The sequence below is a fragment of the Actinomycetota bacterium genome (genome assembly GCA_014360645.1).
In the GTDB taxonomy this organism is placed as follows: domain Bacteria; phylum Actinomycetota; class Geothermincolia; order Geothermincolales; family RBG-13-55-18; genus Solincola_B.
Window position 1 is genome coordinate 57,672 of record JACIXD010000008.1, and the last position, 57,671, is coordinate 115,342.

General features: G+C 65.5%; 46 protein-coding genes and 1 pseudogene (2 of these 47 cut by a window edge). 32 read left to right on the forward strand and 15 right to left on the reverse strand.

The window, feature by feature from the left end; translation table 11 throughout:
- The 6 genes from hypF to H5T74_08615 all read left to right on the forward strand — a co-directional run.
- Window positions 1–1,440: the 3' portion of a carbamoyltransferase HypF gene (hypF, locus tag H5T74_08590; GenBank protein ID MBC7230430.1), read on the forward strand. It extends 1,323 nt beyond the left edge of the window; the window shows 1,440 of its 2,763 coding nt (coding positions 1,324–2,763); its start codon lies beyond the left edge, outside the window; it ends in the stop codon at window positions 1,438–1,440.
- 26 nt (window positions 1,441–1,466) lie between these two features.
- A complete protein-coding gene (locus tag H5T74_08595; GenBank protein ID MBC7230431.1) occupies window positions 1,467–1,712 on the forward strand; it encodes a HypC/HybG/HupF family hydrogenase formation chaperone in 246 nt (81 codons plus the stop codon).
- 91 nt (window positions 1,713–1,803) lie between these two features.
- Window positions 1,804–2,904: a hydrogenase formation protein HypD gene (gene hypD, locus H5T74_08600; GenBank protein ID MBC7230432.1), complete on the forward strand. Its 1,101-nt coding sequence runs from the start codon at window positions 1,804–1,806 to the stop codon at window positions 2,902–2,904.
- A 226-nt stretch (window positions 2,905–3,130) separates the two neighbouring features.
- Window positions 3,131–4,102, forward strand: coding sequence for a hydrogenase expression/formation protein HypE (gene hypE, locus H5T74_08605; protein MBC7230433.1), 972 nt, complete (start codon window positions 3,131–3,133; stop codon window positions 4,100–4,102).
- 153 nt (window positions 4,103–4,255) lie between these two features.
- Window positions 4,256–4,843 carry a restriction endonuclease gene (locus tag H5T74_08610; protein MBC7230434.1) on the forward strand — a complete coding sequence of 196 codons (588 nt, stop codon included), beginning with the start codon at window positions 4,256–4,258 and terminating at the stop codon, window positions 4,841–4,843.
- The gene (locus tag H5T74_08615; GenBank protein ID MBC7230435.1) at window positions 4,839–5,498 is read left to right on the forward strand and encodes an S-adenosylmethionine-binding protein; all 660 of its coding nucleotides are present in this window, start codon (window positions 4,839–4,841) and stop codon (window positions 5,496–5,498) included. Before H5T74_08610 ends, H5T74_08615 begins: the two co-directional genes overlap by 5 nt.
- Window positions 5,499–5,515: 17 nt before the next feature.
- Here the strand turns inward: H5T74_08615 and H5T74_08620 are convergent, their stop codons facing one another.
- From H5T74_08620 to H5T74_08655, 8 genes are all read right to left on the reverse strand, one after another.
- A complete protein-coding gene (locus H5T74_08620) occupies window positions 5,516–5,953 on the reverse strand; it encodes a VOC family protein (protein MBC7230436.1) in 438 nt (145 codons plus the stop codon).
- Window positions 5,954–6,102: 149 nt separating this feature from the next.
- Window positions 6,103–6,888: an enoyl-CoA hydratase/isomerase family protein gene (locus tag H5T74_08625; GenBank protein ID MBC7230437.1), complete on the reverse strand. Its 786-nt coding sequence runs from the start codon at window positions 6,886–6,888 to the stop codon at window positions 6,103–6,105.
- Window positions 6,889–7,012: 124 nt separating this feature from the next.
- Window positions 7,013–8,200: a 2-hydroxyacyl-CoA dehydratase gene (locus H5T74_08630; protein MBC7230438.1), complete on the reverse strand. Its 1,188-nt coding sequence runs from the start codon at window positions 8,198–8,200 to the stop codon at window positions 7,013–7,015.
- 5 nt (window positions 8,201–8,205) lie between these two features.
- The gene (locus H5T74_08635; protein ID MBC7230439.1) at window positions 8,206–9,333 is read right to left on the reverse strand and encodes a 2-hydroxyacyl-CoA dehydratase; all 1,128 of its coding nucleotides are present in this window, start codon (window positions 9,331–9,333) and stop codon (window positions 8,206–8,208) included.
- 88 nt (window positions 9,334–9,421) lie between these two features.
- The gene (locus H5T74_08640; GenBank protein ID MBC7230440.1) at window positions 9,422–10,144 is read right to left on the reverse strand and encodes a 4-vinyl reductase; all 723 of its coding nucleotides are present in this window, start codon (window positions 10,142–10,144) and stop codon (window positions 9,422–9,424) included.
- Between the two features lie 89 nt (window positions 10,145–10,233).
- Entirely contained in the window at window positions 10,234–11,751 is a 1,518-nt protein-coding gene (locus H5T74_08645) for a long-chain-fatty-acid--CoA ligase (GenBank protein MBC7230441.1), read from the reverse strand.
- Window positions 11,752–11,829: 78 nt separating this feature from the next.
- Window positions 11,830–12,861: an alcohol dehydrogenase catalytic domain-containing protein gene (locus H5T74_08650; protein MBC7230442.1), complete on the reverse strand. Its 1,032-nt coding sequence runs from the start codon at window positions 12,859–12,861 to the stop codon at window positions 11,830–11,832.
- Window positions 12,862–13,030: 169 nt separating this feature from the next.
- Complete coding sequence (locus H5T74_08655; protein ID MBC7230443.1) at window positions 13,031–13,507, reverse strand: MarR family transcriptional regulator; 477 nt, start codon at window positions 13,505–13,507, stop codon at window positions 13,031–13,033.
- Window positions 13,508–13,762: 255 nt separating this feature from the next.
- On the opposite strand from H5T74_08655, the gene H5T74_08660 reads away from it, so the two are divergent.
- The 17 genes from H5T74_08660 to H5T74_08740 all read left to right on the forward strand — a co-directional run bounded on the left by H5T74_08660 (window position 13,763) and on the right by H5T74_08740 (window position 32,712).
- On the forward strand, window positions 13,763–15,211 hold the full coding sequence (locus H5T74_08660; protein ID MBC7230444.1) for a 4-hydroxyphenylacetate 3-hydroxylase family protein: 1,449 nt from the start codon (window positions 13,763–13,765) through the stop codon (window positions 15,209–15,211).
- A gap of 41 nt (window positions 15,212–15,252) precedes the next feature.
- Window positions 15,253–15,987 carry a hypothetical protein gene (locus tag H5T74_08665; GenBank protein MBC7230445.1) on the forward strand — a complete coding sequence of 245 codons (735 nt, stop codon included), beginning with the start codon at window positions 15,253–15,255 and terminating at the stop codon, window positions 15,985–15,987.
- A 582-nt stretch (window positions 15,988–16,569) separates the two neighbouring features.
- A complete protein-coding gene (locus H5T74_08670) occupies window positions 16,570–17,757 on the forward strand; it encodes an ABC transporter substrate-binding protein (protein ID MBC7230446.1) in 1,188 nt (395 codons plus the stop codon).
- 245 nt (window positions 17,758–18,002) lie between these two features.
- Window positions 18,003–18,860, forward strand: coding sequence for a branched-chain amino acid ABC transporter permease (locus H5T74_08675; protein MBC7230447.1), 858 nt, complete (start codon window positions 18,003–18,005; stop codon window positions 18,858–18,860).
- A 22-nt stretch (window positions 18,861–18,882) separates the two neighbouring features.
- Window positions 18,883–19,845 (forward strand): branched-chain amino acid ABC transporter permease, encoded by a 963-nt coding sequence (locus tag H5T74_08680; GenBank protein ID MBC7230448.1) that lies wholly within the window; start codon window positions 18,883–18,885, stop codon window positions 19,843–19,845.
- A 5-nt stretch (window positions 19,846–19,850) separates the two neighbouring features.
- Window positions 19,851–20,609 (forward strand): ABC transporter ATP-binding protein, encoded by a 759-nt coding sequence (locus tag H5T74_08685; GenBank protein MBC7230449.1) that lies wholly within the window; start codon window positions 19,851–19,853, stop codon window positions 20,607–20,609.
- Window positions 20,602–21,309 carry an ABC transporter ATP-binding protein gene (locus tag H5T74_08690; protein MBC7230450.1) on the forward strand — a complete coding sequence of 236 codons (708 nt, stop codon included), beginning with the start codon at window positions 20,602–20,604 and terminating at the stop codon, window positions 21,307–21,309. The genes H5T74_08685 and H5T74_08690 overlap by 8 nt, the downstream gene beginning before the upstream one ends.
- A gap of 207 nt (window positions 21,310–21,516) precedes the next feature.
- Complete coding sequence (locus H5T74_08695; protein MBC7230451.1) at window positions 21,517–22,602, forward strand: hypothetical protein; 1,086 nt, start codon at window positions 21,517–21,519, stop codon at window positions 22,600–22,602.
- A gap of 411 nt (window positions 22,603–23,013) precedes the next feature.
- Complete coding sequence (locus H5T74_08700; GenBank protein MBC7230452.1) at window positions 23,014–23,412, forward strand: response regulator; 399 nt, start codon at window positions 23,014–23,016, stop codon at window positions 23,410–23,412.
- A gap of 979 nt (window positions 23,413–24,391) precedes the next feature.
- Complete coding sequence (locus tag H5T74_08705; GenBank protein ID MBC7230453.1) at window positions 24,392–24,667, forward strand: hypothetical protein; 276 nt, start codon at window positions 24,392–24,394, stop codon at window positions 24,665–24,667.
- A 58-nt stretch (window positions 24,668–24,725) separates the two neighbouring features.
- The gene (locus tag H5T74_08710; GenBank protein MBC7230454.1) at window positions 24,726–25,505 is read left to right on the forward strand and encodes a cyclase family protein; all 780 of its coding nucleotides are present in this window, start codon (window positions 24,726–24,728) and stop codon (window positions 25,503–25,505) included.
- 756 nt (window positions 25,506–26,261) lie between these two features.
- The gene (gene dut / locus H5T74_08715) at window positions 26,262–26,723 is read left to right on the forward strand and encodes a dUTP diphosphatase (GenBank protein ID MBC7230455.1); all 462 of its coding nucleotides are present in this window, start codon (window positions 26,262–26,264) and stop codon (window positions 26,721–26,723) included.
- 328 nt (window positions 26,724–27,051) lie between these two features.
- Window positions 27,052–28,671 (forward strand): ABC transporter substrate-binding protein, encoded by a 1,620-nt coding sequence (locus H5T74_08720; GenBank protein MBC7230456.1) that lies wholly within the window; start codon window positions 27,052–27,054, stop codon window positions 28,669–28,671.
- Between the two features lie 114 nt (window positions 28,672–28,785).
- Entirely contained in the window at window positions 28,786–29,748 is a 963-nt protein-coding gene (locus H5T74_08725) for an ABC transporter permease (protein MBC7230457.1), read from the forward strand.
- A gap of 57 nt (window positions 29,749–29,805) precedes the next feature.
- Window positions 29,806–30,717: an ABC transporter permease gene (locus tag H5T74_08730; GenBank protein MBC7230458.1), complete on the forward strand. Its 912-nt coding sequence runs from the start codon at window positions 29,806–29,808 to the stop codon at window positions 30,715–30,717.
- 1 nt (window position 30,718) lies between these two features.
- On the forward strand, window positions 30,719–31,729 hold the full coding sequence (locus H5T74_08735; protein MBC7230459.1) for an ABC transporter ATP-binding protein: 1,011 nt from the start codon (window positions 30,719–30,721) through the stop codon (window positions 31,727–31,729).
- Window positions 31,729–32,712, forward strand: a complete 984-nt coding sequence (locus H5T74_08740; GenBank protein MBC7230460.1) for a dipeptide ABC transporter ATP-binding protein — start codon at window positions 31,729–31,731, stop codon at window positions 32,710–32,712. Before H5T74_08735 ends, H5T74_08740 begins: the two co-directional genes overlap by 1 nt.
- Window positions 32,713–32,893: 181 nt before the next feature.
- Here H5T74_08740 and H5T74_08745 read toward each other — a convergent pair whose 3' ends face one another.
- The 5 genes from H5T74_08745 to H5T74_08765 all read right to left on the reverse strand — a co-directional run bounded on the left by H5T74_08745 (window position 32,894) and on the right by H5T74_08765 (window position 38,847).
- Window positions 32,894–34,297 carry an MFS transporter gene (locus tag H5T74_08745; GenBank protein ID MBC7230461.1) on the reverse strand — a complete coding sequence of 468 codons (1,404 nt, stop codon included), beginning with the start codon at window positions 34,295–34,297 and terminating at the stop codon, window positions 32,894–32,896.
- An 895-nt stretch (window positions 34,298–35,192) separates the two neighbouring features.
- Window positions 35,193–36,425 (reverse strand): AmmeMemoRadiSam system protein B, encoded by a 1,233-nt coding sequence (gene amrB / locus H5T74_08750; protein ID MBC7230462.1) that lies wholly within the window; start codon window positions 36,423–36,425, stop codon window positions 35,193–35,195.
- Window positions 36,426–36,441: 16 nt separating this feature from the next.
- On the reverse strand, window positions 36,442–36,771 hold the full coding sequence (locus H5T74_08755) for a HEAT repeat domain-containing protein (protein ID MBC7230463.1): 330 nt from the start codon (window positions 36,769–36,771) through the stop codon (window positions 36,442–36,444).
- Between the two features lie 75 nt (window positions 36,772–36,846).
- The gene (locus tag H5T74_08760; GenBank protein ID MBC7230464.1) at window positions 36,847–38,244 is read right to left on the reverse strand and encodes a CoA-binding protein; all 1,398 of its coding nucleotides are present in this window, start codon (window positions 38,242–38,244) and stop codon (window positions 36,847–36,849) included.
- A 219-nt stretch (window positions 38,245–38,463) separates the two neighbouring features.
- Window positions 38,464–38,847: a hypothetical protein gene (locus H5T74_08765; protein MBC7230465.1), complete on the reverse strand. Its 384-nt coding sequence runs from the start codon at window positions 38,845–38,847 to the stop codon at window positions 38,464–38,466.
- A gap of 686 nt (window positions 38,848–39,533) precedes the next feature.
- Between H5T74_08765 and H5T74_08770 the strand changes: the two genes are divergently transcribed.
- Window positions 39,534–39,824: a glutaredoxin family protein gene (locus H5T74_08770; protein ID MBC7230466.1), complete on the forward strand. Its 291-nt coding sequence runs from the start codon at window positions 39,534–39,536 to the stop codon at window positions 39,822–39,824.
- Window positions 39,825–39,905: 81 nt separating this feature from the next.
- A pseudogene (locus H5T74_08775) lies at window positions 39,906–40,409 on the forward strand (ferredoxin:glutaredoxin reductase).
- A gap of 340 nt (window positions 40,410–40,749) precedes the next feature.
- On the opposite strand, the gene H5T74_08780 reads toward H5T74_08775, so the two are convergent.
- Both H5T74_08780 and H5T74_08785 read right to left on the reverse strand, forming a co-directional pair.
- Window positions 40,750–41,790: a DUF4190 domain-containing protein gene (locus H5T74_08780; protein MBC7230467.1), complete on the reverse strand. Its 1,041-nt coding sequence runs from the start codon at window positions 41,788–41,790 to the stop codon at window positions 40,750–40,752.
- A 369-nt stretch (window positions 41,791–42,159) separates the two neighbouring features.
- Window positions 42,160–42,960, reverse strand: coding sequence for an alpha/beta hydrolase (locus H5T74_08785; protein MBC7230468.1), 801 nt, complete (start codon window positions 42,958–42,960; stop codon window positions 42,160–42,162).
- Window positions 42,961–43,587: 627 nt separating this feature from the next.
- Between H5T74_08785 and H5T74_08790 the strand changes: the two genes are divergently transcribed.
- The 7 genes from H5T74_08790 to H5T74_08820 all read left to right on the forward strand — a co-directional run.
- A complete protein-coding gene (locus H5T74_08790; protein ID MBC7230469.1) occupies window positions 43,588–46,482 on the forward strand; it encodes a PAS domain S-box protein in 2,895 nt (964 codons plus the stop codon).
- A gap of 251 nt (window positions 46,483–46,733) precedes the next feature.
- Complete coding sequence (locus H5T74_08795) at window positions 46,734–48,479, forward strand: hypothetical protein (GenBank protein ID MBC7230470.1); 1,746 nt, start codon at window positions 46,734–46,736, stop codon at window positions 48,477–48,479.
- 159 nt (window positions 48,480–48,638) lie between these two features.
- Window positions 48,639–49,565, forward strand: a complete 927-nt coding sequence (locus tag H5T74_08800; GenBank protein MBC7230471.1) for a PAS domain S-box protein — start codon at window positions 48,639–48,641, stop codon at window positions 49,563–49,565.
- 621 nt (window positions 49,566–50,186) lie between these two features.
- Window positions 50,187–55,838 carry a protease inhibitor I42 family protein gene (locus tag H5T74_08805; protein ID MBC7230472.1) on the forward strand — a complete coding sequence of 1,884 codons (5,652 nt, stop codon included), beginning with the start codon at window positions 50,187–50,189 and terminating at the stop codon, window positions 55,836–55,838.
- Window positions 55,839–56,325: 487 nt separating this feature from the next.
- Complete coding sequence (locus tag H5T74_08810) at window positions 56,326–56,529, forward strand: hypothetical protein (protein ID MBC7230473.1); 204 nt, start codon at window positions 56,326–56,328, stop codon at window positions 56,527–56,529.
- Window positions 56,530–56,911: 382 nt separating this feature from the next.
- A complete protein-coding gene (locus tag H5T74_08815) occupies window positions 56,912–57,337 on the forward strand; it encodes a pilus assembly protein (GenBank protein MBC7230474.1) in 426 nt (141 codons plus the stop codon).
- On the forward strand, window positions 57,334–57,671 hold the 5' portion of the coding sequence (locus H5T74_08820; protein MBC7230475.1) for a hypothetical protein. The gene runs 100 nt beyond the window's last position; the window shows 338 of its 438 coding nt (coding positions 1–338); it begins with the start codon at window positions 57,334–57,336; its stop codon lies beyond the right edge, outside the window. The genes H5T74_08815 and H5T74_08820 overlap by 4 nt, the downstream gene beginning before the upstream one ends.

The following is a 57,671-nucleotide window of genomic DNA, read 5'->3' on the forward strand; positions in this document are numbered from 1 at the left end:
ATCGTGCTCCTCGAGGAGAGGGAGGATTCCCCCCTCTCCCGCGAGTTGGCCGCGGGCCTGCGGCGCCAGGGGGTCTTCCTTCCCTACACGCCCCTGCACCACCTGCTGCTGCGCGAGGCGGGGATACCGCTGGTGATGACCAGCGGCAACATGAGCGAGGAGCCCATAGCCAGGGAAAACGAGGAAGCCAGGGATAGGCTTTGCGGCGTCGCCGACGGCTTCCTCCTCCACGACCGCGATATCCTGGTGAGGTACGACGACTCGGTGTGCATGGCCCTACGAGGGCGGGAGTACCCCATCCGGAGGGCGCGCGGCTACGCCCCCTACCCGGTGATCCTGGCGCGGGAGTGGGGGACGCAGGTGCTGGCGCTGGGAGCGGAGCTCAAGAACACCTTCTGTTTCCTGCGCGGCAGGCACGCCTTCGTGGGCCAGCACGTGGGCGATCTGGACGACCGCGAGACGCTGCGCCACTACGAGGAGGCCATGGAGGCCGTGCGCCGCCTCTTTTCGCTCCGTCCTGAGGTGGTGGCGCATGACCTCCATCCCGACTACCTCACCACCCACCTGGCGGGGGAGTTCGGCCTGCCCGCGGAGGGGGTACAGCACCACCACGCTCACGTGGCGAGCTGCATGGCCGACAACGACCTGGAGGGCAGGGTCCTCGGCGTCTCCTGGGACGGCACCGGCTACGGTCCCGACGGCACGGTGTGGGGCGGCGAGTTCCTCCTCTGCGAGGGCGCGGAATACGAGCGCGTGGCGCACCTCCGGACCTATCCCATGCCGGGGGGAGACGCCTGCATGAAGGACATCTTCCGCATGGCCTTCGGGGTGCTGTGGGAGGTATGCGGGGACGGGGAGGAGGCCGTGGATATATTTTCCAGGCTTTTCCCGGACCTGGCGGAGGCGGCGCCGGCGCTGGCGGCGCAGGTGAAAAGCGGCCTCAACACCCCGCTCACCTCCAGCGCGGGGAGGATGTTCGACGCCGCGGCCGCCCTGGCGGGGCTGAGGGAGCGGGCCTTTTACGAGGGCCAGGCCGCCTGCGAGCTGGAGGCCGCGGCCGCGGGGGGCATGGACCCCTATCCTTGGGAACTCGACACCTCCTCCTTTCCCTGGAAGCTGGATACGCGACCTGTCTTCCGCGCCCTCCTCGATGATCTCAGCAGGGGGGTCGGGACCGGCGAGATCGCGGGGCGTTTCCACGCCTCCCTCGCGGAGGCGGCGGCAGCGGTATGCGCGGGGCTGGCGCGCGAGACGGGGGCTGAACGCGTGGTCCTCAGCGGGGGGGTCTTCCAGAACGCCCTCCTCGCGGGAGCGGTGGTCGCAGGCCTGGAGGCAATGGGCATGGCGTGTTACCTCCACCGTCGGGTACCATGTAACGACGGTGGGATCTCCCTCGGACAGGCGGTGGTGGCGGCTCGCCGCCGGGAGGCGAAGACGTAAGGATAGACGAGGCCACGGAGGAAGAGATGTGTCTGGCCGTTCCCGCTGAGGTCGTCGAGCTCATGGAGGACGGACTCGCCCTGGTGGAGATCGGCGGGGTGCGCAAGCAGATCAGCCTTATGCTGGTGGACGACGCGGAGATCGGGGACTTCGTCCTCGTGCATGCCGGTTTCGCCATCGAGAAGGTGGATGCGGAGGAGGCGCGCAGGACCCTGGAGATACTGGAGGAGTACGCGCACCTCGACGAGACGGGGCCGGGTCTTTACGCTTGAATATGTCGCCGGGATATCCCCTCCGTGCCGATAGGTGCACGGTATTCCGAGGTGTGAGACCCGACTCCGGGGGGCAGATGAGGTCACGAGCATGAGATTCGTCGACGAGTTCCGCGAGCCGGAGCTGCTCAGGGGGCAGCTCGAGGAGATAAGGAGAATCGGCTTCCGCGCCTCCTTCATGGAGGTGTGCGGCACCCACACCATGGCCATCTCCCGCGCCGGCCTGCGCCCCCTGCTGGCGGGGCGCGTGGAGCTGGTCTCGGGGCCCGGCTGCCCGGTGTGCGTCACCTCGGAGGCGGACATCGGCAGGGCCATCGCCCTGGCGGGCCTGGAGGGCGTGACCCTGGCCACCTTCGGAGACATGATGCGCGTGCCGGGACCCCAGGGGACGCTCTCCGAGGCGGCCTCGCGGGGAGCGGCGGTGAAAGTGGTCTATTCGCCCCTGGAGGCGCTGCGCCTGGCGAGGGAGGACCCCGGACGCAGGGTGGTCTTCCTAGGGGTGGGTTTCGAGACCACCGCCCCGGCGGTGGCCGCTTCCCTCCTCACCGCCAGGCGGGACGGGGTGGGGAACTTCTTCGTCCTCAGCCTGCACAAGCTGGTGCCGCCCGCCCTGCGCGCCCTGCTTGAAATGGAAGACTTTGCCATAGACGGCTTTCTCCTCCCGGGACACGTGAGCGCGGTGCTCGGCGCGCGGGCCTACTCCTTCCTGGCCGACGAGTACGGCGTGCCCGGCGTGGTGGCGGGATTCGAGGCCGCGGACATCCTCCGAGCCCTGTGCATGCTCATGGAGATGAAGCGGGGGGGAAAGGCATCGGTGGCCGTCGAATACACCCGTGCCGTGAGGGAGGAAGGAAACCCCCGGGCGCGGGCGGTCATGGAGGAGGTCTTCGAGCCCGCGGACGCGGAGTGGAGGGGGCTGGGGATCATCCCCGCGAGCGGCCTTCAACTGCGGGAGGAATTCCGCCCCCACGACGCCGGCGCCTGGGAGGTGGAGTCGCCGGCGCCCGCGGGCGACAGGGGATGCCGCTGCGGCGACGTCCTCTGCGGGAGGATCAGGCCCCCGGACTGCCCCCTCTTCGCGCGCGCCTGCACCCCGGAGAGCCCGGTGGGCCCCTGCATGGTCTCCACCGAGGGGACCTGCGCCTCCTACTATCTCTACGACTTCCGGGAGGGAGAGGGGCATGTCGGGTGAGGCTCTCGCCGTGGCCCACGCGGGGGAACCCCCGCGTGGAGTGGAACCCCGCTCTCGAAAACAACCTCGCGTTGTGAGCGAGTTGGGTTCTGTTAAAAAACCACCGACCCTTTCGCCTTAAGATGATGTATGGCAATAGATTCGGGCAGGCGACGAGGAGGATGAACGGGAGGAGATCTTGTCCGATAAAGTCATAACCCTGGCCCACGGCGGGGGCGGTTCCCGCATGCAGGAACTGCTGGAGAGAGTCGTATTCCCCCTCCTGGGCCAGGGGTCGCTGGCGGAGGCCGAGGACGCCGCCGCCCTCGTCCTGCCCGGGAAGGCGGACGGAGGGCGCCTCGCCTGCACCACCGACTCCTTCGTGGTCAAGCCCATCTTCTTCCCCGGAGGGGACATCGGCAAGCTGGCGGTGTGCGGAACCGTCAACGACCTCGCCATGCGGGGCGCCAGGCCCCTCTACCTGACCATGGGCCTCATCCTGGAGGAAGGCCTGCCCTTCGAGACGCTCGAGCGGGTGCTTTCCTCCGCCGCGCGCTGGGCGCGGGAGGCAGGGGTGGCGGTGGTGGCCGGCGACACCAAGGTGGTGGAGAAGGGCGCCGCCGACCTCATCTACGTGAACACTTCCGGCATCGGGGTCATCCCCGCGGGGCGCGAGGTCTCCATCCGCGGGGCGCGTCCGGGTGACGTCCTGCTGGTCAACGGCTTCCTGGGCGACCACGAGGCCGCGGTGCTCAGCCGCCGTGAGGGTTTCGGCTTCGAGGTAGAGGTGGAGTCGGACTGCGCGCCCCTCAACGGGTTGGTGGAGGCCATGCAGGAGGCGGGCGAGATCCACGCCATGCGGGATGCCACGCGCGGGGGCCTGGCGGCGGTGCTCAAGGAGATGGCGGCCTCCTCGGGGGTGTCCGTGGAGCTTGTGGAGGAGAGCATCCCGCTGCGCGAAGGGGTGCGAGCCTTCTGCGAGATGCTGGGTCTGGACCCCCTGCTCCTGGCCAACGAGGGCAAACTGGTGGCGGCGGTCCCGGAGGGCGATGCGGAGGCCGTCCTGGAGGCCATGCGCTCCCATCCTCTGGGGGCGGACGCGGCGGCCATCGGCAGGGTGGTGGAGGGGAGGGCCGGCGAGGTCGCCATGTTCACCCCCCTGGGGTCTCACCGCCTGCTGCGCATGCCCTCGGGCGAGCACTTCCCCCGCATCTGCTGATAAACCCATCGGGGTCATATGTCTCCCGCAAGATACGGTATTTATCCCGCACACAAGGAACCGGAAGCGGAACGGCTAAGTAATATATGAACATAAGTTCCCGTCAGAGGGTGAAGATGAAGAATTACATAAAAGGAGCTGAACGAGGAGGAAATGGCAGTAGAATCGCTCCCGAAGTTCATACGCTCACATTACGAGATACATGAATGGAAGCACGCATGTGCTATCCTGAGCCAGGACTTCCCCAATGAGTGGCAAGACATCGTGGACGTGCTCACCAGCTTCCGACTCCTGCGCAGCGACATCTTGAGGCCGGGAGGCCGCCTCTCCCCCATATCGGAGAAATTCAACGACATGTTCGAGGATAGAGGTTGGGTGGAGAGGGGTTTTGATACCAAGATGGTTGTAGATGAGAACGAGCTGGAATCGCCGACCCACAAGGTCGATTGTTATAAGAACAGGATAGCTATTGAGATCGAGTGGAATAACAAAGATCCCTTTTACGACCGGGACTTGAACAACTTCCGGCTCCTCTTCGAGCTACGTGTCATCAGCGTCGGTATAATTATTACTAGATGCGACGAACTGCAAGAGGTTTTCGACGAACTGGGAAAAGGGTCTTCGTACGGAGCATCGACGACGCACATGAGCAAATTGCTGCCACGCATTGAGGGTGGCGGGGGAGGCGGATGCCCCGTGCTTGTATTCGGGATCTCCAGGAGGTTGTACGTTGAGGATTGAGGAACGGGAAAGCGGCAAAAGAGCCGGTGGTCCTTCTAGTGACCTGCTTGACCTGGGAGAGCGCAGATTCGGTACCATCCTGGCCGATCCACCATGGCAGTTTATGAACAGGACTGGAAAGATGGCGCCAGAGCATAAGAGATTGAAGAGATATGCAACCATGTCTTTGCAGGAAATCATCGAACTTCCGGTAGCGCGTATAGCCGCGCCCCAAAGCCATCTCTATCTCTGGGTCCCGAACGCGTTGATACTTGAAGGCCTCGAGGTCATGAAGAGATGGGGCTTCACCTATAAAACCAACCTGGTATGGTACAAGATCCGTAAGGATGGGGGTCCAGACGGACGAGGAGTAGGGTTCTATTTCCGTAACGTTACGGAACTCGTGCTTTTCGGCGTCCGCGGCAACCTTAGAACGGCGAAACCCGGAAGAACGCAGGTAAACATAATACGCAGCAGAAAGCGTGAGCACTCCAGAAAGCCGGACGAGCTTTACGACATCATCGAGCGATGCAGCCCCGGACCCTACCTGGAATTATTTGCGAGGCACAGTCGCCCTGGATGGTTTCAATGGGGGGACGAAGCCCCTGACCAGCAAGGATGCGAGGTCATCTGCCTGGGGAAAGAACCCATGGCTCTTTTTGAAACTGTAAACTAGCACACCCCGGATTGTAGTTATTTTCTGGACTGTTCCCAGATCTTTACCCATTCCTCCTCGGGGAACTCCGCGAACTGGATGAGGGTCCCCAGGCCCTCGCGGGGGTGGAGGAAACACTCCTTCCACAGCTCGTTGGAGGTGTTGATGTCGAAGGGATTGAGGCCGCGGCAGCGCAGGTGCTCCACCATCTCCTCGATGTCGCGCACCTTGAAGGTGAGGTGGTGGATCCCCTCTCCGCGCTTCTCTATGAAGCGGTTGACGAAGTTGCCGGGATCGTCGGAATACACCAGCTCCAGCATGCTGCCCGAGCCCATGAGGAAGGTGGTGAAACGGAACCCGCCCCACTCCATGTCGAAGACCTCCCTTGCCCCCAGCACGTTGGTGAGGTAGTTCGCCGCCCGGTGCTTGTCCCTCACCGCGAAGGCCACATGATCGAGCTTCTCCACCAAGTCCATGGCATCGGCCTCCTTTTCTGGAAGGCGCTTCCGCTGCGCCCCTTGCCGGTCTCCTTACATGATATCCCCGGGGCGGCGAGGAGAACAGGCGCACGGCGTTTTCGCCCGTCGGGACGCCTTTACGGAAGAGGGAAGTCTTGCGCTCCCGCTCAGGCGTCCTCGGAGCCCTGCTGTTCCAGGTATTTCATGAGCTGCATGGTGAGCATGTAGGACTGGTTGCGGTTCTCCATCATCAGGGCCTCGTCCATGCAGGATGCGTTGAGGCCCGCGTTCAGCGCCTCCTTGGTGAGGTGCAGCGCGAAGGGGCTCTTGTAGGCCAGGTTCTGGGCCACCGCCCTGGCCCTCTCCATGAGCTCCTCCCGCTCGCAGAGGTGGTTGGCGAGACCGATGCGCCAGGCCTCCTCGGCGGGGACGCGGTCGCCGGTGTAGCACATCTCCGCCGCCTTGCCGAAGCCCACCAGGCGCCAGAGCAGGTAGCTCGAGGCCAGGTCCGCTCCGCCCACGCCGATGTTGATGTAGGCGGCGCAGAACACGGCGTCGCGGCTGGCGATGCGGATGTCTGAGGCCATGGCGAAGGACATACCGGCGCCCATGGCGTAGCCGTGCACGGCGGCGATGACCGGCTGGGGGCAGGAGCGCATGAGCTTCAGGATGCCCGAGAAGCGCGCCTGCTTGCGGTAGATGTTCTCCGGGGTCATGCCCTCGGCCGAATAGCCCTCGGTGGCGTCCTTGAGGTCGAAGCCGGCACAGAAGCCCTTCTCTCCCGCTCCCGCGAGGATGATCACGCTGGTGTCGAAGTCCTGCTGGCGCCGTTCCCAGAAATCCAGCAGCTCCTCCATCATCTGCCGGTTCACCGCGTTCACCGACCTGGGGCGGTTGAGGGTGAGGGTCCCCACCGCTCCCTCGACCTCGTACAGGATAGTCTCGTAGTCCATCACCTTACCTCCTCGTGTCGCATGGCCCGAAAAGACCGCTCCGCCGGCCCGGTGGCCCATCGAGCCGATCCCCGCAGGCCGGCCTGGACCACTGCTGAAGTCAACGGACGATCGGCAATGGCCGTCAGTCCAGCGATTCGAGAAAAGCCGCCATCATCTGCTTGACCTGCGATTCGGAGTAGAACTTGGGGTCCACCATGTCCGCCTCCAGGATGACCCCGCGCACCCCCGTCTCCGCGGTGACGCGCCGGGCGATCTCGTACTCCCCCAGGCAGTAGCTCTTGCAGGAGTGGTTGGAGTGGATGACGAAGCCGTCGATGGCGTAGTCCCTTATGTAGTCCACGTACATGGCCGCCCGCCAGGGCAGGCGCAGGTTGGGCATGACCCTCTGGTAACACTCCGCCAGGCTCTCCAGGGGACGGTCGGGGTCGAACTCGCCCTGCCACACGTTGGTGTAGGTGTCCACGGCGAAGCAGGCGCCCAGCTCCGCGCAGAAGCCGAAGAAGTCGCGCAGGGCGTACCAGGGCGGGATGTGGTCCCAGAGCAGGCGGTAGCGCTCGTCCTCCACCGCGCCGATGCCCGCCTCCACCCGCTCCCGCACCTGCGCCAGCATCTCCTGGTAATATCTGTAAGCGGTCTCCGTGCCCCGCAGGGTGACGATGAGCGCCATGTGCAGGAACATGTCCGGCGAGTTCAGGGGGCAGGGGCGGGCCTTGCGCAGCTCCTGGATCTCGCTCCACAGCTTGGCGGTGTCGCTGGAGAGGCGCAGCGTCTCCCACAGGCGGTCGCGGTCCACCTCCCGGCCCAGGATGTCCCCCAGCTCCGCGAGGATGCGCTCCAGCTGGCGCACCAGGTACTCCCTGTCCCGCGGGGTGGGCTCCCCGTCGCAGTAGGGGGTGTCGAAGAAGAGCAGGGGCACGCCGAAGCGCCGGCTGAGCACCTCGTACCACTTGAACATGGTGCCGCAGCCGTTGTTGCAGGCGAGCAGGAGGTCGGGGGCGGGCAGCGCCCCCAGCGGCCCCTCGCCGCGTTCCGTGGAGGCGATGGTGCAGCGGGCGTAGGAGCAGACGCAGTCGTCGAAGCCCAGGTCCCCGGCGGCGGAGCAGAGGTCCCCTCCCAGGCGCTGCGCCCCGATCATGGCGCCGTAGTTCTCGGGAAAGATGGGGATGACGTCCGCCGCCAGCAGCAGCTCCACCGGGGCTCCCGAGGTGACCCAGGCCTTGGGCCTGTCTGAGGTGAAGGCCTCGGTGTAGTAGGCGGTCATGGCCTCCTTCATGGTATCCTCGCAGGGCAGCTTCGGTCTCTTGGCCATCGCCGTCACCTCCCCCCGCCCACCATCTCGGAGAGGGCCTGCAGGCGCGTGCGCATCTGTCCCGTGGGCTGGAAGGGGGACTCCAGGTCCAGGCGCACCGAGGGGATGCCCTCGGCGTCCAACCGCTGCTTCAACCCCGGGTAGTCGAAGGAGTGGAACTCGCAGAAGGCCTGCTGGATGAAGACCACGCCCCGCGCGCCGCCCGCCGATATCCCCGTGATCAGCTCCTCCTCGCGCCGGTTGTCCGGGTCGCGCTTGGTGGGGCAGGGACGCCGCCGCAGGTAGCGCTCGGCCAGCGCCAGCATAAGGTCCCCGTTCTCCCGCACCGCGCCGGCGGCGAAGCGGGAGGCGGTGCACAGGTCGTCCCAGACCACCTCGAGGCCGTACTCCTGCAGCAGGTCGAAGACCTCCAGCTGCGGCACCGGCCCCCCCGCCAGGGCCACCCCGGCGCAACCTCTCCCCGCGCCGCCGACCTCCCCGGCCGCCGCGCTCAGGTCCACGGGCTCCCGGGGGAGGGAGGACGCCAAGGCGTGGAATCCCTCCGGGTCCATGAGTTGGAAGGCGAGGTGGGCGGCGTAGAGGGCGCGGTTGCCCAGGCCGCTTACCCGCAGGCCGGCGAGGGCGTTGCGGCAGCGGTTGTAGAGGCGGATGCTCTGGAACAGCCTCTCCCGGTCCACCTCTTCGCCGGCGAGTTCCTCGAGGTCCTCCTGGAGGGCGCGCGTCTCCGCGAGCATGAAATCCACCGCCTCGGCGGTGTGGGTGACGGTGGGGACCATGAGGCGCAGGACGCGCAGTCCCGGGGCGGCGGACTCCACCAGGTCGGAGAGGTTGCGGATGGTGTCGCAGGTGTGGGGCATGACCACCGCCGAGAGGTACCCGTAGGTGCCGTCGCCCAGGCCCTCCAGGAGGCTGCGGGCAAAGGAGCAGCAGAAGGGCTGCATGTACCTGCCGGCCACGTCGCCGGGCGGCGGCCCCTGCAGCAGCCGTACCGGAGTGAACCCAGCGGCGTGGATGAGCTCCACCGGCACATATGAGCAGAAGTAGCCCACCGCCCTGCGCCCCTTTTGCGCCGCCTCCCTCAGGCGGGCGTGCGGGTCTCGGACCACCTCCACCAGCTCATCGATTCCTTGCATACCTTTCATCCCCTCTGGGGTCGGGTCTTGCATCCTGAATTACATACCATATAATGGCAAGCAACCCAGTCACCAAGACCAGACCTCGCTAGCATATCTCGAACACGCACCGCTCCGCTCCCGCGGCACGGCATTCCACCTCGCGGGCGCGCAGCTCCTCGCCGCTGATGGCGCTGGCATATCCCGCCACGATGCCCGCGTAGAGGTGGCAGACCGGCTTCTCGGCCGGGCCCAGCCAGGCGGCTTCCTGGGAATTGGAGAGAAAGACCCGGATGGGATCGGAGCTGACCTCGAAGTCCAGGTGGCCCCAGCCCCCCTCGTCGGTAATGAGGCGCGACACCTGGCCCATCACCTTGAGGAAGAAGGAGGCGAGCAGGGGATCCGACCGCACGTCGTTCAGGATGGTGCGGTTGGCGATGAGGGGCACCAGCACGCGGGGTGCCCACTGCCCGCTCTCCAGGGCGGTGGAGACCTCCCAGCGGCAGAGGTTGTATCCCAGCTCGTAGAGGGCCCGCTCCTTCTCCTCCTCCGGCAGCCGCTTCTCCAGCACCCGGTGCATCTGTTCGATCACCTTCGCTCCGAACAGGATCTCCTCCACCCCCCCGATGCCGATGCGCCCGCGCTCCCGGTCCACGTCGTGCATCTCGAGGGCGCCGTGGCCCAGGAAGGCCTTGAAGAGCACCATCGTCCGCCGGGAGAGGGGGGGCACGCGCGAGAGCGGCCCGAGGAGGCACCTCACCAGCAAGGGATGCCTTTCCAGGAAAACGATCCCCGCCAGGAGCGCCTTCACCCGCGCGCGCTTCTTCAGCATCGTGTCTCCTTCCACGGTGGGCCGGGTTCCAGGGATTGATACATCTGCCATAATATGGCAAATAATCCAAGATTCAAGGCCTGACCCCGTCAATAGCCGGTCTCTTCCTGGAGCATGCGCACCAGGTCCTTCTTCACGATCTTGCCGATGGGGTTGCGCGGCAGGCTGTCCATGATCACCACCCGGCGCGGCACCTTGAAGCGGGCCAGCTTGTGGGAGAGGAACTCCACCAGCTCGCCCTCGCTCAGGGTAGCGCCGGGCTTCAGCGCCACCACCGCCACCGGGATCTCGCCCAGCCGGGCGTCGGGCTGGGGCACCAGGGCCGCCTCGGCGATGGCGGGATGGGTGTACATGAGCTCCTCCACCTCGCGGGGGAAGACCTTCTCGCCCCCCACGTTGACCATCTCCTTCTTGCGGTCCACCATGAAGAAGTAACCCTCATCGTCGTAGTACCCCATGTCCCCGGAGTGCAGCCATCCGCCGCGCAGCGCCTCCTCCGTCTCCTCCGGGCGCTTGTAGTACCCCTTCATCACCAGGGGACCCCTGATCACCAGCTCGCCCACCTGGTTCGGCCCCAGCAGGTTGCCCTCGTCGTCCATCACTCCCACCTCGACCCCGGGGTGGGCGAGGCCCACGCTCCCCTCCTTGTAGGGCATGTTCATGCGCTGGATGGTGGCGGAGGCGGAGCACTCCGTGAGCCCCCAGGCCTCGAGGATCTTGATCCCGAAGGCCTCGGAGGCGTCGTGCATGAGCTGCGCGGGCATGGCCGAGGCCCCGGATATGCCGATGCGCAGCGAGGAGAGGTCGTACTTCTCCCGCTCGGGGTGGTGGTAGAGCATGAAGTACATGGCCACCACCATGGGCAGGAAGGTGACGCGGTGCTTTTCCACGGCCTGGAACACCTCCACCGGGTTGAAGGGGTCCAGGAGCACGAAACAGGTCCCCACCCGGAAGCAGCAGAGCATGACGGTGATGCCGTAGCCGTGGAACATGGGCACCACCATGAGGGCGCGGTCGTCCTCCACCAGCTCCAGGACCTGGATGATGGCGTCGGCGTGGAAGAAGAGGTTGCCCTGGGTGAGCATGGTCCCCTTGGGGACGCCGGTGGTCCCCGAGGTGTAGAGGATCTCGGCCACGTCGTCCTCGCTCACCTCGACCCGCACCGGCTCATGCGAGGCGCCCGCCTCCAGCTCCGCGAACCGGAGCCCCTCCGGGTAGTCCCCGTTGACGATCAGCCACTTGAAGAGGGGCGGCTTCTCCTCGATGCGGGAGAAGAACTCGGCGAAAGCGGGGTTGGCCACCAGGGCCACCGCGTCCGAATCGCGCAGCAGGAACTCCAGCTCCCTTTCCTTGTAAAAGATGTTCACCGGCACCGCCACCGCCCCCAGGTAGGAGCAGGCGAAGAAGGCCACGATGAACTCGGGGCAGTTGTTGAGCATGATGGCCACCTTGTCGTCGCGCCCCACCCCCAGACCGGCGAGGGCGTTGGCGAAGCGCACCACCCGCGCCTCCAGCTCCCGGTAGGAGATGGGCTGGTCCCGGTAGATCACCGCGGGGCGGTCGCCCGTCTCGGCCGCCCGCGATGCGAGCAGTTCCTTGAGGGTCACGGCCCGTCACCTGCCCCGTCTTGCGGCCATGAGCATGCCGGAGCTGTCGCATTTCGCCTCGAGGTCCATGGCCACCACCTACCCCATCTTGAGCAGGACCTTGAGGTGGTCGCGGCGGTTCTCCTCGAAGTGGTCGAAGAAGTCGACGATCTGGTCGAAGGGGATGACGTCGCTGATCACCTGTCCCGGGTGCAGCTCGCCCCTGCCCACCAGGTCCACAACCTCCTTCATCTCTACGTTGTAGCCCAGGGTGGCGAAGTAGGTGTACTCGGCGGCGAAGGCGGCCAGCAGCATGAGGGGATAGGTGGGCGACTCGTAGAACGCGAAGCCGAGGATGCCCACGCGGCCGTTGCGGCGCGTGCCGTAGACCGCGGTGTCCAGGGTGGCGGCCGTGCCCACGCAGTCGAAGCTCACGTGCGCCCCCACCCCGTCGCAGATCTCGTACACCCGGCCGAGGACGTCCTCCTGCGCGGGATCGATGACGTGGGTGGCCCCCATCTCCAGGGCCTTCTGGCGCCGGATCTCCAGGGGCTCGCTGACCACGATCTTCGAGGCCCCCTTGTACCTGGCCACGTTGGTGAGGAGCAGCCCCACCGGCCCCGCTCCCACCACGTGCACGCTCTCGCCCGCCTGCAGGCCGGAGCGCTTCACAGCGCGGTAGACCACCGAGGTGGGCTCGACGGTGGCCGCCTCCTCCAGGCTCACGCCCTCCGGGAGCTTGTAGACCCCCTTGTAGTGCAGGGGCACGTACTCCGCGAAGGCGCCGTGGATGTGCATGCCGTGGGCCTTTGCGTTGGGGCAGAGGTTCCAGAGGTCCTGTTTGCAGTAGACGCATTCCCAGCAGGGATAGTAGGGCAGGCCGGTCACCGCGTCGCCCCTGGCCAGGCCGGTCACCTTCTCCCCCACCTCCTCCACCACTCCGGAGAACTCGTGCCCCAGGGCCAGCGGTGGGTTGAATACCGTCTGCGGCCCGTAGAGGTACTCGAAGACGTCGGTGTGGCAGATGCCGGCGTAGGCCACCTTGATCTTCACGTCCTCCGGACCCACCTCCGGCTCCGGGATGTCCTCGATCCTCATGTCCCGCTGCGCGTGCCAGACAGCCGCTTTCATGGCGTCCCCCTTTCCTCAGACCGCGGCCGCGCGGTACTCCCCCTCACATCTCGGCGGCCGCTCCGACCGATCCGGTGACGAGCGCTCATCTCCTCCGTTCCCGCACCCCTACGATCGAATAATATTTCATAGAATGTATTAATATATCGCCCTCTCTCAGATCCCCTCCTCACCACGGCCGTTTCAGCCGCTCGAGGAAAGCGACGCGGTCCTCCAGGGTCTCCACCACCGTGCGCAGGACCTTGAGGAAGCCCTCGATGTCCTCCTCGCTCACCTTCTCCCACACCGGGAAGAAGAGGGCCTGGCGGTGGCTGACGATGTTGTCGATCAACCTTCTCCCCTTGGGAGTGAACCTGAGCAGGGTCTCCCGCTTGTCGTTCGTCCCTTTTTCCCTTTTCACGAGGCCTTTTTTCTCGCATCTGTTGGCCACCTGGGTGAGGGTGGAGTTGTTGAGCGAGAGCAGCTCGGCCATGTCCTTCATGCGCAGGTCCTCGCGGAAGCGCAGGATGAGCAGGAGGTAGAACTCCACCTTGTCGATGTGATACAGGGAGAGCTCCTTCGCTTCCCACAGGGTGGTGGTATAGTCGAAGAGAGTGTACAGCCTCTCGATCTCGGGAAGATGGGAAAATATTCTGTCGCGGTCCACGGCGCCCCCTCTGGTTATTTCACAAAATAAATTATAATCATGGCTCCCTTTCGCGTCAAGCGTTTTTGGAAGGGACCGCCCGTTTGCGCAGCATATAGCCAGATCCTGATCACTTTCGGACATTAATCTAAAATATGGTCACGAAGTTTCGGATATATTATTGGATTATGATCATCATGCGGGGTGCCGGGATAAAGAACGCCGCTTTTGGGAAGAGGGGGACGGGGAGATCAGTCGGAAAGGGGATGAGGGTAGATGAAGATAGACGGACCGGAAGCATACGTCGAGAGCCTGCGCGCGCTGGAGCGGAGGATCTACGTCATGGGGGAGAGGGTCGACGACCCCGTAAACCACCCCATGATCAGGCCGTCCATGAACGCCGTGGCGGAGACCTACTCCCTGGGGGACGAGCCCGAGGCGGAGGAGCTGCTCTTCGTGAGGTCACACCTCACGGGAGAGCGCGTGAGTCGCTTCACCCATATCCACCAGTCCGCCGATGACCTGGTGAACAAGGTGCTCATGCAGCGCCTGCTGGGGCGGCGCACCTCCACCTGCTTCCAGCGCTGCGTGGGCATGGACGGTATCAACGCCCTCTACTCCGTGACCTACGAGTGCGACGAGGAGTGCGGCACGGAATACCACCAGAGGCTGAAGGAATACATCCGCTTCATCCAGGAGGAGAACCTGGTGGTGGACGGGGCCATGACCGACGTGAAGGGCGACCGCTCGCTGCGCCCCGCCGACCAGGCCGACCCCGACATGTTCGTGCACGTGGTGGAGCGCCGGTCCGACGGCATCGTGGTGCGCGGGGCCAAGGCGCACCAGACGGGGTCCATAAACTCCCACGAGATACTGGTCATGCCCACCGCCGCCATGCGGGAGAACGAGGCGGACTACGCCGTCTCCTTCGCCGTCCCCGCCGACGCCGAGGGCATCACCTTCATCCTCGGCCGCCAACCCTCGGACACCCGCAAGCTGGAAGGGAGCCCCATGGACGTAGGCAACCCCAGGTACGGCAGCCAGGAGGCGCTGGTGGTCTTCGACGACGTCTTCGTGCCCTGGGAGCGGGTGTTCATGTGCGGCGAGCACCGGCAGAGCGGCAAGGTGGTGGAGCGCTTCGCCGCCTACCACCGCCAGAGCTACGGCGGCTGCAAGGTGGGGGTGGGGGACGTGCTGGTGGGGGCGGCGCAGCTCGCGGCCTTCTACAGCGGGGTGGACCGGGTGAGCCACATACGGGACAAGATAACCGAGATGATCCACCTAAACGAGACCCTCTTCTCCTGCGGCATCGCCTGCTCGGCGCGGGGAGAGGCCACCCCATCGGGATGCTACCTGGTGGACGTGCTGCTTGCCAATATATGCAAACACAACGTCACCCGCTTTCCCTTCGAGATCTCGCGCCTGCTGCAGGACATCGCCGGCGGCCTGGTGGTGACCATGCCCTCCCAGAAGGACTTCGAGAACCCCGAGGTGGCGCCCTACCTCGAGAAGTACCTCAAGGGCTCGGCGGACGTGCCCACCCTGGACCGCATCAAGGTGCTCAAGTTCATCGAGAACATGACCATGGGATGCGGCGCCGCCGCCTACCTCACCGAGAGCGTCCACGGGGCCGGCTCCCCCCAGGCCCAGCGCATCATGATCTACCGCCTGGCCGACCTGGAGGAGAAGGTGAAGTTCGTCAAGAGGCTGGCGGATATCGAGTGAGAAGCAGTTGCTCCGGATGGAGCGGAGACCCGGGGAAAGAGATGGAACGGGGATCGGCGGGGCTGTTCGCATTCACCGGGCGCTGGAGGGGCAGGAGGACCTGGGTCCTCGCCACGGCGGCTTTTCTGGCCCTCGCCCTGACCCTGGCTATCATGTGGTACCTGCCGGAAGGAGGCGGGAGCGAGGACAGGAGGGCGGGGGCGGCGGAGAGGGGAGGGGAAGCAGGCGAGCCGGGCGGGAGCGCGGTAACGGATGAAGACCTGCCGGAGGCGGGACAAGAGCGGGGGCGGGACGGCGGGCAGGAGGCCCCCGAGACCGGCGCCGACGCGGGCCCCGCGCCGGAAGCGAACGTCCCCGGCCTGGTGGTGGAGTTCCCCGACCCGGCGGGAGGCGGAGGGGAGGCGAAGCCGCCCGGGGGGTACGGAGACATCACCGGCGACTGGGTCCTGGACATGTCGGGATCTGCGTACGGGATCAACAACTGCCACATAAGGCTGGAGGAGAACGGGAAGATCGCCACGCCCCCCGAGTATGAGCAGGTCTTCATCATCAAGGAGAGCGAATACGTCTGGGACCGCGGGACGGGCTCCTTCGCCGCCGGCATGCTGGTGATGGTGAGATTGGGACCCTCCCAGGCGGCGGTCCCCGCGGAGATCTACCTGGTGGGGCAGGTAGGGGAGGGCTTGAGCGAGGTCACGGGGGATTTCGTGGCCGAGCCTCAGGGAGATACCTACTCGCCCTACGCCCAGCGCGGCACCTTCCGCATGCACCGCTGAAGAAAAAGCCGCTCCTCTCGGGGTTGCGCCAACCCGCGGCGAGACCGCCCGGCAGCCGGCTTCGCCTCCAAGGACCCCACAACCTTCTGCTAACCGTGGTGGTCGGCGAAGGGTAGGCGAGCCCCGGCAAGGGGCGGGCCGGCGTGAACGTCAGGGACCTCGCGCGGGGACGGGCATTTGAAGGCCCGGTAAACGGCTGGTATACTTGAGCAGTAGTCGATAAGCTGTGGATGTTAGGGGCATTATCCAGCGGCATGGGACGCGAACGGGGGAGGTGATGCCGGAGGGATTGACGGACACCGCATCCATGTCCTGGCAGCACCTTTCGCGGAACCGCTGGAAAACAGAGTCACAGTAAAAAACGAAGCTCGAAAAGAGCCCCGGACCTCACCGGGACAAGAGGCTTCCCGCACCACGATCCCGATCCCGGGCTTCGGCCGGTGAATATGTCCTCGCCATCGCCCTCTGTTCAAGCCGGAGTAGGCCTCCCGCTCGAGGACGGGCTCATGCTTACTTTGCTGGATGCGGGCGACGAGCATTGAAGGGTATGGAAGGTCCAACAAGGGGGTAAGGGATATGCGCGTGAAATCGGCGATCATACTGACGGTGGCCTTGATGGTGCTCGCTCTCTCCCTCGCCGGTTGCGGCGAGAAAGGAGGGGGTAAGGTCACGGTGAGAATAGGCCTCACGGCTCCCCTGAGCGGCATAGGCGCGGGTTACGGCCAGGACATCAAGGCCGGTCTGGACATGGCCATAGACGCCGTCAACTCCAGGGGAGGAATCACCATAGGAGACACCACCTACATCTTCGAACTCCTGGCCTCGGACGACGAGATGGTCCCGGAGTCGGCGCTTTCCAACGCACAGAACTTCGTGCTCCAGAAGGACATCAAGGTGATCTGGGACCCCACCGCCAACACCATCCAGTCCCTGATGGGCATCAACCAGACGGCGGGCGAGGAGTTCCTGATCATGGCCTACACCAGCGTCCCTCTGTATGCGCAGTCCCCCAACAAGTACATGGTGACCCTTCCCCCGCCCTTCTCCGTATATGTCAAGGAATGGATCAAGATGGCCATGGGCAAGGGATGGAAGAAGATGGGTATGCTCCAGACCACGGGCGCTTACGGGGACCTGTGGGGTAAGACCATGAAGGACGCCTGGACCAAGGCGGGCGGAACGGTGGTGGCGGAGGCCCCGGCCAGCTATTACACGGAGTCCGACTTCACCCCCTACCTCACCACCGTCCTCGCCGCCAACCCCGACGTCATCTTCTGCGGGGGGCCTTCAGATCCCACAGCGCTGGTCATCGAGCAGGCACGCAGCCTCGGGTTCAAGGGCGGGTTCATCGTCATCGACCAGGCCAAGCTGGACGATATCGCGGACAAGACGGGCATGGAGAAGCTGGAGGGGTGCATCGGCGTGCTGCCCGTGGAGCAGGGGGCCGAGAACTGGCCGGCCATGAAAGACTTTGCCGAGAAATACAAGGACGAGTACGGCGAGAGGGTCACCTGGGAGACGGCCATCTGCTATACCGGCTTCCACATCCTGGTCAACGCCATGAAAGAGGCGGGCAGCGTGGACGACGTGGCCGCCATCCGCGCGGGCTTCGCCGCGGGCAACGCCGCCGTGACCTCGGGCGAGGAGTTTCCGGTGGCGTACTCCGGCATCAACGACGACACCGGTGCCCTGCTCATGCCGGGGACGGCCACCATCGTCGAGAACGGCAAGTTCGTGGGCATGGAGATGGTGGAGTGGTGGAAGCAGTAGGTTAAGGAACTCCTGCAAGTAATGGAGGAAAATCCGTGTTGCGGGGAAGCCCTGACCCGGGCTTCCCCGCTCGAATAGGGACGACACGCAGGTGGTTTGGAGCTGAGTGAACCCGCGCCCCGGTCGGCAGCGGCGGTGCAGCAGGGAAAGGCGACGGTAGAGCCGGTACGGCGATGGTGGCGGAAAGAACCAGGTGCGGCATGACGCGAGCGGCCGCGTGTTGACGTCGAAAAGAAGGAGACGCCGTGTCCTTTTTCCTCAACCAGGTGATCATCGGCATCCAGCTCGGAAGCCAGTACGTCATGGTCGCCCTGGGGCTCACCCTCATCTTCGGGATACTGGACATCTCCCATTTCGCCCACGGCCATCTGTACATGATCGGCGCCTATCTGCTCTACGTGGTCATGGTGCTGGGGGGCGTGAACTACTGGCTCGCCCTGTTCATCTGCATGGCGGCCCTGGCCTTTGCGGGGGTGATGGTGGAACGGGCGGTTTACAGGCCCCTGCGCGGCCAGCCCCAGATCAACACCTTCATCGCCGCCATCGGGCTCATCCTCATGCTGGAGACCCTGGTGCGGGGCATCCAGCCCAAGGCCTTGAGCGTCCCCAAGCCCGTGGACAGCACCCTGAGCTTCGCGGGCGTGACCATGGAGGTCCAGCGACTCATCGTCATCGTCGGGGCCATCCTGTTCATCACGGCCCTGCAGCTGTTCATAAAACGCACCCGCCTGGGCACGGCCATCGAGGCGGTCGCCCAGGACCGCGAGGGGGCCTCCCTGGTGGGGATCAACGTGAACCGCATCTCCGCCCTCACCTTCGCCGTCGCCACCGCCCTGGCCGCCGCAGCGGCGGTGCTCATGGCGCCCCTGGCATTCATCTCGCCGGAGATGGGCAGCGTGCTCATCCTCAAGGCCTTCGTCATCGTGGTCATCGGGGGGCTGGGGAGCGTAAAGGGGGCCATCGTGGGTGGGTACATCCTGGGGTTGCTGGAGGCCCTTGCCATAGCCTACGTATCCTCCGCCTACAAGGACGTCTTCGCCTTCGCGGTGCTCATCGCCATACTGGCCGTGCGCCCCACCGGCCTGTTTCGAGGCAGGGATTGATATGGGAAAGAATACCAGGAATTTGAAAGCCGCTGGCCTGATCGCGCTGCTCGGGGTCGCGGCCGCACTGCCCTGGATGCTGGGAAAATACCAGGTGCGCATCCTCACCCTGGCCATGGCCTGGAGCATTGCCACCCTGAGCCTCAACCTCATCCTGGGATACACCGGCCAGGCTTCCCTGGCGCACGGCGCTTTCCTGGGCATCGGGGCCTATTCCTTCGGCATCATGGTGCAGAGGGTGGGACTGAACTTCTGGGTCTCCCTCCCCCTGTCCTGCATGATAACCGCCCTGCTGGGCCTGCTGGTGGGGCTGCCCTCGCTGCGCACCAGGGGCCCTTACTTCGCCATCGTCACCCTGTGTTTCAACGTCATCGTCCTCAAGGTGTTCGAGAACTGGACCTGGTTATCGGGGGGCATCCAGGGGCAGGTGGTTCCCCGGCCCGCTTTCCTGGCGCAGCGCTGGGCCCGCTATTATCTGGTGCTCGCCTTCCTGGTGCTGACGCTGGTGGTCATGCGCCTCGTGGTGAAGTCGCTGCTGGGAGTGACGCTGATGTCCATCCGCAGCAACGAGGAGCTGGCGGAGGCGGTGGGGGTCAACACCTTCCGCAACAAGTTGCTGGCCTTCGTGGTGAGCTGCTTCATCGTGGGGCTGGCGGGAGCGCTTCTCGCCCTGGAGAACGGGCAGCTCGACTTCACCATCACCAACTACCTCTATTCCTTTTACCTGCTCATCTACCTGCTCATCGGCGGGATCGCGACCCTCTCGGGACCGGTGGTGGGGACCGTCGGTCTCTACCTTCTCCTGGACTACATGAAGAACATCGGCATCAAGGGGGTGGAGGAGTTCCGTTACTTTCTGTTCGGCCTCATCCTGGCGCTGGTGATCATCTTCTTCCCCATGGGCATCATGGGGGGCGTCAAGCGGGCATGGGAATGGGCCAGGGATCGCTTTGGCAAGGGTGATGTGGAGGAGGCGGCGGGATGACGGCGCTGTTGCAGGTGCAGGGACTTACCCGCCTTTTCGGGGGCCTGGTGGCGGTGAACAAGGTGGACCTCGAGGTGCCGGAGGGTAGCATCATGGGGATAATCGGCCCCAACGGCGCCGGAAAGAGCACCCTGTTCAATCTCATCGGTGGGGCGATCCCGCCGGACGAGGGGCGCGTGATCTTCGGGGGAAAAGACATCACGGGCTGGAGGCCTTACCGGGTCGCCAGGGAGGGCATTGCCAGGACCTTCCAGACCACCGCCCTCTTCGAGGAGCTCCCCGTGTACGTCAACCTGGTCATCGGGCGGCGCATGCGCACCAGGTCCGGCCTATGGGACGTGCTGTTCAGGACCCCACGCATGCGGCGCGAGAGGGACGATACCACGGCCAGGGTCCTGGAGGTGCTGGAGTTCACCGGCCTCGGCCGGTACGCCAACGAGCCCGCGGGCTCCATACCCCAGGAGGCCCAGAAGAGGCTGGCCATCGGTGTGGCCCTTATGGGGGACCCGCGGCTGCTGCTCCTGGACGAGCCCACGGGCGGGGTGGGCATGGGGGAGACGGACCAGATCATCGCCCTCATCGGCCGGGTGAGGGAAAGGGGCATAACCGTCTGCGTCATCGAGCACAAGATGCGCATGATGATGAGCCTGGCGGACCGCATGGTGGTGCTGAACTTCGGGGTGAAGATCGCCGAGGGCGAGCCGCGGCAGATCTGCGAGGACCCCGCGGTCATCGAGGCATACTTGGGAGAGTGCATTGCTTGAGCTGAAAGACGTCCACAGCTCCATCGGAAAACACGAGATCCTGGGAGGGGTGAGCCTGCGCATCGCGGAGGGGGAGCTCGTCTGCCTCCTGGGCGCGAACGGCGCCGGGAAATCCACCCTCTTCAAGACCATCGCCGGGCTCATCCGGCCCTGGCGGGGGGAGATAACCTTCGAGGGCGAGGCGATAAGCAGGAGGAGCCCGGACAGGATAGTGCGCAGGGGGATATCCCTCTGCCCGGAGGGGCGAAAGCTCTTCCCCCGCCTCTCGGTGAAGAAGAACCTCATGATGGGCGCCTACACCCGCCACCGCGACAAGAGGGAGGTGGCGGAGAGTCTGCGCGAGGTCTTCGGTCTCTTCCCCATTCTGGAGGAACGGTCGGCCCAGGAAGCGGGCACCTTGAGCGGCGGGGAGCAACAGATGTTGGCCATCGGCCGCGCCCTCATGTCCCGTCCCCGGCTGCTCCTGCTCGACGAACCCTCACTGGGGCTGGCGCCGCTGGTGGTGAAGAAGATCATGGAGACCATCGCGGATATCAACCGCCGGGGGGTGACGGTCTTCCTCTCGGAGCAGAACGCCGGCATGGCGCTTGGTATTTCCGCCCGAGGTTACGTGTTGGAGAACGGGCGCATAGTGCTGGAGGGAGAGGCCTCGGAGCTGGCGGGGAACGAGGAAGTGAAGAAGGCTTACATCGGGGCTTGAGGTCCGGTGACCTCGGCGGAATGCGCCGCTGGCGGCATGGGAAGCTCGCGGGCGGAGCACCGAAGGGGCGCCGAAAGGGGCGGGTGCAGGGGCCGGGTCAGAAAGGGAAGGCCCGTGATGACCTGTTCCGCGGGCGCAGCCGGCGCGCCGTGGATACGCGCCCCGCGCGAAAAGGGAACGCGGCAAGAGGCGGGGAAGGAGGCTGCTGTGAGGATCACCCGTACCTGCGGCGAGTGCGGCGTGCCCCTGGGCATCGCGCGCAATCTGTCCTGGAACGATAACGGCACCATCACCCAGAGCAAGGACCCCTTGCACCGCCTGGTCTTTTTCGAGTCGGAGAACCTGGACCGGCTCTGGAGTCGCCTCTCCGATATCCTGGGCGTGACGGAAGAGCATCTCTGGGAGATGGTGGTGGAATCAAAGAGCAGGGCCACCCGCGCTTTCCTGCGCCGTACCCTCCCTTGGGGCGTGGAGATGATGGCGCGCATCATCGGCTACCGCACCATGATCTCCACCATCGAGTCCCAGGGGCTGGTGATGGGCTACGGCAAGATAACCGTGGGGGGCCAGTATCCGAGGCGGGGGCGCCCGGAGAGGGTGACCGTCTACATAGAGGACCCTTACTCGCTGCCCTTCTTCTGCGGCGATTTCAAGGGCGCCGCCGAGGTGCTGGAGCGCCGGTGGGCGAAGGTCACCCGCCTGCCCCTGGATTCCAGGCGTCACCAGGTGGACGTGACCCTGGGAGAGGAACGCCTGGGGGACGAGACTTTCGTGCTCAAGGAGGAGCTGGCTGGGAAACCCGGCGACTACCGGTTCCGGCCCTGCCCCGAGTGCGGCGCGCCCCTTGAGTTAAGGCAGTTCTCGTGGAACCTGGGCACGGGGGTGATCAGGGAGGTACGCAGCGGGAGGCGGCTGGCCTTCTTCGGCACCGTGGGCATGCGCGCCGTATTCGAGGAGCTCGTACACGAACTGGGAGAGCGCGTGAGCGAAGCGATCATCGAGGTGGAGAGGGAGAACACCCTGGCGGCCATGGGTCCCGAGGAGGCAGCATCCGGCTACGAGGGCCTGCGGTCCATGGCGGCGGTAAGGGGCCTGGGTCTCATCACCGCCCTGGATATCGACGAAACCGGCCTGCGGCTGCGGATGTCCAACCCCGCCATCCCGGAATATGTCGTGGGGCTGGCACTGGGCGTTTTCGAGCTGTTGACGGGAGAGCGCGGCCGCCACCGGTGGCGCATGGAGGCCGACGGCGATCTCTTTATCGAGATAGTGGCCGGGTCGGCCGGCGATTAAGGCGGCCGCCCGATAACCGTTCAGATATCTCATCTGCTGAATATGCAAGGGTGCAATATCCGGCAAGCGGAAACGGATGATGCCGCCGATAGCCGTTCCCATATCTCAGCTGCTTCATATACGCTCGACGGCGCCGGTCCGTGCCGCCGGCGCTCTTTTCCGGAGTCCTCGTCGAAACGCCGACCTCGTCTCTTCCCGGCTTCCTTCGGGGCATGGACGGCCGGAAAGGCTCCGGTCCCCGGATGAGGAATAGCGATCCCACTCATCCTTGCACCCCGTCTCTCAGGTCCTGCGGCGCGGGTATAACCCGGATGGCGCGCGTGAATCACCCCCGCGCGGGATGGCCGCCCGGGCCGCCCCTTTCGATACAAGAACTGCCGGAAAGCGAGGATGCGAGAGAGGGGTTGCGATATGGACAAGAAAAAGATCCTCATCGTCGACGATGACGAGGCCCTGGTAAGGATCCTGAGCGTCAACCTCACCCTCGAGGGTTACGAGGTTTTCGCCGCCTTCGACGGCATGACGGCGGTGATGAACGCCCACAAGATCAAGCCCGACCTGATCATCCTGGATATCAGGATGCCGGCCGGGGACGGCTTCAGCGTGGTGGAGAGGCTCAAGCTCTCCACCAACACCTTCACCATCCCCATCATCGTGTTGAGCGCGCTGCCCAAGGAGGATATCGAGGACCGGGCGCTGCGGGCGGGGGTGACGCACTGTTTCGCAAAGCCCTTCGACAACGGGGAGCTGTTGAGGTACATAAGGGACCTTATCGGGGCCGGAGAGGAGCGATCGGTAGTAAACGCTTGACCTACGACACCCCTCTTTCCGGCGTGGAGGCTCGAGGGCACCGGGCAGAAGGCCGCGCAGATGCTCTCGAGCCCTCCATTTAAGGAGGTCCGTCGACGACGCGAAGGCCCCCGGCGGCTGTCCGGCGCCTTCACAGACAGACCCCCGCCTCGTGGGCGGGGGTCCGGGTATGCTTGCCGTCAGGGCAGGGACGACTGTATGGACGCCTCCAGTTGGGAGAGCATGGAAACATATCCAGACACCAGGGAATCGACACCCGCGGCGAGCTGCCGCTGCGCCTGCGCGACGGCGTCGTTCATCTGCTCGAGCCGGGAATTTTAGGCAGCCGTATTCCCCGAGGCCAGGAAGTCGGCCATCTGCTGGGAGGTGGACTCCAGTTCCCGGGCGAGGTCGCTCATCTCCCGGCCGTAGGCGTCCGCACCCGGGGGAGGCTGCTTGCTCTCCAGGCCCTAGAGGACTTTTTGGGCGTTGCGCTGGAGCTGCGCCAGGACCTCCTCGTACCTGCCGCCGGAGGGAAGATTCTTCAGGCGCTCCGCCTGCTGCTGCATCTGCTCGATCTCCTCCATGGTGGGCACGAGGGAGAGGAGATAGTCTATCTGCCGGACCGCCTCCTCGGTCAGGTCGTAGAGGTAGTCGCAGTAGTGTTAAGCTCCGACATGACGTGGCGCGCCTTTTTCCGCCCGTGTCCTTCAGGCGGAGTCTCTACCTGGCACGCCTGGTATTCAGGGGTGTTCCTCTTGCTCGTTTATCCGACCGTGTCCTCCAGGTGGAGCCTCCCCTCAAGTAGTTCAGCCGGGGCCGTGTCCGGAGGACCGGCAGCAGCGAGGGATGTGCAGCCTCCGCCGACCTCCGCGTTATCCTATAATCTACCTGTGGCAAAGTGGCGCATAACGCGGCATGCGGCTTTGAGGCGCCGCGACCGTGTCCCGCATGTGCGCCCAGGGAAACATCCGCGCGGATGGGATCAAAGGGGGAGGGGATGTCCGCACTCGAGGACACGATCAAGGATCTCGTGCGCCGCCTGGGTATCGGAGGGATAGAGGCCTACCCCTTTCCCATCATCTGCGGTCGTTGCGCCCTGGTCTGCGGGCCCACCCCGCAGGAGAGGGCTCGCAGGTACCGCGCCCTGATGGAGGGGCATTGTGGTGCCGGGGCCGGCGGTTCCCCGCCCTCGCTCCCTTCCAGCGCTCCCCCGGGTCCCGGAACAGGCGGGGTTGGGCTTCTGGCAGCGGGTGATGTCGTCCCCGGGGTATAGTATTGTTGCGTCTTGACATGAGCTTCTCCAGAGGAAGCCGACAGGGAGGTGAAAGGAGATGGCGAGGAGATTCGTGGACCTGAGCATAACCATAGAGGACGGCCTGCCGTCCGACCCCCCGGCCATGATCCCCAAGATCATGTACCTTGAGCACGAGGCTGGGGCGGCGTCCATGGCGGAGTTCTTCCCGGGCATAGACCCGGCGAAGGACCTGCCCGGCGGTTTGGGATGGGCGGTGGAGATACTCACCCTGGCCACCCACTCCGGCACCCACCTCGACGCCCCCTGGCACTACCATCCCACCATGGACGGGGGGAAGCCAGCCTATACCATAGAGGAGGTGCCCCTGGAATGGTGCATGGGTCCCGGCGTGGTGCTGGATTTCCGCCAATTTCCCGACGGCTACCGCGTCATGGCTTCCGACATGGAGGAGGCCTTCGACAAGCTGGGTTACCAGCTCAAGGAGGGGGACATCGTGCTGGTGATGACCGGCGCGGACAGGTATTGGGGCAAGCCGGAATACCTGCTCAAGGGCTGCGGCATGGGCAGGGAGGCTACCCTGTGGTTGCTGGAGCGGGGGGTGAGGGTCACCGGCACCGACGCCTGGTCCTGGGACCGCCCTCTGCCGCTCATCGCGAAGGATTTCGAGGAGACGCACGATGCCTCCCTCATCTGGGAGGGGCATTTCGCCTCCATCGAGAAGGGCTACTGCCATATAGAGAAACTGACCAACCTCGACCAGCTCCCTCCCTACGGCTTCACCTTCTTCTGCTTCCCCATCAAGATAAAGAAGGCCAGCGCGGGCTGGATCAGGGCGGTGGCCCTGGTGGAGGACTGAGGCCGGTCGGGACCGGGGCCCGGCCGGAGCCGAGGAGCTCCCGGGAAGGCGGTTCCCCGGCGGAAAGGACAGGCCGGAGGGCTGGGGCTTGAGAGGGTGGGAAAGCGGAAAGCGGAAAGGATCCACGTGTAAAGCGGGTTCGGTGGCGGGCGGAGACGCCCGCTCCCTGGAGCAGGGATGTCACCGCGGAATGCATCGCCCGGCGGTATCGCGGGGTGGGCTCGGCATGAGGCCGCGGAAGAGGACGAGATATATGGGCGTTAAGCCCGGTGGAGCGGAAGACACCCGACCTCCGTCGCGGCTCTTTCCCCTCGGGGAGAGCGGAGCTGCAGGTTCAGGCGCATGGGTACGGCACGAGTCCAGTGTGAGGAGCGTTTCATGGATGCACAGTTAAGGGAGATAATGGAAAAGGTCGAGAGCATCCTCGCCTCCAGGCCTGCGGCCATATTCCTACCCTGCTTTTACCGCTCGGCCCCGCCCCGGATATTCCTGCGCCGGGACGGGGTGCAGGTGCTGGCGAGGGGGGAGAGGGTGCTCCATTACGAGGTGCGGCCCTACGACCTGGTGGAGGGGGGGTACCGAGAGATCGCCTCGGGCCTGTACCGCCTGGTTTACGAATTCCTCCCCGGCAGGCGGTTCCAGCTCGAACTGGAGGGGACCCTGCTCGAGAAGCGCCTGTCCGGGGAAGGACTGTTGGAGGAAATAAAGACGCTCCGCGAGCGCCTGGGTTACTACGATATCGTGCCCCTGGTGGAGATGAGGCGCCTGGAAGGATATGGAGGAGAGGGAGTCATCCTGCGGGTGAAGAGGCTGGATCCGGACATGGAACCGCCTTCCTATGCCCACCCCGGGGACGCGGGGCTGGACATCCGCAGCGCGGAGGACGTGGTCATCCTCCCCGGGGAGCGGGCCCTGGTGTCCACGGGATTCTCCATGGCCCTACCGGAGGGCTATGCAGCCTTCGTACAGCCGCGCAGCGGCCTGGCGGCCCGAGACGGCATCAGCATCGTCAACACGCCCGGACTCGTCGACTGCCATTACCGCGGCGAGGTGAAGGTCATCCTCATCAACCACGGCAGCGAGCCCTTCCGAGTGCGGCGGGGGGACCGCATCGCCCAGATGGTCATCCAGAAGGTGGAAGCGGCACGGGTCGAGGTGGTGGAGGAGCTGGAGGAGACGGCGCGCGGAGAGGGAGGATTCGGATCCACCGGCATCTAATCTTCTTATAGAGAGCAAGCCGCGGGCTTGATGAGCAACGAGGCGCCTTTTGCGCTCGCTGCTCGCAGTTCTTATAATGTTTCTGGAGCCGAGAACCATATGGCCGAGCTGGTAAAAAGAAAGAGGGGGTGAACGCCTGCCGCTTTTGTTCCGCTCGCAGTCCGCTGATCGCCGCTTGCGGCGACGGTACGTCCGGCCTCCGTGCCGGAGGAGGGGGGTGAGAGCGAGGATTGAGAGAGGCGCTTGATACCGGTGTTGGAGGGCGCACGCCTTGCGTTGAGGTTCCGGCACCGCGAGGGTGGGAGAGATCTTAGCAAGGAGGTCATGCATGAGAAAGGGTAAGACAGCGCTTATCCTGGTGGTTTTCATCGCCCTGGCCATAGGCCTGGCCATGATCTACGCCGGGTGCGGCGAGAAGAAGGAGGAGGAGGAGAAGGGGGGGAAGAAGAAGGGCGGTACCTTCAACTACTGCCTGGTATCCGACCCCGTGTCCCTCGATCCGGCGCAGTTGCAGGAATCCCAGGGCATCGAGGTCGGCAAGCAGATATTCGACGGCCTCATGGACAACGATCCCAAGACCATGGAACTGGTGCCGGCCATGGCGGAGTCCTACGAGGTCAGCGACGACGCCACCGTCTTCACCTTCAAGCTCAAGAAGGGCGTGAAGTTCCATAACGGGCGCGAGTGCAAGGCGGAGGACTTCGTGTACTCCTGGAACCGGGTGTGCGACCCGGACACCGCCAGCGAGGTCTCCTACCACATGTCGGCCATCAAGGGCTACGACGAGGTGACCGGGGGCACCGCCGAGACCCTGGAGGGGGTCAAGGCCCTCGACGACTACACCCTGGAGGTCACCCTCTCCTATCCCTATGCCGACTTCGTGTACCACACCGCCCACCCCGTCTTCTCGCCCATCCCCAAGGAAGTGGTGGAGGAGTATGGGAGCGAGAACTTCAGCGAGCACCCGGTGGGGACCGGTCCCTTCGTGTTCAAGGAGTGGGTGCACGAACAGCAGATAACGGTGGATAAGAACCCCGATTACTACGGGAACGAGCCCTACCTTGACGGCGTGGTCTTCAAGATCTACCAGGACGAGGAGACCGCATATCAGGACTTCAAGGCCGGGGCACTGGACGACGCGCAGATCCCCCAGGGTCAGTTCAAGGCGGCGGAGGCCGAATATGGGGAGCGCGCCATATTCAAGGCCATGTTGGGGATCTACTACTACGGCTTCAACATGAACACCTCGCCGTGGAAGGACAGCAAGGACCTGCGCCAGGCCTTCAACTGGGCCGTCGACCGCCAGACCCTCTGCGACGTGGTCATGGAAGGGCAGCGCATCCCCGCCACGGGTATCGTCCCGCCCGGCATCCCCGGCTATCAGTCCAACGCTATGGAGTACAAGTACGACCCCGATAAGGCCAAGGAGCTGCTGGAGAAGGCCGGGTTCCCGGGAGGCCAGGGGCTTCCCAAGCTCACCCTGGGCTACAACACCGGTGTGGGCCACGACACCATCGCCCAGTTCATCCAGGGCAACCTCAAGGACGTGGGGGTGGAGTTCGGCATCGAGGGTTACGAATGGGGGACCTACCTCGACCTCATCCAGGGCGAGCAGATAACCTTCTTCCGCCTGGGATGGCTGGCCGACTACCCCATCATGGACAACTTCCTCTACCCGCTCTTCTACTCCGAGAACGCGGGCGTGGACAACATGAGCCAGTACAAGAACGAGGAGGTGGACCGGCTCTTGCTGGAGGCGCGCAGCACCATCGACGAGAAGGAGAGGATCGAGCTCTACCGCAAGGCCGAGAAGAAGATCCTCGAGGACGCGCCCATCATGCCCCTGATGTTCTACAAGACCTCCAGGGTGTACTCCGACAAGGTGGGAGGATACATGCGCACTCCCGATGACCTGACCCCCCTGGAGCTGGTCTATTTCAAGGAGTAAGCGCGACGGTATAATGGAGGCGACGGGGGCCTGCGGGTTATCCTTGCAGGCCCCTTTCCCTTGTGCTAACTTTATCGGAGCCCTCGAGAGATGGAGGAGAGGTCGAAGGATTAGATGCTCGTCTTTATTCTGCGCAGGCTCTACCAGACCTTGATCGTGGTATTGGGAGTCGTCGTCCTCATCTCCTTCCTCCTGGCCATCATCCCCGGCGACGTCGCCCGCATGCGCGCCCCCAAGGGATCTTCGGAGCAGGTGCTGGAGAACATCCGCAAGAAGTTCTATCTGGACAAACCCTTCATATCCCGCCTCGGCATCTACTTGAGGAACATCCTCAAGCTGGACCTGGGGGAATCATTCACCTACAAGCGCTCGGTGTGGTCCATCATCGGAGAGAGCCTGCCGTGGTCGTTCAAGCTGGCGTTGGCGGCGGAGATCATCATCGTGATCTTCGGCATCCTCGCGGGGGTTATATCGGCCGTATCGCGCTATTCCTTCTGGGATGTGCTGGTCACCATCAGTACCTCGGTGCTGGTGGCCATGCCCATCTACTGGATCGGCAGGCTGATGCAGCTTCTCTTCGCCCAGTGGCTGGGATGGTTGCCGCCCTCCGGCGCCCCTCCGCCGGGGACCGCCTTCCTGGGCGGCGTAAAGTATTACGTCATGCCGGCCTTGGCCTTGGCAGCCGTTTCCACCGCCTACGTGGCTCGGCTGGCACGTTCATCCATGCTGGAGGTGATGCGCCAGGATTACATCCAGACCGCGCGCGCCAAGGGCCTCTCCGAACGCAGGGTCACCTATAAGCACGCCCTGCGCAACGGTCTTATCCCGGTGGTGACCTACCTGGGCATAGATTTCGGGGTGCTCATCGGCGCGGCGGTGCTCACGGAGATGATCTTCAACTGGCCCGGGGTGGGGCACAAGCTGTATTTCGCGGTGATCCAGCGCGACCACACCATGGTGCTGGGCCTGGTGTTTGTGCTGGTGGTCATCGTGGTCTTCATCAACCTGCTCGTGGACATCTCGTACGCTTTCCTCGACCCGCGCATAAGGCTGGGCGAGTCTCCGGAGGTGACCTGAATGAGCGACCCCCGGGACCCCGATGACCTCATCCCCGGCAAGGAGCCCGACCTCGGCATGGAGGTCGAGGAGTTCGAGCTGGCCCTGGAGAAACAGCGCGTGCACGGTCGCACCGCGCTGTGGGCGGACGTGTGGTACCGCCTGCGCCATAACAAGATGGCCATGGTGGGCCTGGTCATCATCATCCTGCTGGTGCTGGCGGCCATATTTGCCCCCCTACTGGCCCCTTATGATCCCAACGACCAGATGGAGATAAGGACTCCGGGCGGCGTCAAGCAGCCCCCCACCTGGAAGCACTGGCTGGGGACCGACGGCCTTGGCCGGGATATCCTCTCGCGCCTCATCTACGGCAGCCGGGTCTCAGTGGAGGTGGGCATCGTAGCCGTGCTCATAAGCCTGGTCATCGGTTTGTTCTTCGGTGCCCTGGCGGGCTATTTCGGGGGATGGGGAGATTCGGTGATCATGCGCACCGCTGACATCTTCTTCGCCTTCCCTACCGTGCTGGGGGCCATCGCCATCATGACCGTGTTGGGCCCGGGACTCATCAACGTGTTCATCGCCATCGGCGTGCTGGGCTGGGCCACCATCGCCAGAATCTTCCGGGGATCCATCCTCTCGGTGAAGGAGAACGAATACGTGGAGGCGGCGCGTGCCATGGGGGCGAGCAACACGCGCATCATCTGGAAGCACATCATGCCCAACGCCATACAGCCCATCATCGTCTATGCCACCATGGGCGTGGGAGGGGCCATCCTGGCCGAGGCCTGGCTGGCCTTCCTGGGGCTGGGCCAGCAGCTCCCCACGCCCAGCTGGGGTAACATGCTCGCCGAATACCTGCCCTTCTATACCACCGACCCCTGGATGATGTTCATCCCCGGCATCGCCATAGTGGTTAGCGTCCTGGCCTTCATCCTCCTGGGCGACGGCCTCAGGGACGCCCTGGACCCGAGGCTGAAAGGGAGCGTATAGGGTGAAAGAACACCGTGATACCCTCCTCGAGGTAAGAGGTCTACGCACCTGGTTCCATACCCGGGAGGGCGTGGTCAAGGCGGTGGATGGGGTCTCCTTCACCGTGGCCAGGGGCGAGGCCCTCGCGGTGGTGGGAGAGTCGGGCTGCGGGAAGACGGTCACCGCCCTTTCGGTGATGCGGCTGATCCCCGATCCCCCGGGGAGGATCGAGGAGGGGGAGATACTCTTCGAGGGACGCGACCTCCTGCGGATGGACGACAGGGAGATCCGGCAGGTGAGGGGAAACCACATCGGGATGATCTTCCAGGATCCCATGACCTCCCTCAACCCCGTCTTCACCATCGGCAGCCAGATCAGGGAGGCCATCCAGGTACACCTCGGGCTTTCTCGCAAGGAGGCGAAGAAGAGGGCCATAGAGCTGCTGGAGATGGTGGAGATCCCCCAGGCCGAGAGACGCTACAAGATGTATCCCCACGAGTTCTCGGGAGGTATGCGCCAACGGGCCATGATCGCCATGGCCCTGTCATGCCAGCCCAAGTTGCTCATCGCCGACGAGCCCTCCACCGCCCTGGACGTCACCATCCAGGCTCAGATCATGGAACTCATAGGGAAGCTGCGCGAGGAGATCGACCTGGCGGTGATGCTCATCACCCACGACCTGGGGGTGGTGGCGGGAGTGGCGGAGACGGTGCTGGTCATGTACGCGGGGAAGGTGGTGGAATACGCGGACATCGACCGCGTTTACTATAACTCCCGGCACCCCTATGCCTGGAGCCTCATGCGTTCCGTGCCGCGCCTGGACGAGAAGAAGGACCGCCTGCTGACCATCGGGGGCTCGCCGCCATCGCTCATCAACCTGCCGCCGGGATGCAGCTTCTCCCCGCGCTGCCCCTTCGGGGAAGAGGTGTGCGCCGTGGAGGAGCCTCCGCTCGTCGAGGTAGAGCCGGAGCATCTATCCGCCTGCCATTTCGCCATGGATTTCGAGAGGCACGGGCAGGGGGTGAAGTCCTGATGGCCCTGCTTCTGGAGGCCCGCGACATCACCAAGCACTTCCCGGTGGGGAAAGGACTCGTCCTCTCGCGCCTGGGCGGCACGGTGAAGGCCGTGGACGGGGTGAGCCTAGAGGTGAATGAGGGAAGGACCCTGGGGCTGGTGGGAGAATCCGGTTGCGGTAAATCGACCCTCGCGCGGCTCGTGCTCAGGCTGATCAAGGCCGACCGCGGCGAGGTCATCTTCGAGGGGCGCGACATCCTCAAGCTGAAGCGCCGCGAGATGCAGGAGGTCCGCAGCTCCATGCAGATCATCTTCCAAGACCCCTACGCGTCCCTCAACCCCCGCATGAGTGTGGGGTCCATAATCATGGAGCCCATGGCCATCCACAAAGAGGGGAGCAAGCAGGAGAGGAGGAGGCGCGCCGTGGAGCTGCTCACCCTGGTGGGCCTGCAGCCCGAGCACTTCACGCGCTACCCGCACGAGTTCTCGGGCGGACAGCGGCAGCGCATCGGGGTGGCGCGGGCTTTGGCCCTCAATCCCAGGCTGATCATCTGCGACGAGCCCGTATCCGCCCTGGACGTCTCCATCCAGGCGCAGGTGCTCAACCTCCTCAAGGAGCTGCAGGAACGCTTCCACCTCACCTACATCTTCATCGCCCACGACCTCTCGGTGGTACGGCACATCAGCGACGAGGTGGCGGTCATGTACCTGGGGAAGATCGTGGAGAGGGCGGAACACGACGCCCTCTACGGCAACCCCATGCACCCCTATACGGTGGCCTTGATGTCCGCGGTGCCCATCCCCGACCCGGTGAAGGAGAGGGAGAGGAAGCGGATCATCCTCGAGGGCGACGTCCCCAGCCCCATCGACCCACCCAGCGGATGCAGGTTCCACACGCGCTGCTGGAAAAAACAGGAGATATGCAGCGAGCTGGAGCCGCCCCTGGAGGAGAAGAAGCCGGGCCACCGGGTCGCCTGCCACTTCCCCGAGAACTCCCCCTGAGTGGGCAGATAACGGCCGGAGCCGTGCCCGCCATCTTTTGCCTCTCTCAGGGAAGATATGGAAACACAGGGCGCAGGCGAGTATTCCGTGAAGCAACCGACCTCAGGGTTTCGGAAAGGGCGCACGCAGAATTGCGGCACCTGAACCTGCTGGGAGAGCGGGAAGACGCCCTCCGAGCCCGTCAGGGTTCGGCCCCTTCCATCCTGTCCGTGAGCGTAGGCAGGCCGCGGGTGAGCGGGAAGGTGAGCAGAGCGAGGCACAGACCGGCGGCGCTCAGCCATAACCCCAGGTCGGCCACGGGGGTCCGCTCGGCGAAGAAACCCATGAGCAGATAGCCCGCGGGCAGCGGGAGGAGGACCACGGCGTCCATGATCGCGAAGACGCGTCCCCGCAGAGCGGAGGGTACCACGCGCTGCCGGAGGTATTCGTAGGTGGTGAACCCGAAGGCGTCCACCAGCCCCATGAAGGCGCTCGCGGCCAGGGCGGGCGCGAGTCGGCCGATGCGCGAGAACACGAAAACCCCGACGGCATAGCCGACGAAACTCCCGAACACCAGTCCCAGGGGCCGGAAACGGGCCAGGAGGCGGTAGGTGAGTAGGCTTCCCAGCGCCAGGCCCGCCCCCACCCCCGCGCTCACCAGCGCGTAGTAGTCCGCATTCTTCAGCTTCTCGTCGCAGAAGACGGGCAGCAGGACCTCAAAAGCCCCGAAGATGGGCATGAAGGTGAGGTGCATGAGGGTGAGCCCGCGCACGTGCCGGTCCGAGCACAGGACGTGCAGCGCGTCCCGGAAGCCGCGCCTGCCCTGACCCCGATTGCCGGCGTACGCCCCTCTTCGTTCCGCGACCGCCAGGCTCTCGCTCTCCGCCGCGGGCGCTCCCAACGGCATCTCTATCCCCACCGGCGTTCCCCCAGTCGCAGGACCTTCCGCGGCCGGGCTCTCCGCGACCGGGCCCGCCGCGGCCTTCTCGCGCCAGGCTCGGGCACTGGGGCGGTCCCGCCTCAGGGCGAGGCAGATCAGGCCCGAGGGCAGGAGCAGGAGTGAGCAGATGAAGAACACGTTGGCCTTTCCCAGCCTCCCGATGAGGAAATAGGTGATAAACATGCTCAGGAGGTAGGTAACGGATCGCAGGAAGGTATAGAGGGAGTTGGCCTTGGCGAGATGAGGGGTGTCCACCAGCTCGGGGATGAGTGCCGAGATGGCGTTCACGAGGATGACCCCGAACAGCGAGGCGATAAAGGCGTTGGCGAAGATGAGGTACTGCGCGTGCATGAAGGGCAGCGCGAAGAGGGCCGCGCCGTAAAGGAGGTTGGAGAGGACGATGAGGTCGCGGCGGGAGAAGCGGTCCACCACCGCGCCCGCGAAGGGCCCGGCCAGGGTGAAGGGAGCGAACCCCAGGAAGAGGGAGAGGCTCATGGAGAACGCCGAGCCGGTGCGCTCCAAGACGAAGAGCGGAAGGCTCACGAAATAGATGCCCCGAGCCACCATCCCCAGGGACTGGGAGAGCAGGAGTAGCACCAGCGGCCGGTTGGAGGCCAGGGGCCGCCCGGAGGTGGGCGGTCTGGCGGCGGCGTTGTCTCGTTCCATCTCCTTTTGACCAGCCTTTCCTTTCGGGGAGAGAGGGGGTTGAACACGCCGGGCGGCCGGCGCTCCCGCCTATCCTTCCTCGACGGCGGAGAGGATATTCAGGCCCCGGCCTCTTACGCCATAGATGGACGGCGTGCTCCCACCTCTCGTCGCTCGATGGCAGAGAATGTATCTATGCCCCGGGCTTCTTTTCCCAGAGGCCGGCGCTCCCGCCTATCCTTCCTCGACGGCGGAGAGGATATTCAGGCCCCGGCCTCTAACGCCATAGATGGACGGCGCGCTCCCACCCCTCGTCGCTCGATGGCAGAGACTGTATCTATGCCCCGGGCTTCTTTTCCCAGAGGCCGGCGCTTGCGCCTATCCTTCCTCGACGGCGGAGAGGATATTCAGGCCCCGGCCTCTAACGCCATAGATGGACGGCGCGCTCCCACCCCTACTCCCTCGACCTCTCCCCGCGGGGCAAGCGACTCGCGGAATGCGCGCGGTTTGGGACCGGTTCGTCCCGCCTTTTCTTCCCGAGCCCCTCCATGCAGCCCGGTGACGCGGGAAAGACCCGCAGGGCGAGCGGCTTTGCCTCCCTCCCTCCGTCCTTTCCTGGTGCCCGCGATAGCGGCCACTCACCCATCTTAATCGCCTCGCGCCCGGGGGTCACGTCCGCGAAAGGCGGGAGTTCGCGCAACGGTGATGTAAGGCGAAGGAGTGCTGCTGTCGCCAGGCTGGCGGGCGGGCTTTATCCGCCCCGGGTCCCGGGATCGACCGTCACCCGATCCGCGCAGGGCCCCTGGAAAGGTTGACTCCATGCCCTCGATAGGCACGACGGATTCCCGGCTATCCCGGTACAGGGTGTCCGTGTCCGCAGAAAAGAGGGCTCGCGGAAACAGGAAGGTGACTCGGCTCAGGGGAACACGAGGCCCGCGAAGGTGACCGCGGAGCCCTCCTGGGGGTCGAACCAGTGGCAGTGCTCGACCAGACTGCCCTTCCTGCCGTCCAGGGTCTTTGTCAGGGCGTAGATGGGAGGCAACCCGCATATATGTCGCGAGTCGTTCTCCGAGGCTATATAGGAATAAAACCCCTCGGCGTTCCCCTCCTCGACCTCGCGCAGCATCTCCTTGTCCTTGGCGATGGCGGACGACAGCAGCACGCCGTCCAGGGGGAGGAGGCTTCCGAAGCGCCTGCCCAGGTGCGCCAGGTCGGCGCTGGCGATGAGCAGGACCCTCCCCTCCATGGCCGAAAGGAGACCCTTGAGCGCACCCAAGAAGGCGCTCACTCGAGCGTCCTCGGACGGGGACCGCCCCTCGGCGATGAAGTGGTGGAAGGAATTGCAGGTTATAGGGAGAAGGCGGAAGCGGTCCGCCCCCCCGAAGATCACGCACAGCAGCGGGAGCTGCACCTCGATGGAATGCTCGGAACGGTGGGAGAGCTCGTCCCCCAGGCCGTCCATGCCCGCCGCCTGGGCGATGCCCTCGGCCAGCCCGATGTCCGTCTCCACCAGCCCGAAGGGGGTGAGGTAATTCTTGCGCGTGAGGGCGAAGGGTCCCTCCATCTCCCCGTGGCAGGTGCCCAGGACGACCACCAGGGGAGGGGCCTGGCCTCCGCTGGAGGCTGCGAGCAGCGAATACAGCTTCCCGTAGCATTCCCTGCCCCGCTCCAGGTCTATATGCGGGGCTATCACCCCCGCGGGAATTCCGCCGGGCAGGGGTTCCGCCTTTCCCGCCTCCATGAGCATGGAGCGCACCTGCTGCAGCAGCGCGCGGGGATCGGCGGCGTAGGCGCTGCCGGCGCTGGCCATGGGGCGGTTGGGGAGGGAGAGATACTCCTCGTCCAGGCGCCGCTTGTAGGCGCGGAAATCGTCGCTGTCCAGCAGCATCTTCTGGTTCAGCTCGTTCACCACTGCGGCCACCTGCTCGCTGGTGATGAGGTCGCCGAAGCGCCGCACGTAAGCGGCCTGGATGTCGCGCAGCGAGCGCGTGCCGTCGCAGAGGGAGGCGATGAAATAGATGGGAGGCTGCAGTACCACCAGGTTGCGCATATATCCCTCGGGGTCGCGCAGGGCGATCACCTCCCTGCCCTGCTGTCTCGCGGGGAAGGCTTCCAGGCGCCGCAGCTTGGGGTACTCGGGTATTCCCATGATCTTCCATCCCACTTCAGGTCCAGTCGGTGCGCTTCTTAGCCTCGCGAGCGATTCCCACGTCAAGGGCGACCCAGGCCTTGGCGCGGACGATGTCCCGCGTGGAGGCATCCGCGACCAGGGCCATCAGGGCCTCGATGCCCCGGTTTTCGCCGATGCGCGTAAGGGCCTCTATGGCCTGGAATACGACCTTGTCGTCGTCATCCCGGAGGAACGCGATGATGCTCTCGACATCGCGCTCCCTCTCAAGTCTAGCGATGTCTTTTCTTCCCAGCCCGAATCTCGGCATATGATCACCGGGATAGATTGTAGCCGCTTTGATCCCGCCTTTCCACTTCCCGCCCACCCGTCTCCCATCCGGCTCCTTGCCCGGGCCGGAAGCCCACGGGGGCGGATGCCGCGTGACCACCGGCGGGCCGGGTCATCTTCCTGCCCGCAAGGCTGCCAGGCGCCTGAGGTTCACCAGCACCCTCCCCAGCTTTTCCGGCGAGTTCAGGGCGATGACCCCGTGGGACTGTGCCTCGGCGATCTCGTGGATGAGGGCGCAGGGGGTGATGAGGCAAAGAAAGACCGGCTTGCCGTGCCTGCGGCCTATCTCCGCGTATTCGCGCGAGGGGAACACCGGGCCCGCTCCTCCCCCGGTGACGAAAACTGCCACCGCGCAGTGGATGTCGTCCTGTCCCAGGGCGAGGTCGGCCGCCTTCAGGTACAGAGATGTATCGGTCCAGGCGAAGGCGAACATGTCCAGGGGGTTGGCGGCCGCAGCGTGCTGGGGAAGGAAGGACTCCATGGCCCGCGCCACCTCCGCCTTGAGGGGAGGGAAACGCAGGCCCCCCCGCTCGCAGATATCGCATATGGCCACCACCGGGCCCGCGGAGTGCGTGGAGATGAAGACCCCGTCGCCGGCGGGCATGCCTCCCATGGACAGGGCCTTGCAGGTGGCGGCCATCTCCGAGCTGGAATGCACCTGCAGCAGCCCCGCCTGCCGGAAGGCTCCGCGGTAGACCTCCTCGGAACTGGCCACCGAGCCCGTGTGTGAGAGGGCGGTACGCGAGGAGCTGGCGGTATAGCCGCGGCTGTAGACCAGCACCGGTTTGCGGCGCGAGGCGTGCCGGGCCTTTTCCAGGAAAGCGGCGCCGTCGTCGAGCCCCTCGATGAAGAGGCAGATCACCGCGGTGTAGGGGTCCTCGGCAAGGTATTCCACCATGTCCGCGAACTCCACGTTGGCGCGGTTGCCGATGCTCACGAACTTGGAGATCCCCACCTGCTCGTCCATGATCTCGTTGAGGATGCTGTTGCCCATGCCGCCGCTCTGGCTCACCACCGACACATTTCCCTCCGGGAACCACGCCAGCGGGCTGGCGAAGGTGGCGTTGAGGCGCGCCTGCTTGTTTACCACGCCGATGCAGTTGGGGCCGATGAGCTTCATCCCTCCCGCGTCGGCGGTGCTCACCAGCTCTTCCTGCAGCCGCCTTCCCTCCGGGCCCGTCTCGCGGAACCCTCCCGCGAAGATGACCCCCGCCTTCCCTCCCCTCTCCACCGACTCCCTCACCGCCGGAACCACCAGCCTTTCGGGGACGGCGTAGACGAAGAGGTCCACGTCACGGGGGAGGTCGCGGATGGAGCGGTATGCCCTCAGCCCCTGTATCTCGTCGCCCGCGTTGGGGTTGACGGGATAGACCTCTCCCTCGAAACCCGCGACGGTGACCGCCTTGAGGGCGTGAAAGCCGAGCTTGAACGGGTTATCCGTGGCTCCCACCACCGCTATGCCGCGGGGATGGAACAGGGGGCGGAAACGTTCCAGGACTCCTTGGGGCATGGCGCCTCCCCGAATCTCTTCGCATTCCCGATACGGCCGCGCTCCCGGTGATAACGGGAGATCGCGCTATCGGCAACATCCTAGCACAGACGGGAGCCGCCGCCCCCCATGGAAGGCCCGGATAAACCGGCCTCCCCGGCCGAGCCGCAGGGTACGCATGCCGTCCCGTCGGCGAAGACCGGGGAGCCGGACGGAGAGAGACCCGGGCCGGCGCTGCCGCTATTCCGACACGCTCAGGCCGGGGCGATAGGTCGCCTTGCGCAGCTTGTTGAAGAGGGTGTTGGCAGCGCGGGAGAAGACGTTGGGGTCCGTGTTTTCTATGAGCTGGGTCACGAAGCGCTGATTCTTGTTCATCGCCTTGGCGATGGCCGCTGCGTCCAGGCCCTTCATCAGCTTGGCCATGAAATCGGGATTGCTGTTGATGATGGATGCGAGCACCGAGGGATCGAGGTAGGACATGGTCTTGCTGATGAGCTCCTTGTTCTCGTTGATGGCATCGGCGATCACCTTGGGGTCGATGCCGGATATCATCCCCGAGACAAGGTCCTTGTTGTTCGCCATCTTTGCCGCCAGAACGCCCAGCTTGCGGTTCAACTCACCCATGACAACCTCCTTAGCAACCTATCCTGACCCCCCAGTCGACGAAGATATCGAGAAGCTTTTTTCATTATACAATGAAAGGGGTATCGATATGAAGCCACGTTGTGCAGGCTTTTTACAAATAGATACCAATAATGACCTAATAGTCATGTTAGATATCTAGCATGACGGAGATCATGAACACTTCGCGTGCCCGATCCCCGACGCGAGAGGGCATCCACCGGGACTCGCTGCCGCGGGGAGCCGGGGGGGCACAGAGGCGGTCGGCGCGGTACGGGGTTCGCGGGCGCCGGCGCGAATGGGACGGTGTGGGTAAGACCATGTGAACGATGCGAACGAAAAAGACGGTTTGGCCGGGAGGAGGCGGTGGGGTCAAACAGGAGGGGGGCGGGGTGCGGCGCGAAAGAGATGGTGTGGATAAGGGGTTGCGAATAGGGAGGTTTTGAATACGGAGAGAAGGCATGGATAAGGAGGTTTGGACAAGAGGAGGTGGTGCAAACAAAAAAATATGAAAAGGTATGTGCGCGGGGGATCGGGTGCTGGTACCGGGAGGAAAGTCGGCGATCTCTTATAAATGCCATGCGCGCGGGGAATCAAGAGCACGGGGGCGGAGGATGGTGTTTACCGGCACGGGCGCCGGGAATAATGGTCCTTGAGGTTGGACCGGTCCATGAGAGAAGGAGTGGAAGATGTACGACGAATACCTCGAGATGGTGGAGGGAGAGGGAGGCAAACACGATCTCATCCTCTTCGCCCTTTCCACCTGCGGGTGGTGCCGTAAGGCGAGGGGCTTCCTGGACGAGAACAAGCTCCCCTACCGCTACGTCTATGTGGACCTTCTGGAAGGAGATGCCCAGAAAGAGGTATTCGAAGAGGTGAAGAGACGCAACCCGCGCAAGACCTTCCCCACCCTGGTGGTGGACGGCGAGGAGGTAATCGCGGGGTTCAACGAGGACAAATACCGCGAAACGCTGCTTTGAGCCGCGCCTGCACGGGGAGCCTGTACTGCTGCCCGGCAATCGCGGCGAGAGGGAGGATTATATTGAGAGGGAGGCACTGAATTGAGCCCGGAGTTCGCGCCCGAGGTCCTGGAGTTCTGCGAGCGCCTGGAAAAGGAGGCGGAGGCGGGGGGATACCACCTCAATCCGGACAGGGAGATGACCCTCATGCTCGCCGAGGGTCTGCTGGTCAACCTGAAGCGCTACGGTTACCAGCTCTGTCCCTGCCGCCTGGGGGAAGGAGAGATGGACAGGGACCTGGATATCATATGTCCCTGCGACTATCGCGACGCCGACCTGGACGAATACGGCCAGTGCTATTGCTCGCTCTACGTATCCCGGGAGGTATTGGAGGGGAAGAGGGAGCTGGAGGGCCAGATCCCCGAGCGCAGGCCGGAGCCCGAGGAGCGGGAAAGGATGCGGGAGGAGGGCAGGGCGGCGGCGCGCGCATCGCGGAAGACCCTTCCGGTATGGCGTTGCAAGGTCTGCGGATACTTGGCCGCCCGGGAGAGGCCCCCCGAGGTGTGCCCGATATGCAAGGCGGGGCGAGAGCGCTTCGAGGAGTTCCCCCCGGGAGGCGCAGTGACGCCCCTTCCGGTATGGCGTTGCAAGGTGTGCGGATACTTGGCCGCCCGGGAGAGGCCCCCCGAGGTGTGCCCGATATGCAAGGCGGGGCGAGAGCGCTTCGAGGAGTTCCCCCTCTGACGACCCTACCATCCCCCGGCGGCAGCCAAGCCTTTCATGCCGATCTCCTTTGCGGGAAAGGTGATGAGCGCGGCTCATACCCCGTTTCCTCCCGGAACAGCCCAAGGGTCTCGCGCCCCGGCCTTCCCCGTCGCTTCCATATGTGGCCTTCCGACGGGATCCAGGAGAGGTTTGTCAGGTCGGCACAGGGTGAAGTGGGCGATCAGTCCCCCGCCGCGAGCGAGATGCCCCCGCTGGAGCATTCCACCTCCAACTGCAGGGTCACCGGCGATTCCCGGAAGGCGGCGTTGACGTAGACCGCCCCGTCCCGGTCGCTGGAATCGAGGGTCATTCCCTGCACGCGCAGGCGCCCCGAGCCCATGCGAACCCGAACGCGCACACCCACATCCTGCGGCAGGTAGAGGTACACGTCTCCGGAACCGCTGTCCACCCGTCCCCACAGGCCTCCCTGCCAGCGCCCCCTGAGGTCGATCTCGGTGCGGCCGCTGGCGTTCTCCACATCCAGCCGGACATAGGGCGCGTAGGTGCCGCGGAGGTCCAGGCGCACCCCGCCGCTGCCCTGGCCGATCTCGATGCTCCCCAGGTCGGGCATCTCCCCGGAGAGGTCTATGTCCATGCCTCCGCTGCCGGATTCCACCTTCAGGGAGCGCAAGGCGAGGTCCTGAAGTCGGAATACGCCTTCCGCGCCAGCCAGATCGGCCCGCAGTTCCAGGGGCATGCTCCCGGCGAGGCGAACATGCCAGTCGTTGCGGACGAGCCAGAAGGTCGAAGCCCACCAGTCTCCCCCCTGGACCACGGCGAGCCTTCCTTCCTCGCCGCGAACGGAATAATCAACGCTCGGTTCCCAATCCCTGACGTTGAAGGTGAAGGTTCCCTCGAAAAGGCCCTCCGCGCCCCCCTCGACCGATAGTCTCCCTGAGCGCATCCTCAACTCCGCCACCACTCGTTCCGCCCCCTGAGGCGACAGCGTCCTGGTGACGGTACGCGTCTTTCCCAGAAAATGGATAGACCAGGGGACGGCCAGGGCGGCCAGCGCCAGCAGCACGGCCAGGTTCACGATGCCCAGCGCCAGACCCGCGGTGGCAAACCCGCCTCCCCCCTGCTCTCCTCGCGAGTCCCGGATACGCGAGCGGGCCACCAGAGCGAAGACGATGGCCAGGATACCGCCCAGCAGGGGAAGACACATGAAGGACAGGACCCCCAGCACGAGGGAGGAGACTGCCCAACCGCTGGTCTTCGTCACCGGGGGGCGGGGCCCGACGGGCCCGCCCCCCGGGCCCGGGAGGGACGCGGGCGGCGGGGAAGGGGCCGGCGGCGGGGAAGAGGCGTGACCGGCCGCCGCGGGTCCCTCCGCGCATGAAGTCTCGTCCCTCCAAGGCGGAGATGCCCCGCTTGCGCCCGCCGGCGCTCCGCAGAGATGGCAGAAGGCCGCCCCCTCTAAGAGACCTCCGCCGCAACGCTCACATATGCTCATGTCCCGACCTCTCCATGCCTGACCTCATCCGGAACGCCCTCTGGCGCGCCGTTCGCCTGTTGGCGGCCCCGGTGCCTTTCCCCTCCGGACCGCCGCGACACGGCTTTTCGCCGGCGGGAGCGCGGTTCACCGCTCACCTCACGCTCCGTCCAGCCATTCCTCGAGCATCCTTACCACCAACTCCGGATATTCGTAATTGGGGCAGTGGCCGCAATCCGGCACTAGGCGCAAGTCGGCATCCCGCAGCAGGCCGCACAGTCGGCGGGCCTCGGACGCCTTCACCGATCTGTCCTGCTCGCCGTGGATCACCAGCACCGGCATCTTCACTCCCGCCGCCTCCCGAGAGAGGTCGAGGTGCCTTACCAGGTAGGTGGTGGCGATCAGCGCCCGCCTGTCCACCAGGGAGGCACGTGCGGCCGCCCGCCGCAGGAATTCCTCGGGCAATCTCTCCGGTTTACAGACGGAGGACTTGATGAATCGGGCATAGGTCCTCTCGCCCCAGAAGGGAGATACCGCGCGCAGCGCGGCTTCCAGGAAGGGAAGCCGGTTGGGCCAGGCGAGGGAGCGTGAGCGGTACGGCGTGTCCATGAGCACCAGGCGCCGGACGCTTTCCGGATGCCTGAAGGCGTGGTGCAGCGCGATCGCGCCTCCCATGGAATGGCCCACCAGGATCAGGGAAGAGGCGCCCGCTGCCCGGGCGGCCTCTTCTATGAAGGACGAGAAACCGTCCAGGGTGAAGGAGAAATCGGGCGGGGTCTCCGCGCCGCCGTGACCGGGCAGGTCCGGCGCCAGCACGTGGTACGCGGGCGAGAGCAGCGGCAGCATGAGGTCCCAGAGCGCCGACGACCCTATCCAGCCGTGGACCAGCATCAGCGCGGCTCTTTCCCCGCTGCTGTTGCGCGAGTATGCTCCCTCCTGCCTTGCCGGCTCCGTCAGCATCCCCTTTCCCTGTATCCCCCGGTCTCCCGCGTCTCAGCGTCGTATTCCCGCTGGCGATCCCACCTTAATCTTTCCCGTACTTGCCATGCCGCTAACGGTCACCGCCATCAAGTGCCCTGATATAAGCTTACATATCATTGCAATCATCCTCGCTTAGACTGCACCACGATAAAGGATGAACCCTGGCCGCTGATATAAGCTTACATATAATTGCGATAATCCTCACCTCTTCCGGCTTCCGCGCCGGTCTCTTCCCGCGGCGTATCCCCCTACACGATGCCGAAAGCCCCCGGTTTCCAGCCACCAGGATATCCCACTCGCGTTTCGCATTGAACATCGGGGTAACGCATCGTTTGCAGAAGGCCGGTATCGCTACGCCTGGTCCTGCCCGTCTGCCCTACCGATAGAGGCCACGCGGCGCATCCCTGCGGTCACGGGGGCCGGGTGACGGGCGGCGGCAGCGCGCGCTGCTCCCGGTCGCGGCGGCGCCATACAGCAACCATATCTATCTACATATCTATCCGCGCCGGCACCGGGGGCATGCGGCGGCACCGGATATCGTTCGCGCGGGGTGAAGAACGGTGCCGGTTAGGCCGATTATCTGTATGGGACGAAAGGGAGTCCGCTTTGCACGAGAAAAAGAGACTCGAGGACATAGAGGATAGCGAGGAACAAACCCTGAGGCGGCGCTTGGCGGACCTCGAGGAGGAGAGGGCGAGGAGAGCAAGGGTCGAGCGGGCACTGCGCCTGAGCGAGCGTTACTTCCGCTCCATAATCGAGAGCACCACCGACCTGGTGAGCATCATGGACGCCGCCGGCACCGTCCATTACCACAGCCCGTCGGTCGCCGACATCCTCGGCTATGACGCGGAGGAGATGCTGGGCAAGAGCGCCCTGGAGCTCGTGCACCCCGGAGACCTTGAACGGGTGAGGGAGGCCTTCGAGAGGCTGGTAGCGGAGCCGGACACCCCCATCTCCCTCGAGGTCCGTTACCGCCGCAGGGACGGGAGCTGGCGGGTGCTCGACGGCGCGGGCAAGGGGATGGTCGGAGAAGACGGGGAGAGGTGGGTGCTGGTGGTCTGCCGCGACGTCACCGACCGCAGGGAGGCCGAGGAGGACCTCAACATGCACCGCCTCCACCTGGAAGAACTGGTGGCGGAGCGCACGCGGGAGCTGGAACGGACCAACCAGCTCCTGCGCCTGGAGGTGGAGCGCCGCAGGGAGGCCGAGGAGGAGCTGCAGCGGCGGGAGCGTTACTATCGGAACCTCATCGAGCATTCCTACGGGGTGATCAACGTCGTGGAGCCCGACGGCACCCTGCAGTTCGTCAGCCCCTCCGTGTATGACATATTCGGCTACCGCCCGGAGGAGCTGGTGGGGCGGAACGTATTCGACTTCATACATCCCGACGACCTCCCGGCCATCGCCGCCGCCATCGCCGAGGGCCTTACCCACGAGGGATACGCCACCCAGATGCGCTTCCGCTGGCGGAGCAGGGACGGCTCGTGGAGGATATGCGAGGCGGCGGGCAAGAACTTGCTGCAAGACCCGGCGGTGCGAGGGGTGGTGATGCATACCCGCGACGTCACCGACCGCGTCGAGGCCGAGAGGGCCCTGCGGGAGAGCGAGGAGAAGTTCCGCCTCATCTCCGAGCAGTCCATGATGGGCATCATGATCCTCCAGGACGACGTGTTAAAGTACGTCAACCAGGCCGCCTCGGATATCTTCGGCTATTCCGTGGAGGAGGCCCTCTCCTGGGGGCCGTGGGGGTTCCTGGACATCATCCTTCCCGAGGACCGCGGGTTCGTGCGGGAGCAGGCTTGCCGCAAGCAGCACGGCGAGGAAGGCCAGGTACGGGGCTACGTCTTCCGCGTGAAGACGCCCTCGGGAGAGGTGAAATGGGCGGAGCTGTACTCAAAGCACGTAGTCTACGCAGGGAGGGGGGCGGTGCTCATCTCGGTGACGGACATCACCGCCCACGTGCGCCTGGAGGAGGAGCTGGCGGAGAGCGAGGAGCGCTTCCGCTCCCTCATCGAGAAGGCCCATGACGTCATCGTGGTCATGGACGGAGAGGGAAAGGTGACCTTCGTCAGCCCCTCGGCGGAGAGGATGCTAGGGTACGGGACGCACGACATGTTGTGCATGAGCGTTTTCGACATCGTCGCCGAGGAGGAAGCGGCGGAAGCCAGGGAAGCGCTGCGCTTCTGCCTCGAGAACCCGGACATGGTGGTGAGCAGGAGGCTCGGGGTCATGCACCGGGACGGGTCCCGCAGGGAGATGGAGGTGACGGCCACCAATTGCCTCGCCCATCCCTCGGTGCGGGGGGTGATCATCAACATGCGCGACGTCACCGACCGCGTGGCGGCCCACCGCAAACTGGAACGGTTAAACCATCTCTTCCTCAGCCTGGGGGCGGATCTCTTCGAGAACATGGAGAAGATCGTCTCCTGCTGCCGGGATGTCCTCGACGCGCCGCTCGCGGCCTACTGTCGCCTGGAGGGCGCAAAGCTCTCCATCCTCTCCTCCGCGCCGGGGGAGGAGGGCTTCATGGTGGTGGAGGAGGCGGGGAAGAGCATCGCCGGGGAGATGGTGCGTCGCGACCTGCGCGGGCCCTGGGCGGTCGAGGATATCGTCGCGCATCCCGCCCTCGCCAACGACCACCTGGTGTCCAGGCACGGTTTCCGATCCTTCCTGGCTTGCCCGGTGGCGGGGAAGGGCGGGGCCGTGGGGGCGCTGTGCCTTTTCGATCACCGGCCCCGCGCCTTTACCCACGAGGAGGAGGAGCTCGCGGGCATGCTGGCCCGCGCCCTCGCGGTGGAAGAGGAGCGCCTCTCATACGAGCTGGGCCTCAAGGATTTCGTGGACGTGGCCTCCCACGAGCTACGCCACCCCATCACCCTCATGAAGGGCTACGCCGCGACCCTGGCCAAGTTCGGGGACAGTCTGGGCGAGGAGGAGAGAAGGGAGTACCTGGGCATCATTGACGAGGGGGCGAACCGCCTGGACATGCTCATCAGAGAGCTGCTGGACGTCTCGCGCATCGAGCGCGGGCGCTTCTCCATACACCGCGTCCGCCAGCGCCTGGAGCCCATCCTCGAGCGCGCGGTGGGGGAGATGGAGAAGAAGAGCCGAGGCCGGCGCTTCGAGCTGCGCCTCCCGCTCTATAGCTCTCCGCGCGAGGTGGACGCCGATAAGATCCTGCGCGTGCTGGTGATCCTGCTGGACAACGCGGTGGCCCACTCCCCCGCTGCCTTCCCCGTGGAGGTCTCGCTGGAGGAGGCGGGAGAGATGGGGGAGGCGGCGGTGCTCTCGGTGCTCGACCGCGGGGTGGGAGTCCCGGAAAGGGACCGCGAGCTCATTTTCGAGCGCTTCTACCAGGTGGAGGACGCCCTCCACCACACCACGGGCGGCATGGGCTTGGGCCTATACATCGCGCGGGAGATCGTGGAGGCCCACGGCGGGCGCATCTGGTGCGAGCCCCGCAAGGGAGGAGGCACCGCCTTCCGTTTTACCCTGCCGTAGGGGCGGAGCGGGCGCGCCGTAGGCCCCGTTCTCGGCGATACGCGGAAGCCGGAGGTGTTATAATAGCGCCCGTACCCGACTTGCTTGCCGGGATCGCTAGAGTATCCGAAGCCTCCGCAAGCCGCGTTATCGTGAAACATCTCTAACTAAAGCAATATAAACATGTTGACCTTATATCCTTACATGTATATAATATTTCCGCTTGCGCTAGTTGTCTGAAGAGATGCCGGTAACCCCGGGGGTGAGGGCATATGGGCGGCGAGATCATCGCCGAAAAGTTCGCCCTACTCAGGACGCGCGGCGGCAACGGCGTCGCCGTCACCCACCTGGTGGAGGACACCCTGCTCGGAGAGAGAGCGGTGGTCAAGGTCAGCGAGGGGCTGGAGGACCTCGCCTTCGAGTATCTCAAGACCTACAATCTCGCCAGGGAGCTGGACCTCCCAGGCCTGCTCATGCCTCTGGAAGGAGGCCTGCTGGAGGAGGAAGGCGGCTATTACATGGCCTTCCCCGAGCTGGGGGAACCATCCCTCGAGGACTGGCTGCGAACGGGCGGGCTTCTCCGCTGCGAGGAGATAATGGCCCTGGCCTTGGGGATCCTGCGCGCGCTGGAAGGGCTGCACGGCGCCGGGCTCGTCCATCTCTTCCTCAACCCACGCAACGTCTTCTACCGTCCCGGGGGGCACGTGACCCTCAAGGATCCCGCGCTGCGGAGCTGCTTCTTTTCGAGGTTCCTGGAGGAGGTGGCGGCACCCGACTTCCACTATTTCAGTCCCGCGGTGATGGACGGCGACCCGCCGGGGCCGGAGGCGGATCTCTTCGCGGTGGGCAGGCTGGTGGGACGCCTGCTGGAGGAGGCGGGGGACGCGGGCTCCTCCCCCTGCGTCTCCCGGATCGCGGGACTGGCGCAGGCCTGCATGGAAGCGGGGATCGCCGGGAGCGCGGTGTCGGCTCGAGACCTGCTGGCAGAGTTTGCCGGGGAATCGGCGGGGAGAGGCTGGGACGTGGCGGGTTCCGGCGGGGGAGCACCCGAGCCCGGAGAGGCCAAGAGACGGGAGGAAACGGTCACCGGAGGCCATTTTTCTCCCCGCGCGGAAGCCGCCCCGTCGGAGTGCATGCCGGAGCCGGCAGGCAACGCGGCGCGCCGCGGGCACGGCGCGACGAGGGGCATAGGCCGACCTTTTGCGGCGCTGAGGTTCACGCGCCCGCTGTTGAGGATGTCAGGGCGGCGGGGGCTGTCCGGAACGTGTGCGGGGGAAGGGGAATCCCCCGCGGCGGGAGAGGCGAGGGTCCGCACGCGGGCGGAGGCGAGCGGGCAGGCTCGAGGCCGCGGGGCTCCGTCCGGGTCCCGGCCCCCGTTATCACTTGAAAGAAAAGGATGGGCGACCGCGCTGTTGCTGGCGGCGTTCCTCTTTCTCGCCCTGGCGGGATGGTCGGGCGCCTTTCTCCTCCTGCAGGGCGGAGGCGTGAAGGCGCCCGCCGACAGCACGGCGGGGCGATCTTGCGCGGGCGGCGATGCCGCGGCGGCGGCCGGACTGCTGGGCAGGTCCAGGGGCCTTACGGTGGATGGGACCGCCTCCGGTCTCCGGACGGCGCAGGGGGAGGTCGAGGCGAACGGCGGGGCAGAGCTCGAGGGAGCGGCGGCTGGTAGCACCCGGGATGCAACGGTGGATGAGGTGGAGGGCGCCAGGGACGGCGGGGAGGAGCCGGCGGCGGCCCCTTCATCCCCCGCAGGCGGCTCCGGTGCGCCCCCCGTGGCGTCCTTCACCCTCACCCCCGCCGAGGGAAGGTCTCCACTCCAGGTGCTGCTGGACGCCTCCGCCAGCCACGATCCGGACGGACGCATCGTCGCCTACTCCTGGAGCTTCGGAGCCGCCGGAGTGAGGCTCTACCACGTCTTCGAGAGCAGCGTCATCCCCGCGAGGATATCGGTCACCCTGACGGTGACCGACGACGTGGGGAACAGCGCCAGCGCGACCCGTTACGTGACCCTCTATTGACCCCGGTGCCGGACGAACCAGGGGGCCGGGAACGGCGATCATGCCTCGTCCGTTATCCCGGGTTCGCCCTGGCCGGAAGAAATGACTGTCAAGCCGGCGGCCGAACGACCGATATATTTGTTAACGGTGGGGTGCCCTTCTCCGGACGGAAGCAAAGGCATGGAAGCTGAAAAGGTCGACGGCAGGATCGAGGCAGAGCTGGAGGAACTGCGCCGGCGCGTGGCCGAGCTGGAGGAGGCGCGCGAGGACCGCCGCGCCGAGGAACCCAGACACGACGAAGACCATTACTTCCGCAAGCTCATCGAGAACGCCTACGACCTCATCCTGGTGCTCAACCGGGACGGCAGCATACGTTACGTGAGCCCGTCCGCGAGGCGCATCACCGGGTACGAGCCCGAGGAACTCATGCATAAGGACCCCTTCGAGTTCGTCCATCCGGACGATGTAGGCGTCCTGCTGGAAAGGTTCCGCGCGGGTCTTGACGAGCCGGGGAAGGTGGAGCGCGTCACCTACCGTGCACGCCACCGGAAAGGCACCTGGTTCGTGGCCGAGGCGGTGGCCACCAACCTCCTCCACGACCCCTACGTGGAGGGCATCGTGGTGAACATCCGGGACGTCACCGCCTTCCGCCACGTGGAGGAGGAGTTGCGGAGGTCGGAGCAGAGGTACCGCCTGCTGGTGGAGAACCTCAACCACGTGGTCTTCACCGTGGACACCGAGGGCACGCTCACCTATATCAGCCCGGCCATCGAGCGCATGAGCGGGTTCAGGTGCGAGGAGCTCGTCGGCCAGCCCTTCATGAGGTTCGTGCACCCCGAGGACCTGCCCGGGTTGGCGGGGAGCTTCCGTCGCACCCTGGGCGGCGCCCTCGAGCCCTACGAGTTCAGGGTCATCGACAGTGACGGCAAGGTACGCTATGTCCAGACATCCAGCCGCCCTTACGAGGAGAACGGGGCGGTGGCGGGGCTCATCGGCCTCATGAGCGAGATAACCGACCGCGTGCAGGCGGAGGAAGCGCGGCGGCGCACCGAGGAGAGCTTCCGCTCCATGATCCGCAGGAACATCCAGTATTACAGGAGCACCTGAACCGACCACCTTACGCCAAGGTTTACCGGGAAGGCCCGCCTCGACCTCGCCCCTCGCGGGATATTCATCAGAGACGCGGCGCCGTCGCGATGGGTATCCTTAAACAGGAGAAGGCGCATTTCATCGACTGTGCAGCGACCTCGCCCCTCGCGGGATATTCATCAGAGACGCGGCGCCGTCGCGATGGGTATCCTTAAACAGGAGAAGGCGCATTTCATCGACTGTGCAGCGACCTCGCCCCTCGCGGGATATTCATCAGAGACGCGGCGCCGTCGCGATGGGTATCCTTAAACAGGAGAAGGCGCATTTCATCGACTGTGCAGCGACCTCGCCCCTCGCGGGATATTCATCAGAGACGCGGCGCCGTCGCGATGGGTATCCTTGAACAGGAGAAGGCAAAGTATATATAATAAAACTCCAAGTCATGGGGGAACAAAAGGGGGATGAATGACAGCGCGCCGAAGGACGGCAAGAGGCGCACTCGCGAAGGCGATCGGTGCGCTCCTTTTCTCGGCGGTCCTCGTTCTCCAGGGAAGCGCGGCTTTTGCAGGCGCTCCCTGGCCCGAGCCTCCGCCGGGGCAAGACCCTTACCGCTATGAAGATTACTGCCGCAGCGGGGAGATGCCCGACGATTACTCCCCACACGACCCCGATTTTTGGAAATACACCAGCCGGGAAAGCGATTCCCTCTACCACGCCCTGATCCGGCTCTTCGCCCCCGCCCTTTACGAGAAGGAGCTTAAAGGGGTGATGGGGGCGAGCATCGACCGCGCCTGGTCGGTGACCACGGGCAGGCCGGACGTGATCATCGCCGAGCTCGATTCCGGCGTCAAGTGGCACGATGTCAAGGCCATGGCCGACCTGGCGCGCAAGTTCCGGCTCAACCCCGGTGAGCTGCCGCCGCCCCGGGGAGCGGCATCCTGGGACGCCGACGGCAACGGGGTGTTCAACGTGGACGACTACGCCGGCGACCCGCGCGTGAGCGATCTCAACGGCAACGGCATGCTGGACCCCCAGGACCTCATCTGGTTTTTTTCCGACGGCATCGACGGTGACGGCAACGGCTACCAGGACGACGTCTGTGGATGGGATTTCCTGGAAGACGACAACGACCCATGGGACGAGCTCGATTACGGGCACGGGACCTCCGAGTGCCTGTGGTCGGCGGGGGAGGCGAACAACGGCACGGGTTTCCCGGGAAGCTGTCCCAACGCCATGCTCCTGCCGGTGCGGGTGGGGGATTCCTTCATCGTGGACATCAACCGCTTTGCCCAGGGCGTCATCTTCGCGGTGGACTCCGGTGCCTGGCTGATCCAGGAAGCCCTGGGGTCGGTCAACAACTCCCCCTTCGGCCAGGCGGCCATCGACTACGCCTATTCCAGGGGGGTGGCGGTCATCGCCTCCGCTGCGGACGAGGAATCTGCCCACCAGAACTTCCCCTGCACCTACGAGCGCACCATCCAGGTCAACGCGGTGCAGAAATACAATTCCATGGGATCCTTCCTCGTGGACCAGTTCCCGCCCTCCTACCTCTACCTGGGAGGGATAACCAACTACGGCGCACACACCATCGTATCCACCCCCTCCGACGGCCATTCCTCCGGGGCCACGGGAAGGCTTGCGGGCATCGCGGCGCTGGTGTATTCCGCCGCCGAGGACGCCGTGCGCCGCGGCGAGATCTGGCGTTACCCCGGTCTGGAGCGGCCGCTTTCCGCGTGCGAGGTGAAACAGGTCCTGGCCATGACCGCCGACGACATCGACTTCTCGCCGCAGTCCTACGGGGTCACCAACGGACTCCTGGACGCGATCATCGGCCCCTCCGAGCGCTTCCGCTCCACGCCGGGGTGGGACCCCTATTTCGGCTACGGGAGGGTCAACGCCTACGAGGCGGTGAAAGCGGTGCAGGAGGGGCGCATCCCCCCCGAGGCGGAGATCTCCGCGCCGCGTTGGTTCGAGCTCATCGACCCCGGAAGGGTCTCCCTGGCGGTGGAGGGCAGGGTGGCGGCGGTGCGCGCCGACGCCTACAACTATACGGTGGAATGGGCGCCGGGATGGGACCCGGCGGAGAGCGAATGGAGGACGGCGCGCAGCGCGGGCCCCCTTTACGAGCCGCTGCAGGGCACCCTGGCCACCCTGGACCTGGGCCGGATATACCGCGCCGTGCAGGAGAGCATGGAGGAACGCGGGGGGTCGGAAGACCCCAACCGCCACGCCTTCACCGTGAGGGTGAGGGTACGTGACAGCCGTGGGATATGGGGCGAGGACCGCAAGGCGGCCTTCTGCTTCCGGGACCCCGACGCCCGGGAGGGGACGCCCGTATGGATGGGCAGCGACGTGTCGGCGCCCCCGCGTTTCGCGGACCTGGACGACGACGGCGCAGACGAGCTCATGGTGGCCACCGGTGAGGGGCTGGTGCACGCCTTCAGGTCCGACCTGAGCGAGCTTCCCGGCTGGCCGGTACATGCCACCCCCCTGCCGCTGCACGAGGGCTCCGCGGCTTTCCGGTCCGGAGCGGTGCCCAAAAACGTCTATGCCTCCGTCATCGGTGCTCCCGCGGTGGGAGACCTGGACCGCGACGGCAGGCTTGAGGTGGTGGCCGGGGACACGGAGGGGAGGATATACGCCTGGGATAGGGCCGGGAGGCTGCTGCCCGGCTTCCCGGTGCGCTCCAACCCCCTTTACTCCATACCTGACCGCGCCGATTGGTGGACGCCGGGGGCGCTTCCCGAGCAGTGGCATGCCGCGCGCATCGCGCCGGACAGGGTACACCGGCTCAACAAGTGGAACTGCTTGGACAAGGGTTTCCTACGCGGCCCCGTGCTGTGTAACCTGGATTCCTCCCCCGACGGCTCCCTGGAGATCGTGGCGGCCTGCCTGGACCAGCACCTCTACGCCTGGCACGCCGACGGATCGCCGGTGGAGGGCTGGCCGGTGAAGCTGGTGGATCCGGCCAAGGTCGCCTCCATGGACCCCCTCACCCACACCTGCGTCTTCCATGACCAGGAAAACCTTACCAGGGGGAGCAAGATAGTCACCAATCCCTCCGTTGCCGACCTGGACGGGAACGGCACCCTCGAGGTCGTCTGCGGCACCAACGAGGGCTATCCCGACGAGGCCCTCAACGTATCGCCGCGGACCTTCGCCCTATCCCTGCTCCTGCCCTTCATCAAGCCTCTCATAGGAGGGGCGGCGGGCGCGCTCTTCAACCCCGGGAACACCCGTGTTTACGCGGTACATGCCGACGGCAGCGCCCACGGTTTTGACCCCGGCGCCGAACCGCACGCGGACCGACCGCCCGCCAACGCCTACCTCACGGGCTGGCCCGCCCGCCTGGCCATGGTGGCCACGGGCATGCTGCCCAACGTGGTGGAGGGGGTGAACGGCCCCGCTGCCCTCGCCGACCTGGACGGCGACGGAAGGCTGGAGGTGGGGGTGTCGTCCGCCGCCGGGCCCGGCTATATCCTCAAGGCGGACGGGACTTCCTTCCTGGGAAGCGACGGGAGCGGCCTGCCTCTGAGCCTGGAGTGCGACGAGGCCGGCGCCGCGGCGGGATCCGGCGACCTGCCGGTGATGTGCGCCCTGGGCGGCGGCTGCTTCGCTGAGCTGCAGGGACACGGTCTGTGCTACGTCTCTCCCACCATGGGGTTCGGGCGGGCCATCGATCTCTTCCTGCCCGCGAGCCAGACTCGCTCCGATGACCAGATCTCGGCCTGGAGCGCGTCCGACGGGCGCTTCCTGGCGCCCTTCCCGCGCCGCATGAACGACATGATGTTCTTCCATACCCCAGGGGCCGCCGACCTCGACGGCGACGGGTCCCAGGAGGTGCTGGCCGCCAGCTCCTATTACGATATCCATGCCGTAAACGCCTCGGGGGCGGAGCCCATGGGCTGGCCCAAGTTCACCGGAGGGTGGAGCGTGGCCACGCCGGCGGCGGGAGACTGGGACGGAGACGGCAGGCGCGAGGTGGTGACGGGGACCCGCGAGGGATGGCTGCTGGCCTGGCGCACCGCCTCCACCATCGCGGACCGGGCGGACTGGCCCGAGTACGGGCACGACCCGTGGGGGACGGGGTGCCTGGAGACGGACGCCTGGAGGCCGGGGGCGGTCAGGGACCTCGTCCTGGAGAGGATAGACAGGGAAGGCAAGCCGCGCGGGATCAGGCTCGCCTGGACGGCGCCGGGAGACGACGGCGGACGCGGCCGGGCCATGTGCTACGAGGTGCGTTTCCTGAACCGACCCATAACCGAGGAAAACTGGGGGGAGGCCATACCCCTGGAGCGGGGGAAACCCATGCCGGGAGAACCCGGAAACATGGAAGAATATGTCTATGAAGGCTTTCCCTTCGACGGGAGCCTCAAGGGGGTCACCGTCTATATGCGCATACAGGCCCGCGACGAAGCCGGTAACCTCTCCGCCCTCTCCAACCAGGTCTCGGTCTCCTACGAGGGTGATGTGGGGCCCGAGCCGGAACCCGAACCGGAGCCGGAACCGGAGCCGGAACCCGAACCGGAGCCCGAGCCCGAACCGGAGCCGGGACCGGTGGGCCCCTCGCAGACCTCGGCCAGGTGGTATTTCGCCGAGGGGTGCACGGGGAGCGAGGCCCGCGGCTCCTTCGAGACCTGGATCCTGCTCCAGAACCCGGGAGAGGAGAAGGCCAACGCGAGCCTCACCTACGTCACACATCAGGGCAAGGTGGCGGGGCCGGTGCTGGAGATTGAGCCGGGGACCAGGCAGACGGTGAACGTCGCGGCCACCCTTCCCGGCGCCTGGGAGGTCTCCACGGTGGTGGAGTCGGACCTGCCGGTGGTGGCGGAGCGGGCGGTGTACTGGCTTGCCCCCGAGGGAGGGCGGAAGGCGGCCCACGATTCCATCGGAGCCGTCGAGGGCTCCACTGTCTGGTACCTCGCGGAGGGCTCCACGGGGAGCGACGAGAGCGGCTCCTTCGAGACCTGGGTCCTGGTGATGAACCCCGGCGACAGGGCGGCGGAGGTGGCGGTCACCTACCTCACCCCCACGGGGGAGGTGGAGGGCCCGCGCTTCCGGCTCGCCCCCGGCTGCCGGCAGTCCGTAGGCGTGGCGGATACCCTGCCAGGAGAGTGGCATGTATCCACGGTGGTGGAGTCGGACCTGCCGGTGGTGGCGGAGCGGGCGATGTACTGGAACGGGAAAAACTCTTTCCGTGAGGCGGCCACCTGCTCCATAGGAGCGGGAGAGGGCTCCACTGTCTGGTACCTCGCGGAGGGCTCCACGGGGAGCGACGAGAGCGGCTCCTTCGAGACCTGGGTCCTGGTGATGAACCCCGGCGACAGGGCGGCGGAGGTGGCGGTCACCTACCTCACCCCCACGGGGGAGGTGGAGGGCCCGCGCTTCCGGCTCGCCCCCGGCTGCCGGCAGTCCGTAGGCGTGGCGGATACCCTGCCAGGAGAGTGGCATGTATCCACGGTGGTGGAGTCGGACCTGCCGGTGGTGGCGGAGCGGGCGATGTACTGGAACGCCCCCGGCGCCTACCGCCAGGCGGCCCATGCCTCCGTCGGCGCTGTGGCCGGCGACCTCACCTGGTATCTGGCGGAGGGTTCGACCCAGGAGAACCACCCCCAGAGGATGGCGACGGGCGAGTGGCCGGAGAAGGTGGACATCTTCGAGACCTGGGTCCTGGTGATGAACCCCGGCGACAGGGCGGCGGAGGTGGCGGTCACCTACCTCACCCCCACGGGGGAGGTGGAGGGCCCGCGCTTCCGGCTCGCCCCCGGCTGCCGGCAGACCGTAGGCGTGGCGGATACCCTGCCTGAGGCCGTACAGGTGTCCGCGGTGGTGCGCTCCGACCTGCCGGTGATAGCGGAGCGGGCGATGTATATAGACGCGGACGACGGGACGCGGAAGGTGACCAGGCGTGCCGCCCATGCCTCCATCGGCGTGCCGGGGTCATGCCTGGAGGGGTTTCGGACGCAAGCGCGGGCGGCGGGAGAAAGCGGGAAGACGGTCAGGGTCGCCAGGGGGGAGAGTTTCGCCGTCGAACTGCCCTCCGACCCCTCTTCTGGAAATGTCTGGATGCTTGCTGCGCCCCTGGACGAAACAAGGGTGAGGTTCATATCCCGCTCCGTGGCCTCCGGCGTCGAGGGAGGATCCGGTCCGGTCCGGGAGGGCGCGGAGACATGGGTGTTCGAGGCGGTGGGAGAAGGCGAGGCCTCCATAAAGCTGCGTTATTCACGCCTCTGGGACGAGGATGATCGCCCCGCGGGCGAGGTGTCCATCGGGGTCACGGTCTCCGAGTAGAAGAGCGGCGTTCCCGCGTGCGGAGAGCGCATATCTCCCTGCAGCCGGCCGCGGGGAGCCGGGCCGGGAACGAAAACAGCCGTCCGCCCCCATCCCCTTTCTTGCCGGGGCCCGCTCAACCGTCGAGGCGGGGAATCCCGTCCTCGGGCATCGTACCCTACGCCGCGACGTCCATAATTACGGATAGGGAATATGGTTTTTCCTTATCCCTACTCACGGGCATGGTACCCTACGCCGCGACGTACAAAATAATGTAAAGGTAAGATATGGAATACGCTGTCCCCGCTCACGGGCCTCGCACCTTTTTCGCGACCTCATCGAGGGTAAACCCGGGATCTTTTGACCCCGGCACGGGATCTTGCGTGGCGGGGTACACGGGAACCCGAAAAACTCCTGCGGCGCCCTTCTTCCTCAAGGGGGGTTGACGGCCGCGTTGTCCTCATATAATATAACATGTATAACTTTTAAGATATAAGAAGGAGAGGACATGGCGGTAAGGATCATCAGCACCACGGAACTGCGGTCGAAGGCGGCAGACATGGTCCTCGGGCTGCGCAGGGGGGACCGTTTTCTCATCCAGCACTACAACGACATCGTGGGGTATATCACCCCGGAGATACCCTCGAACCTGCTGAAGAAGCTGGGCAACAGGAAGGCCAGCCGGGAGGAGACCTTCAAGACGGTGGAATAGCCCGGCAAGAGCCCGGGAGGAATCCGTCCCCGGCTGCGCATCCCGGGCGGGGCGTCCGTGAAGATCCGCCCGTCCCCGATCAAGAGGTTTCTTTTCTCGTGCCACGCTCGAGGCGGGCAGGGAAGGAGGGGACGGAAAAGCGGGAGACATCCTTCCCGCCGGGAACCGCGTACCGCTTCACTCCCGCCGTGCCGCGAGGGCGCGGAGGCTGGACACGGAGGCAAGGCATCCCCAATCCCGTAGCCGCGGAGGCGGCGGACCGGTCCGTGCGCCGCGTCCCGGTCAGCCCGCGGGGGGCATCGCACGGCGGCGAAATGCGGAGGCGGGGTCCGGCGTTGATCCCCCGTGGAGGAGGAGCATGATGTCGCGCATACACGGTCCCATGGGCAGGCGCTCGGTCAGGCACCTGCCTCTCCCGGGGGACGAGAGCGCCCAGGCCACCGCGGAGTTCGCGCTGGTGCTGCCGGTGCTCCTCCTAGTCTTCCTTCTCTTCGCCCAAGCGGTGATGGTTATGCGTGCCCAGATCGCGGTGACCGCCGCGGCCAGGGAGGGGGCCCGGAAAGGGGTGGAGACGGGGAGCGTGGCGGCGATCGAGGGCGCCGCCGCCAGGGCGGCGGCGGGACTGGATGGAGAGAGGCTGCGGGTGAGGGTGGAAAGCGGGCCGCGCCGCCGCGGCGAGTGGATAAGGGTGGAGGTGGAATATGACGTGCCCGTGTCCATACCCGCGGTGCAGGACATCTTCCCCGCCATCACCGTGCGTGGCTGTGCGGAGATGCGCATAGAGAACGACCGGGAGGAGGTCCCGTGAGGAGGCTGGTGGGGGACGAAACGGCGGGGGTGACGCCGGTGGCCGCCGTGCTGGTGGTGGTGATGCTGCTGGTGGGGACGGTGCTGCACGACGTCACCGCGCTCTATGGCGCCCGTAGCATCGCCCAGACTGCCGCGGACGCCGCCGCAAAGGCGGCGGGCTTGGAGCTCTCCCCCCTCTTGAGGGTCGGGAGCGACCCCACCTCCGCGGCGAGGGATTACGCCTCGCGCAATGGCGCCCGGCTGGCATCCCTCAGCTACGGCGGGAGGCTGTCCTACATCTGGGTCACGGTGAGGGTGGAAAGGGAGGTGGAGCTCCTGGTCATGTGGGGAAG

What these genes read in the sequence shown, in the direction of transcription:
- H5T74_08595 (MBC7230431.1), top strand. Translation starts at nt 1,467, where the DNA reads ATGTGTCTGGCCGTTCCCGCTGAGGTCGTCGAGCTCATGGAGGACGGA.
- hypD (MBC7230432.1), top strand. Translation starts at nt 1,804, where the DNA reads ATGAGATTCGTCGACGAGTTCCGCGAGCCGGAGCTGCTCAGGGGGCAG.
- hypE (MBC7230433.1), top strand. Translation starts at nt 3,131, where the DNA reads ATGCAGGAACTGCTGGAGAGAGTCGTATTCCCCCTCCTGGGCCAGGGG.
- H5T74_08610 (MBC7230434.1), top strand. Translation starts at nt 4,256, where the DNA reads ATGGCAGTAGAATCGCTCCCGAAGTTCATACGCTCACATTACGAGATA.
- H5T74_08620 (MBC7230436.1), bottom strand. Translation starts at nt 5,953, where the DNA reads ATGGACTTGGTGGAGAAGCTCGATCATGTGGCCTTCGCGGTGAGGGAC.
- H5T74_08625 (MBC7230437.1), bottom strand. Translation starts at nt 6,888, where the DNA reads ATGGACTACGAGACTATCCTGTACGAGGTCGAGGGAGCGGTGGGGACC.
- H5T74_08630 (MBC7230438.1), bottom strand. Translation starts at nt 8,200, where the DNA reads ATGGCCAAGAGACCGAAGCTGCCCTGCGAGGATACCATGAAGGAGGCC.
- H5T74_08635 (MBC7230439.1), bottom strand. Translation starts at nt 9,333, where the DNA reads ATGCAAGGAATCGATGAGCTGGTGGAGGTGGTCCGAGACCCGCACGCC.
- H5T74_08640 (MBC7230440.1), bottom strand. Translation starts at nt 10,144, where the DNA reads ATGCTGAAGAAGCGCGCGCGGGTGAAGGCGCTCCTGGCGGGGATCGTT.
- H5T74_08650 (MBC7230442.1), bottom strand. Translation starts at nt 12,861, where the DNA reads ATGAAAGCGGCTGTCTGGCACGCGCAGCGGGACATGAGGATCGAGGAC.
- H5T74_08660 (MBC7230444.1), top strand. Translation starts at nt 13,763, where the DNA reads ATGAAGATAGACGGACCGGAAGCATACGTCGAGAGCCTGCGCGCGCTG.
- H5T74_08665 (MBC7230445.1), top strand. Translation starts at nt 15,253, where the DNA reads ATGGAACGGGGATCGGCGGGGCTGTTCGCATTCACCGGGCGCTGGAGG.
- H5T74_08700 (MBC7230452.1), top strand. Translation starts at nt 23,014, where the DNA reads ATGGACAAGAAAAAGATCCTCATCGTCGACGATGACGAGGCCCTGGTA.
- H5T74_08705 (MBC7230453.1), top strand. Translation starts at nt 24,392, where the DNA reads ATGTCCGCACTCGAGGACACGATCAAGGATCTCGTGCGCCGCCTGGGT.
- H5T74_08710 (MBC7230454.1), top strand. Translation starts at nt 24,726, where the DNA reads ATGGCGAGGAGATTCGTGGACCTGAGCATAACCATAGAGGACGGCCTG.
- dut (MBC7230455.1), top strand. Translation starts at nt 26,262, where the DNA reads ATGAGGCGCCTGGAAGGATATGGAGGAGAGGGAGTCATCCTGCGGGTG.
- H5T74_08720 (MBC7230456.1), top strand. Translation starts at nt 27,052, where the DNA reads ATGAGAAAGGGTAAGACAGCGCTTATCCTGGTGGTTTTCATCGCCCTG.
- H5T74_08725 (MBC7230457.1), top strand. Translation starts at nt 28,786, where the DNA reads ATGCTCGTCTTTATTCTGCGCAGGCTCTACCAGACCTTGATCGTGGTA.
- H5T74_08730 (MBC7230458.1), top strand. Translation starts at nt 29,806, where the DNA reads ATGGAGGTCGAGGAGTTCGAGCTGGCCCTGGAGAAACAGCGCGTGCAC.
- H5T74_08740 (MBC7230460.1), top strand. Translation starts at nt 31,729, where the DNA reads ATGGCCCTGCTTCTGGAGGCCCGCGACATCACCAAGCACTTCCCGGTG.
- H5T74_08745 (MBC7230461.1), bottom strand. Translation starts at nt 34,297, where the DNA reads ATGGAACGAGACAACGCCGCCGCCAGACCGCCCACCTCCGGGCGGCCC.
- amrB (MBC7230462.1), bottom strand. Translation starts at nt 36,425, where the DNA reads ATGGGAATACCCGAGTACCCCAAGCTGCGGCGCCTGGAAGCCTTCCCC.
- H5T74_08760 (MBC7230464.1), bottom strand. Translation starts at nt 38,244, where the DNA reads ATGCCCCAAGGAGTCCTGGAACGTTTCCGCCCCCTGTTCCATCCCCGC.
- H5T74_08765 (MBC7230465.1), bottom strand. Translation starts at nt 38,847, where the DNA reads ATGGGTGAGTTGAACCGCAAGCTGGGCGTTCTGGCGGCAAAGATGGCG.
- H5T74_08770 (MBC7230466.1), top strand. Translation starts at nt 39,534, where the DNA reads ATGTACGACGAATACCTCGAGATGGTGGAGGGAGAGGGAGGCAAACAC.
- H5T74_08785 (MBC7230468.1), bottom strand. Translation starts at nt 42,960, where the DNA reads ATGCTGACGGAGCCGGCAAGGCAGGAGGGAGCATACTCGCGCAACAGC.
- H5T74_08795 (MBC7230470.1), top strand. Translation starts at nt 46,734, where the DNA reads ATGGGCGGCGAGATCATCGCCGAAAAGTTCGCCCTACTCAGGACGCGC.
- H5T74_08800 (MBC7230471.1), top strand. Translation starts at nt 48,639, where the DNA reads ATGGAAGCTGAAAAGGTCGACGGCAGGATCGAGGCAGAGCTGGAGGAA.
- H5T74_08805 (MBC7230472.1), top strand. Translation starts at nt 50,187, where the DNA reads ATGCCCGACGATTACTCCCCACACGACCCCGATTTTTGGAAATACACC.
- H5T74_08810 (MBC7230473.1), top strand. Translation starts at nt 56,326, where the DNA reads ATGGCGGTAAGGATCATCAGCACCACGGAACTGCGGTCGAAGGCGGCA.
- H5T74_08815 (MBC7230474.1), top strand. Translation starts at nt 56,912, where the DNA reads ATGGGCAGGCGCTCGGTCAGGCACCTGCCTCTCCCGGGGGACGAGAGC.